This is a genomic window from Salinimicrobium aquimaris (assembly GCF_035607535.1).
GTDB lineage: Bacteria > Bacteroidota > Bacteroidia > Flavobacteriales > Flavobacteriaceae > Salinimicrobium.
Genome location: NZ_JAYDZX010000012.1, coordinates 1 through 57,671, shown reverse-complemented (window position 1 = coordinate 57,671; position 57,671 = coordinate 1). Strand labels below are relative to the sequence as shown.

Below are 57,671 nucleotides of genomic sequence, written 5' to 3'. Positions count from 1 at the left end.
AAAGGTTTGAAATCGGTTTCTCTTTCAGCTAACTGGATGTGGCCGTGCAATAATGAAGGTGAGGATGCCAGACTTTACGAAGCTGTACAGGGAGTATCAGATTTTGCCATATCAATAGGAATAAACGTTCCAACAGGAAAAGATTCCCTTTCCATGAAACAGCGGTACGAAGATGGAAATGTATTGGCCCCTGGAACAGTAATTATTTCGGCTGCGGGTCATTGTGATGAGATCACTAAGGTTGTCGAACCAGTGCTTCAGAAAGACGGCGGTAGTATTTATTACATCAATTTTTCCCAGGATAAATTCAAACTTGGGGGTTCGTCCTTTGGGCAGATCCTCAATAAAGTAGGTGCTGAAGCACCAACAGTAAAAGACGACAAAAAATTTGCAGCTGCTTTCAACGCCATTCAGGATTTGATAAGACAGGATCTTATCCTTGCCGGTCACGATGTGGCTTCAGGCGGACTTATCACTACCCTTCTGGAAATGTGTTTTGCCGATGTGGATCTTTCAGCAGAACTCAATCTGACAAAGCTGGGAGAAAATGACAGCGTAAAACTGCTTTTTTCAGAGAACTGCGGAATTGTCTTTCAGGCCAAGGATAAAAGCATAGAAAATATATTAAAGGAGAAAGGAGTTGAATTCTTCAGGATAGGAAAAGTAACCGAAGGAAAGACCCTGAAGATAAAGAATGGCGATCAACAACTAAGATTCGATATTCCAAAGCTGCGCGATACCTGGTCGCGAACTTCTTTCCTGCTTGATGAAAAGCAAAGTGGAAAAGAAAATGCTGCCGAGCGCTATAGGAATTACGCAAAACAACCTTTGCATTTCAGGTTCCCTGAAGGATTCTCCGGGAAACTTCCAGCCTCCCTCAGCCCCTCCAAAGGAGGTGAGCGAATTAAGGCTGCCATTATTCGTGAAAAAGGTTCTAACTCCGAAAGGGAAATGGCTTATGCTATGGACATGGCAGGATTTGATGTAAAAGATGTACACATGACCGATCTCATTTCGGGACGGGAAACCCTGGAGGATATTCAGTTCATTGCTGCAGTGGGCGGGTTCTCGAATTCAGATGTTTTGGGAAGTGCAAAAGGCTGGGCAGGAGCATTTTTGTATAACGAGAAGGCCAAAGCTGCGCTGGATAATTTCTTTGCACGGGAAGACACGCTTTCCCTCGGAGTTTGTAATGGATGTCAGCTTTTTATTGAACTGGGCCTATTACACCCAGATCATGAAGAGAAGCCAAAAATGCTGCACAACGAGTCGCATAAATTTGAATGTAACTTCACATCTATGGAAATTGCAGAAAATAATTCTGTGATGATGCATTCGCTTTCCGGCAGCAGGCTGGGAATATGGGCAGCACACGGGGAAGGGAAATTCAGTTTCCCCTATGAGATCGAAAAGTACCAGATCATCGGGAAATATGGATACGAAACTTATCCTTCCAACCCGAATGGTTCGCACTACAATACAGCAATGATCGTAAGCGACAATGGACGCCATCTTGCGATGATGCCACACCTGGAACGCTCAACTTTTCCATGGAACTGGGCACACTATCCGAAAGATAGAAAAGATGAAGTCACGCCATGGATCGAGGCCTTTGTCAACGCCAGGAAATGGCTTGAAGAAAGACAGTAAAACAAAAAGTCCGGAGTTGCTCCGGACTTTTTACTTTTACTTTCTCTCAAATAGTACTATTCACTTAGAGGATACTCTTCAAAAATGTCATTTACGAGGTCTCTTATTCCCTGAGTTGTGGTCTGTGCCCCAAGGGTTTCACTAGCTACTCCTTTCCAGACTGTATTGCGTGTTTCCCTGTCAACAAGGTTTATTACGACAGTTCCCTCCTCATAGGCATAAGTATCTGTGTCATACCCAACAATATTGTTATAGCCTGCATAACCGGGATAATAGTAATTATTGTATAACGGGCTCACAGTAGTCATACCCGGAGTATATGGATAAGTAGCATAAACTGGATCTGTAGTGGTAGTTACTTCGGTATCGGTATCGGTGCTGATCAATACAAGCAAATCGGGATTTTGCCGGTCCAGATTATAACCTTCCTGGCGAAGATTTGTGTTCACAGCTTCAATAACTGCACGACTTACCTCACCGGAATCCATTCTAAGTCCTTCGGCATTTACATTTGAATTTGGCAAATAGGCAAAAGAGTCATATTTGTCGAGATCCACATTGGCTGTTTTTGATGTGCTCACTCTGGGTCCACAGCTTAACAATAAGCTTCCTATCATTAATAATACAATTAGATTCAATTTCTTCATAGCTTTCTCTGTTTTATTGGTTTACTTAGAATATATCGAAATAGAAGTCTGAATTATAGACGTTTAACTCAATTATCAGAAGTTTAACCAGAAAAAGACTCATAGCTTTAAAAATATGTAAGAACGTCTATCATGATTTCACCTTTTTATAACACTATTTGCCCTGCTGATGTTTACCTTAAGGAGAAAAAAGAGATGACAGATAAAGAAAAAGATGAAAAATTCTTTGGTCGGGGGAATCCAGCCATGGAACTGGAAGTTATAAAAGCAGAAGGCAGCTATATCTATGGCGCCGATGGGAAAAAATATGTGGATTTCCTGGGAGGTGCGGGAGTTGGGAACCTGGGCTGGGGAGTACAAGAAATTGAAGATGCCATAAGAAACAAGGAAAGACCCTCATATGTTTATCCCAACTTTAGATATAAACCCTGGACCGAACTGGCTGAATTACTGGCAGAGCTCACCCCAAATCATCTCGTTAAGAGTTACAGGATGACCGGAGGATCTGAAGCGGTAGAAGCAGCTCTGGAAATGGCTACCATGTACACCGGTCGCAAAAAAATTGTTTCAATTGAAGGAAGTTATCACGGAAATACCATGGGAGCTTTGAGCATAGGAGCTTCAAAAAAGCAGAAACCCTTTCCCAATCTTTTGCAGGGATGTGAGAAAATTGAACTTCCCCTGAATGAGGAAAAACTAAAGCATCTGGAAGAATTGCTTTCCTCAAACCATGTAGCAGCAGTTATTATGGAACCCGTTATAATAAACCTGGGAGTCATAATTCCTGAAAAAGAATTCATGAGTGGCCTCAACAGGATCTGCAAAGCAACAGGTACTCTTTTGATCATGGACGAAGCAATAACTGGCTTCGGAAGAACCGGAAAAATGTTCGCTTCAGAACATTTTGATATTCAGCCGGATATTTTATGTATGGCAAAAGCCATTACTGCAGGCCATGCGGGAATGGGAGCCGTCATTACCTCAGAGGAAATCGATAAAAAAGTGGGCGGAAAGATCGGGTTGTATTCCTCATATGGCTGGCACCCTGTTGCCGTAGATGCTTCTTTAGCTGCTTTACATTTTCTTCAGGAGAACCGGGAGCGGCTTTTTGAGAATATCCGGCAACTTGAAGAGACCTTCAAAAAGGGGATTTCGGGAGTGGAATTTGCAGAAAGTCCGGAGGTGCGCATCATAGGAGCTGCAATTGGAATAGACCTTAAGGATGAGGATTATGCTTCCGAAGTAAAAGAAAAAGCCTTACAGAATGGTCTTCTCATAAATACGGAAGGATCTTCTCTTCTGTTCCTCCCCAATTTCCAAATGAGTGCCGAAACTGCAGTTGAGGGAATAGAATTATTAAAAACTTGTGTCTAAAAAAGTGATTTTTGAAATTTTATTTGAATTAGATGCTTCTTTTGCTATTTTGCATGAAGTATTGTAACAAATCAATAAATGATCGAAATAAAAAGACTTTTTGATTTTCCATATTTTCAATTGGAAAATGCGCCCCGGGACAAATCCCTTGTCACCAAGTATAACGGGAAATGGGAAGCTCTTTCTTCACAGGAATATGTGGACAAGGCAAACACCGTGAGCCGTGGATTACTGCGGCTCGGAATTCAGCCCAACGACAAGATCGCAGTTATCTCCACCAGCAACCGTACAGAATGGAACGTTCTGGATATAGGAATTCTTCAGGTAGGAGCCCAGAATGTGCCTATCTATCCCACCATTTCTGAAGAGGATTATGAATATGTGATCAATCACAGTGAAGCTATTTATTGTTTTGTGTCAGACAAGGAGATCCTTGACAAGTTGAATACCATCCGCAGCAATACAAAGCTGAAAGGTGTTTACACTTTTGATGAGATCCCCGGAGCAGATAACTGGAATGAAGTTCTCAAAATGGGTGAGGACAAATCCAATCAGGACGAGGTGGAAGCACGAAAAGATGCAGTTAAAGAAGATGACCTCGCAACGCTTATCTACACCTCGGGAACCACGGGAAGACCTAAGGGCGTAATGCTTAGTCATAAAAATATAGTTAGTGACGTGCTCCTGAGCTCAGATAGGGTTCCTTTTGAATTTGGAACCTATACGGCTCTGAGTTTTTTACCGGTATGTCACATTTTTGAAAGGATGATCCTTTATCTCTATCAGTATTACAGTGTATCCATTCATTTTGCTGAATCTATTGAGAAGATTAGTGACAATCTGAAGGAGGTCAAACCTCATGTAATTTCGGCTGTGCCAAGATTGCTTGAGAAAGTTTACGATAAGATCATCGCAAAAGGATCTACAGTTGGCGGAATTAAACAAAAACTGTTCTTCTGGGCTGTGGAGCTGGGTCTGGAATATGAGCCTTACGGCGCTAACGGCTGGTGGTATGAGACAAAGCTGAACCTGGCCCGCAAACTTGTCTTTTCAAAATGGAAGGAAGGTCTTGGCGGCAGGATAGAGCTAATTGTTTCGGGGAGTGCAGCATTACAACCCCGGCTTGCCAGAGTATTCGCAGCCGCGGGAATTCCTGTAATGGAAGGCTACGGACTCACAGAAACCTCTCCTGTGATCTCCGTAAACGACCAGCGAAACGGCGGCTTTAAAATCGGTACTGTAGGACGTGTGCTCAAGGACGTAGATGTGAAGATCGCCGAAGACGGGGAGATTCTTTGCAAAGGCCCTAATGTTATGCAGGGTTATTACAAAGAACCGGAGAAAACAAAAGAAGCTATTAATGAAGACGGCTACTTCCACACGGGAGACATTGGCGAACTGGACAGCGATAATTTCCTAAAAATAACCGATCGTAAGAAGGAAATGTTCAAAACATCTGGAGGTAAATATGTAGCACCACAGGTGATCGAGAACCAGATGAAGCAATCCAGGTTCATTGCAGAGCTCATGGTGGTGGGTGAAGGAGAGAAAATGCCCGCTGCTTTGATTCAGCCAGATTTTGAATTTGTAAGGGAATGGGCTAAGAGAAAACATATCGAGGTTGGCCCGAGCAATGCCGATCTTATTTCGAATGAGCAGGTTAAGACCCGGATTCAGGAAGAAGTTGATTTCTATAACCAAAAATTCGGAAGCTGGGAAAAGATCAAGAAGTTTGAACTTACGCCAGATGTATGGAGTATTGAAGGAGAACACCTCACTCCAACCATGAAGCTCAAACGCCGGAATATTATTAAACTTTACCAGAATCTCTACGACGGGATCTACGAAAGATAATTTTTTTAAAAGCTTACTTTTTGTATCCGGCCTCTGTGCCGGATATTTTTTTAGCCTTGACTCAGGATTTGCCGAAAATTTCAAAAGGGGATCTACAGGAAAGCCGTAAATTAGGGTTCCAAAAAAGGAATAAATGCGCCCTGTCTTTTTCCCCATTCTGGCTTTCCTGCTGTTAAGTTGCAAGTCTGAACAACTGCCGCAAGATCAATACTTTGAGTCTCAGGATATGGTTTTCGCTTACTCTGGAAGAATCCTGAAAAGTAGCGAAGGGACGAAATTGATCACCTCTGCATCCTCGGTAAAAGCCGACGTCTATGGCGACACAGTCACCGTTTTTCTAAAAACCAATGATTCCATACATCATTATGTTGCCGTGGAATTAAATCAGGAGTATAAAGGACGCTTTAGGGTTTATAAGGATACGCTGAAGTTCGCCCTCCCAAAAGTAGATTCAGCTACTACTATTACAATTTACAAAGAAACTGAAGCCGCCAATGGCTCCTTGATCTTCAACGGAATGCGGGCCAAAAAGATCATTAAAACACCCGAAAAGAAGCTTTCCAAAATAGAATTTATAGGAGACTCGATCACCTGTGGAATGGGTGCCGACACCAGTGAAATCCCCTGTGATGAAGGGCAATGGTTTGATCAACACACAGCTTACCGGGCATACGGGCCGCTGGTAGCAAGAGCGCTAAATGTAAATTTCGAGGTGAACTGCGTCTCGGGAATGGGTATGTACCGCAACTGGAACGATGAGAACGAACCTGTAATGCCCGAGGTTTATCCATATCTCCATTTAAATGGAGAACATGGAAAAAGAGCAAGGATAGACAAGAAAAATGCGCCTCAAATAGTAAGCATAGCCCTCGGCACCAATGACTTTTCCCTGGGTGACGCCAGGAAAGAAAGGCTGCCATTCAATAAAAAGAATTTCAAACAAAATTATATTGATTTTGTAACAAAGATATTCGACACCTATCCCGAAACTAAGGTCGCTTTACTCTCCAGCCCAATGCTGGGTGCAGAAGAAGGACAAGATCTAATAAATATTCTTAAAGAGATCAAAGAAGAGTTTCCCGACCGGCCTGTTGAAGTTTTTGAATTCGGAACAATGGACCCGAGGGGCTGTTCATATCATCCCAGTGTAGATGATCATGCTCTAATGGCCGAAAAACTAATTCCTTTCTATAGAAAATTGCTCAACACACCATAATTATGAATAATTACGACGCGGCTGAAGACCGCTACGAAAAAATGCAATATCGCCGCTGCGGAAGAAGCGGGATCAACCTACCCCTGCTTTCTCTGGGTTTGTGGCACAACTTTGGAAATACCACCAGCTTTGAAAATTCCCGTTCTATTTTGCGTACCGCCTTCGATAACGGGATCACTCATTTTGACCTCGCCAACAATTACGGCCCGCCTTATGGTTCGGCAGAAACGAACTTCGGGAAAATATTCAAAGAAGATTTTGTGAAGTATCGGGATGAGCTGCTCATTTCGACAAAAGCCGGCTGGGATATGTGGCCGGGGCCCTATGGAAATTTTGGTTCCAGAAAGTACCTCATCGCCAGTCTTGATCAATCTCTTAAAAGAATGGGATTAGATTACGTTGATATCTTTTACCACCACCGCCCAGATCCTGCTACCCCACTTGAAGAGACTATGGGAGCCCTGGATCAAATAGTGCGCCAGGGAAAAGCTCTTTATGTAGGAGTCTCTCAATATTCTGCAGGGCAAACAGCCAAAGCAGCAGAAATCCTTCGGAATCTTGGAACACCGTTCATTATTCACCAGCCCCGCTACAATATGTTCGATCGCTGGGTAGAAGACGGCCTTATGGATACCCTTGAAAAAGGAGGTCTGGGAAGTATAGTTTTTTCACCGTTGGAACAGGGGATACTCACTTCCAAATACCTTATGGGGATTCCTGAAGATTCCCGGGCTGCCGTAAAAGGCGGATATCTGGATAAAGAGAAGATCACCCAGGAAGTACTCGAGAAAGTTAAACAACTAAATAAGATAGCAGAAAACCGTGGTCAAAGTCTGGCACAAATGGCAATTTCATGGCTTTTGAAAGACCCGAGGGTGACCTCTGTGCTTATTGGAGTGAGTCGGGTGTCCCAATTGGAGGATAATCTGGCAGGCCTAAAGAATCTACATTTCAGGTCTGAAGAACTTGAAGCTATTGAGAATATTCTTAGGAGCGAATAAAATGTTCAGCAATTATCCTTCTGAAAATCAGGTCCTAAAAACGACATTTTTGGAAGGTATATCCCAAAGGATTTCCTGAAGTAGAATTCAGGAAATCCTTATCTTTTGATTATAATTCAAATATATGAAATTGAAGTCCACATTGATTTTAGTTACTGTACTTTTCAGCTTGCCGGGAGCTTCCCAGGAACAGAATTTGATTGCTGAAGGCGCTCAACCTGAGCTTATTGCAGACGGTTTTAAATTTACCGAAGGCCCTGCAACCGATGCTGAAGGAAATGTCTACTTTACAGATCAGCCTAACAACCGCATTCATAAATGGTCGACTAAAGACAATGTAGTGACAGTCTTCATGGAAGATGCAGGTCGCTCCAACGGGTTGTACTTTGATGCTGAAGGAAACCTCTTTGCTGCTGCCGATAAACATTCTGAAATCTGGAAGATAACTCCTAAAAAGGAAGTCTCTGTTTTGCTGGAAGGCTTTAGAGGTAAAAGGTTCAACGGCCCCAACGACTTGTGGATTTCTCCTGACGGTGGCATTTTCTTTACCGATCCTTTCTATAAGAGGGACTACTGGAGTCACAGCGAGCAACCTATAAAAGAACAAAGGGTCTACTACCTCACTCCTAATCGCAAGGGTCTATTTATTGCCGCTGAAGGCCTTGTAAAGCCAAATGGCATCATTGGAACTCCCGATGGAAAAACTGTATACATTGCCGATATTGAGGACAATAAGACCTGGAGCTACAGCATAGGCGCAGATGGAAAACTGGAGAATAAAACCCTGTTTGCGGAATTGGGATCCGACGGAATGACAATGGACGAACAGGGCAACCTCTATTTAACCGGTGACGGAGTTACTGTCTTCAATAAAGCAGGAGAAAAGATCCTTCACATTCCTGTAGATAAAGAGTGGACCGCAAATGTCACTTTTGGAGGTTTAGATCACCAAACCTTATTCATCACGGCTATGGATTCGGTTTTTGGTTTGAAGATGAATGTTAAGGGAGCCAAATAAAATTTAAACCACAAATACTTCAAGCAGTTCGGCAGCTTTAGCTGAAATCTGCACTTCATTGGTTTCTGCCGGAATAAGTAATGTTTCTCCCATGGAAATTTTCTCTGAATTTTCACCTACTGCAACTTCAGCTTCTCCTCCAACGCACATGTAGATCACAAACGAATCCAGATGAGAATAGTTCTTGGAGATACTTCCCTTGACCGGTAGAAAATTAGTGGTGAAATACTCGCAGGCGGCAATGTTCGTGGAATGATTATCTACTCGGGTATATTTCCTCTTAAAATCCTCCTTTTTCTCGAAATCTATAGCGTCAAGGGCGAGATCTGTATGAAGTTCCCGTGGATTTCCTTCATCATCTACCCTGTCCCAGTCATAAATACGATAAGTAATATCTGAAGTCTGCTGGATCTCTGCCAGTAATACTCCGGCGCCAATAGCGTGAACTTTTCCGGTATTAATGAAAAATGAATCTCCATTTTCCACTTTTTCGAAGTTAAGGAGGTCAGTGATCCTTCCCGAATTGAGGTGCTCCAAATATTCTTCTTTGGAAATGCTTTTTTTGAAACCTACATTGATCTCTGCTCCCTCATCGGCTTGCAAGATGTACCACATTTCAGTTTTACCAAAGGAGTCATGTCTTTCTTTTGCAATCCTGTCGTGAGGATGTAACTGCACGGAAAGATCGGTGTTGGCGTCGATGAATTTGATCAATAAGGGAAATTCAGCTCCAAAAGTTTCAAAAATCTTTTCTCCTAAAATTTTTTCTTTATACTCCTCTAAAAGGTCGTTTAAATCTCTGCCTTTTAAGAAGCAATTTGCAACTACAGAAATATTACCTCTCACTCCGGAAATCTCCCAACTTTCCCCAAGCTTATTCTTATTCGATTTCTTCTGAAGGATTTCTTTGAGTTTGTTGCCGCCCCATATCTTTTCTTTAAGAATAGGTTCGAACTTTATTGGATAGTTGAGCATTTTAATTTTTTTACCGGCCCAAAGATAATAAATGCAGGGGCGCGACGGGCAATGATCTAAAGCCTGGTTTCTGGAAAAACAGAAAAATTATCCTGTCAAAAAAGGGATTCTACTACTGAATTTATTTTTTAGGCTTATCTTCCCCTCCCGCAAATCAATAATGAGAAAATATCTTCTGTTATTATTTTTTCTTCAGGCGTTCTTCATGCATGCCCAGGAAAGAGTGCAAATAAAAGGCCTCGTCAAACATGACAGCATATCGTTAGAAAACGTTCATGTGAAAAATATTTCTTCGGGAAAATTTTCAGTTTCCGATGCTTCCGGAGAGTTCGTGGTCAGCCTTAAGCAGGGAGATACAATTGTCCTGTCGCACGTAGGGATGAATGATCTAATACATTTCGCCGGAAAAGAAGATCTACAGGAGGAGATCCTTATCTTCAGGATGACAGAAAGTTCCAGCGAACTGCGGGAAGTGGTTGTAGACGAAACTTCAGAGATCAATGCCGTTTCCCTGGGGATCATTCCGAAGAAGATCAAAAAACTTTCGGTCAATGAGCGCAGACTTAAAACAGCAGGAGATTTTAAACCGAAGCACTTGCTAGGCGTCATTGGCGGTGGCTTATCTTTTGATGCCATATTAAATGCCATTAACGGTCGTACAAAGAAACTTAAGCGGAATGTTAACATTGAAAAAAAGCAGAGGAATATTGCTTTTTTGGAGATGCATTACATGGAATATTTGAAGGAAGAAATGGAACTAACCGACCAGGAAGCGCAGATGCTGATTGGTTTTGTAATTGAGGATGCGGAGCTTTTAAATGTAATTGACTCCGGCATAGAGGCAAGAATGCATCTTTATCTTTACGAGATGTGGTTTAGGCTCGAGGAGCAGAAAAGTTCCCCAACCAATTAACTTCTTAGATTCCCGGGGAGCAGCAATGGCGGCACATTGCACCAAAATCTGCCGCTGCAGGTTTTCAACTAATTTCTTGTTAAACTCTTCAAAATTGAGGTGCTTTATTCTACAATACCTATTATTTTAAGAGAGCTGTTTCAAAGTCAAAAAATTTATGCATTTGCTATGCGTGCATAATAAAATTTTCATAACTTTGAAATCCTATGAAAGAAAAGACCATCGATTACGTCCTTCGAGCGACCTGGATCTCTATTGCAAAAATGTACAATGAAGAGGCCGGTAAGGAAGGAAGTACTATGGCCACAGGCTTTGCTCTATTGAGTATTGATCCCGAAAAAGGAACTCCTTCCACCTCCCTTGGCCCCAAGATGGGCATGGAAGCCACTAGCCTGTCGCGTACATTAAAAACCATGGAAGAGAAAGGCCTTATCATTCGGAAGAAGAACCCCGAAGATGGCCGCAGCGTTTTGATCCACCTTACAGACTTTGGCAGGGAAATGCGCGATTACTCGAAAAAGGTGGTGCTCACATTTGACGAAGCAGTACGAAAGGAAATCCCTGAAAAGGACCTGGATAAATTCATTGAGGTCGCTAAAAAGATCATGGACCTCATTCATTCCAGAAAAATTTATAGCGAACCGTAAATATCACTAGCAGAAAGTGATCCACAAAAAATAACTAACAACATGAAAAGACGAATCAACAAAGTTGCAATCATTGGCTCCGGAATTATGGGTAGCGGTATTGCCTGTCACTTCGCCAACATTGGAGTAGAGGTGCTATTGCTGGACATCGTACCACGAGAGCTAACCGATAAGGAGAAGAAGCAGGGCCTTACCCTCGAAGACAAACAGGTGCGCAACCGCATTGTGAACAATTCACTCCAGGATACGCTTAAATCCAAGCCCTCTCCTATTTACCATAAAGATTTTGCAAAGCGTATCAAGACCGGAAACCTTGAGGATGACATTTCAAAGGTATCTGAAGTGGACTGGATCATGGAAGTCGTAGTTGAACGTCTCGATATTAAAAAACAGGTTTTTGACAATCTCGAGAAACACCGCAAACCGGGAACCCTTATTACTACCAATACTTCAGGAATTCCTATTCAGCAGATGAATGAAGGCCGAAGTGAAGATTTCAAAAAACATTTCTGCGGAACCCACTTTTTCAATCCACCGAGATATTTGAGATTGTTTGAGATCATACCGGGACCAGATACTTCAGAAGAAGTTTTGGAATTTTTGAATGAATACGGGGAAAAATTCCTCGGAAAGAAATCTGTTGTTGCTAAAGATACTCCGGCATTTATTGGAAACAGGATTGGGACCTACAGCATCATGAGCCTGTTCCACATGGTTCGGGAACTGGATCTCACTGTTGAGGAAGTTGATAAACTTACAGGGCCGGTCATAGGAAGGCAAAAATCTGCCACTTTTCGCACCGTAGACCTTGTAGGCCTTGATACTTTAAAACATGTGGCCGAAGGTTTACATAAAGGTGTGCCTACAGATGAGGAGCACGATCTTTTCGCCATGCCCGATTATATCAACACTATGGTCGAGAACGAATGGTTCGGCAGTAAAAGCGGGCAAGGATTTTATAAAAAACTAAAAAAGGATGATGGTTCGAGTGAAATTCACTCCCTCGACCTCAAAACTCTTGAATACAGACCGCAGAAAAAAGCTTCTTTTGCCACTCTTGAACAGACCAAGAGCATTGACAAAGTAGAAGAAAGATTTAAAGTACTTGTCGGCGGAAAAGACAAGGCAGGAGAGTTCTACCGTAAGAACTTCGCTGCCATTTTCTCATATTCTTCAAACAGAATTCCGGAGATCACAGACGAGCTTTACAAGATCGATGATGCCATGAAAGCCGGTTATGGCTGGGAGCATGGACCTTTTGAGATCTGGGATGCGGTTGGAGTCGAAAAAGGGATCGAGATCATGAAGGAGGAAGGTCGAAAACCGGCCGACTGGGTGCACGAAATGCTGGAGAAAGGCAACAAGAGCTTTTATACTGTAAAGGACGGCAACACCTGGTACTACGACATAACTGCAAAAGAATACAAGAAGATCCCGGGGCAGGATGCCTTTATCATCCTTGATAATATCAGGGAATCTAAAAAAGTTTTCAGCAACAGCGGAGTTGTTGTCGAGGATCTCGGGGACGGAATCCTCAATGTGGAGTTCCGCAGTAAGATGAATTCCATTGGCGGAGATGTACTCGACGGCCTGAACAAGGCCATTGACCTTGCCGAGAAAGAGTATCAGGGTCTTGTTGTTGGAAACAGCGGAAAAAATTTCTCTGTAGGCGCCAATATCGGAATGATTTTTATGATGGCTGTAGAACAGGAATACGATGAGCTTAACATGGCCATAAAGTACTTCCAGGACACCATGATGAGAATGCGCTACTCCTCTATTCCAACCGTTGCAGCGCCTCACGCCATGACTCTGGGAGGTGGATGTGAGCTTTCCCTTCACGCTGATAAAGTTGTAGCTGCAGCCGAAACTTATATAGGACTTGTGGAATTTGGAGTCGGGGTGATTCCCGGCGGTGGTGGCTCTAAAGAGATGACTCTTCGTGCAGCCGATACTTTCCAGAAAGATGACGTGGAACTAAATCGCCTTCGGGAGCATTTCCTCACTATTGGAATGGCTAAAGTTTCTACCTCAGCTTATGAAGCTTTTGACCTAAACATCCTTCAAAAAGGAAAAGACATTGTGGTCGTGAATCCCGACCGTCAATTGGCAATAGCTAAAAAGCACGCCTTGCTAATGGCCGAAAACGGGTATACCAAACCAATCATGAGACAGGATGTCAAAGTTCTTGGTCGGCAGGCACTTGGAGCTTTTTACGTGGGAACAGATCAAATGTTAGCCGGAAAATACATCAGCGAGCACGACAAGAAGATCGCTAATAAGCTCGCCTACGTAATGGCCGGAGGAGATCTTTCAGAAAACTCATACGTCAGCGAGCAATACCTGCTTGATCTCGAAAGAGAAGCATTCCTATCCCTTACGGGAGAAAGGAAGACTTTGGAGAGATTGCAGCATATGTTGCAGAAGGGGAAACCATTGAGAAACTAATCGTATAGTGTATAATGTAGATTGTATACTGTAAAACTGGAAGGATTATGAACTACTTTAAAGAATTGAAGGTTTGGCAAAAGGCAATTGATCTGGTAACGGAAACCTATAAAAAAAGTGCTGCCTTTCCGAAAGAAGAGTTATATGGGCTTACTTCCCAGATAAGGAGATCGGCCGTTTCAATTCCTTCTAACATTGCCGAAGGATGTGGCCGAAAGACCAATAAAGACTTTGCTAATTTTCTTGGAGTTGCTCTAGGTTCAGCCTTTGAATATGAAACTCAGTTGATCATTTGCAGAAATCTTCAATTTATACCCAAGGATGATTTCGATTTCTTGGAAAAAGAAGTTCATCATATTCAGAACATGATTATTAAACTTCAATCTACATTATAACGACTAAAGAAGACATTATACATTATACAAAATACAATATACAATGAATAAAACAGCTTACATCGTAAAAGGATACCGAACTGCAGTGGGAAAGGCACCGCGGGGGGTATTCAGATTTAAAAGGCCAGATGAACTGGCGGCAGAAACTATCCAGTTTATGATGGATAAGCTGCCGGAATTTGATAAAAAACGTATCGACGACGTCATCGTTGGAAATGCCATGCCCGAAGCCGAACAAGGCTTGAATGTGGGACGCTTCATATCTCTTATGGGATTAAATACTGAAGATGTTCCAGGCATGACTGTTAACCGTTATTGTGCTTCGGGACTTGAGACTATTGCCATAGCAACAGCCAAGATCCAAAGCGGAATGGCAAACTGTATTATTGCCGGCGGGGCCGAAAGTATGAGTTATATCCCTATGGGAGGATATAAGCCTGTACCCGATTACAAACTGGCCAAAGAAGGCCGGGAGGATTATTATTGGGGAATGGGACTCACAGCCGAAGCCGTTGCCAATAAATATAAGGTCTCAAGAGAAGATCAGGATGAGTTTGCGTACAACTCTCACCAGAAGTCTCTAAAAGCACAAAAAGAAGATCGTTTCCAGGACCAGATAGTTCCAATTACTGTTGATCAAACTTATGTAGATGAGAACGGCAAAAAGCAAACCCGTTCCTACACAGTAAACAAGGATGAAGGACCAAGAGCCGACACATCCAGGGAAGTCCTTGGAAAACTTCGCCCGGTATTTACCGAAGGAGGAAGCGTGACCGCAGGAAACTCTTCCCAAATGAGTGATGGCGCCGCCTTTGTCATGGTCATGAGTGAAGAAATGGTCAAAGAATTGAACCTGGAACCGGTTGCGAGATTAGTCAGCTACTCAGCTGTTGGGGTAGAACCAAGGATCATGGGGATAGGACCTGTATATGCGATTCCCAAAGCTGCAAAACAGGCAGGAATTCAATTAAATGATCTTGAGCTAATAGAATTAAATGAAGCCTTTGCATCACAGTCACTGGCAGTAATTCGTGAACTCGGTCTTGATATGGACCGCATGAACCCTAACGGAGGTGCAATTTCTATGGGTCACCCATTGGGTTGTACCGGAGCAAAACTCTCGGTTCAACTTTTTGACGAAATGCGCAAGCGCAACCTGAAGAACAAATACGGGATGGTCACCATGTGCGTAGGAACAGGACAGGGAGCCGCGGGGGTGTTTGAATTTCTTTCTTAAAAAGAAACAAGAGCCAAGAGACAAGAACCAAGACGAAATGGGGAGGCACAATTATAAAAAGATGAAGATCTGGCAGGAAGGAATGAGCCTGGTTAAAATCACCTATAGAATTGTAAAGAGTTTCCCCGATATAGAAAAGTATAATCTTACTACACAATCAATAAGATGTGCAGTTTCTATTCCTTCCAATATTGCAGAGGGAACAAGTAAAAGAACTGACAGGCATTTCGGTCAGTTTCTTGACACTAGTTTAGGTTCAGCCTTTGAATGGGAGACACAAATGATTGTAGCTCACCAAGAGGAATATATCAATGAACAACAATTTTTGGAATTGGAAAAGAAGATTCAGGACCTACAACGAATGATATCAGGATTTATTGACGGCTTAGATAAAAAGTCTTGACTCTTGATTTTTGGTTCTTGACTCTGAAATAAACATAAATAAAAATATTTAATACAATGGCAACAGAAGCAGACAATAAAAAACAGGACCTTCTCCGAGGAGGGCAGTTCCTGGTGAAAGAGACCAGCGCAGAAAATGTATTTACACCCGAAGATTTTTCGGATGAGCAGAAAATGATGCGGGATTCGGTACATGAATTTGTGAACCGGGAACTCATGCCGAAGAGGGAAGAGTTCGAAAAGAAGAATTATGAGCTTACCGAGGAGCTAATGAGAAAAGCCGGAGAAATGGGCTTTTTGGGAGTTTCGGTACCCGAGGAATATGACGGCCTGGGGATGGGCTTTGTCACCACTATGCTAGTGGTAGATTATATTTCGGGAGCTACGGGATCTTTTTCTACGGCATTCGGAGCGCATTCAGGAATAGGGACATTGCCTATTACTCTTTACGGGAACGAAGAGCAAAAGAAAAAATATCTTCCGAAGCTGGCAACCGGAGAATGGTTTGGTGCTTATGCTTTGACAGAACCGGGAGCAGGAAGTGACGCGAATTCGGGTAAGACAAAAGCTGTACTTTCTGAAGACGGCAAGTACTATAGCATCACCGGACAAAAAATGTGGATCTCTAACGCCGGATTTTGCAATATGATGATCGTTTTTGCCCGTATCGAAGACGACAAAAACATCACCGGATTCATTGTTGAATACGACCCCGAAAATCCCAACGGGATCTCGCTGGGAGAGGAAGAAAAAAAACTGGGGATCCACTCCTCCTCTACCAGGCAGGTATTCTTTAACGATACAAAAGTGCCGGTTGAGAACATGCTTTCAGAAAGAGGCAACGGCTTCAAGATTGCCATGAATGCCTTGAATGTAGGCCGAATTAAACTTGCGGGAGCTTGCCTTGATGCACAAAGAAGAACCATTGATGCAGCTGTACAATATGCGAATGAACGGGTGCAGTTCAAAACTCCTATTTCCCAGTTTGGAGCTATAAAGTCCAAGATCGCAGAAATGGCTACTTCAGCTTATGCGGGAGAATCGGCTTCATACAGAGCTGCAAAAGACATTGAAGACAGGATCACCATACGACAGGAAGAAGGAAATTCTCACCAGGAGGCCGAATTAAAAGGTGTGGAAGAATATGCCATAGAATGTTCTATTTTAAAAGTGGCAGTTTCAGAAGATCTTCAAAACTGTACAGATGAAGGAATACAGATCTTTGGAGGGATGGGCTTCTCGGCCGATGCACCAATGGAATCGGCCTGGAGGGATGCCAGGATCACCCGTATCTATGAAGGTACCAACGAGATCAACCGCATGCTTTGCGTGGGAATGCTCATTAAGAAAGCTATGAAAGGTCATGTTGATCTTTTAGGCCCTGCTACAAAGGTTGGTGAAGAACTGACCGGAATCCCTTCCTTCGATAAACCTGATTATTCTGAGCTTTTTGCTGAAGAAAAAGAGATGGTGAAAAAACTGAAAAAAGTATTTCTTATGGTTGCAGGTAGTGCAGTACAAAAATACGGACCTCAACTTGAAGACCACCAGCAGCTATTACTTGCTTCAGCCGATATTCTTATCGAGATCTACATGGCAGAATCTGCTATTTTAAGGACCGAAAAGAATGCCAAACGTTACGGTGCAGAAAGCCAGAAGGAACAAATCGCAATGGCGAAATTATATTTGTACCATGCCGTTGACACCATCAACCAAAAAGCCAAGGAAGGAATCGTTTCCTTTGCGGAAGGTGATGAACAAAGAATGATGTTGATGGGTCTAAAACGTTTTACGAAATACGAGAACCAGCCAAATGTTGTTGAGCTGCGCAAAATAATATCAGATAAGGTTATTGCCCAAAACAAATATCCTTTCTAGTTTTAATTTGCATTATTGAATCTGTTTAAGGTCGCCACTGGCGGCCTTTTTCTTTTGGTATTTTTTTAACAGCTAAAGTGCCCTTCGTTTTTTAGATTATGAGAAAGGAAAAAGAAAGTCTATGGAAGATTCCACAAGAAGCATCCTCATTTTTCTGGCAGGTTTATTTGTTCTCTATTTTCTGCTACATTTTTTACTGAAGAAACTGGGAAAAGACCCCCGTAACATCCTCCCACACAATATTGCCAGCCGCTTAAAGATTCCCATGATCACGCTATTTTTTGCTGTGGCCATCCAGGCAGGCCTCATAAACCGGGAGATCATAACCAATGAAAGCCAGATCGACTTTTTTCAGCATGTGCGTTCAATACTGTTGATCTTTAGTTTTACCTGGTTCATTATAGTTGCCATAAGAATCGCAAAAAATCAATTTCTGAAACGTTTTGATGTAAGCGAAGCCGATAATCTTAGAGCCAGAAAGGTTTATACTCAATTCAACATTATTGAAAGGATTGCTATTTTTGTAGTAGTTCTTTTTGGTCTTGGGATCGCCCTCCTCACCTTTGACGGGGTAGAGGAAGTAGGTGTCAGCCTCCTCACCTCTGCGGGAATTGCCGGAATTATTCTGGGGCTTTCGGCTCAAAAAGTATTCGGAACCATTTTCGCGGGAATTCAGATTGCGATTGCACAACCTATTCGGCTCGACGACGTGGTAATAGTTGAAGGAGAATGGGGACGAATCGAGGAAATCAAGCTGACGTATGTAGTGGTCCAGATCTGGGACAAGCGCCGTCTTGTTCTGCCTACCACCTACTTCATCGAAAAACCCTTTCAAAACTGGACCAGAAATTCATCAGACATTCTGGGTACAGTATATATCTATACCGACTTTGATCTCCCAATCGACAAACTACGGGAGGAATTGACCCGGCTTCTCAATGCTACCGAACTTTGGGACCGAAAGGTGAATGTCATCCAGGTGACAGACCTTTCTGAAAAGACCATGGAGCTTCGTGCTCTCATGAGCGCCAAAGATGCGCCTACAGCATGGGATCTGCGGGTTTATGCCAGGGAAAACCTCCTGAAATACATTCAGAAGAATTTCCCCGACAGTTTGCCGCGAACCCGTCTGGAAATTAAAGAGGAGCCTCCTCGCTCAAAAGATCCTTCAGTCGGGCTTCAGAAGTGATATTCTGGGAAAAATTCATTGCCGTCTCGATTAAAGCGAGGTGAGAATAAGCCTGAGGGAAGTTCCCGAGCAATCGTTTTGTCTCAAAGTCAAGATCTTCACTAAACAGCCCCAGATGGTTACTGTAAGACAGCAGCTGGTCAAACATTTTAAGCGCCTTTTCTTTTTCACCTATCTTGTAAAGGCTATTGATGAACCAGAAGGTACAAATGGTGAACGAAGAAGATGGAGTTCCAAAATCATCTTTATTCTTATATCTAAAGAGCAGCCCGTTATGACAAAGTTCCCGCTCTGTTGCATGAACAGTACTCACAAAACGTGGATCTTTAGCCTTTATAAATCCATAGGTCTCCATCAATAGGGTCGATGCATCCAGGTCCTTAGAGCCATAGGATTGGGTATATGCCTGCACCTCTTCATTCCAGCCCCTGTGGTAGATATCATCATATATTTCCTGCCTAAGAGTTTTCCATTTCTGGTCATTAATACCATTCCTAAGGATCTCTCCAATTTTAACAGCACGATCTACAGCTACCCAGCACAAGAGTTTCGAAAAGGTGAAGTGACGTTCCTCACTTCTAAATTCCCAGATCCCTTTATCGGGCTGCTTCCAGTGTTCTTCCACGATCCTCACGATACCCCGTACAATGGTCCAGAGCTCCTCACTATTTTCCAAGGTCGTTTCGAACCTAAGGAACTGCTGGTAGATCACCTCCATTAAGATCCCATAAATGTCATTCTGTTTTTGGATGTAGGCTGCATTCCCTATTCTCACAGGTTTTGAACCTTCGTAGCCTTCAAGGTGCTCTAAAATGTGTTCTGTAAGTTCCTTTTCTCCATTGATCCCATACATGATTTGCAGTTTCTCATCCTTGTGTGGGATAAGGTCAATTATGAACTGCAGGAAATTTTCAGCAGACTGGCGGTGCCCTAAAGTGCTCATTACCTTGATCACCATTGAAGCATCACGTATCCAGCAAAACCTGTAATCCCAGTTTCTTACTTCCCCAATGGTTTCGGGCAAAGAGGTCGTAACAGCGGCAAGTACAGCTCCTGTCTTTTCATAGCTCATGGCTTTAAGAACGAGAGCACTTCGCATAATTTGTTCCTCATAATGAGGATATTTTGTAGTAGACTCACTCCAGTTCATCCAATAGGTCTTGGTGCGCTGGAATTTCAGGTATGCCCGGTCCAGATTTTGCTCTCTTAGTTTCTCATGATATCCCATAAGGAAATAAGCATCCTCTTTTAAGGTGATCTCCTCCCCGTGAAGTACATCATCCAGCCCTAGACTGGTATATAGGTAAAGGGAGTCATAGGTGCCTTTTTTGGTAAAGCTCTTCAGGTAATAACGGTGATTTTCGGTGAAAGTCTCCTCCTGGGCATAATTGAGCTTCGGCGAATAATTAACTCTTATTTTCGGATTTCCTTTGAGGATCCTTATATAGCGGATAATATCCGGTGGGGTATAAAAGACACCATTATCCTTCCTATATCTCGGCATAAAGTCTATGACCTGGAAAGCGGCCTCTTCCGAAGTGAATGTGGTGGAAAGAATATTGGTTCTCCACAGGTATTTCTGAGTGATCTTGTAATCTTCGGAAACTTCAAATGAGAAGTGTCCTCCTTTGTCTTTATCTAGTAGTTTGGCGAAGACAGAAGCGGAGTTGAAATTAGGCAAACAACACCAGTCCAACGAGCCCAACTTTGAGATCAATGCAGCACTTTTACAGTTGCCGATCAACCCATAATCTAATGTTTTCATCTAGTCTTAAAGTTCTTTTAAAATGGTAGGGTGCTTATTTAAAATTTCGGAAATTTAAGGAAAATCAATCAGATAGAACCCGCTTAAATTTTCCTATGGGCAAAACAATAATAATCTCTAATCGCCTACCCTTACAAATAAACATTACAGAAGATCAAGAAATAGAAGTTACCCCCAGCGTCGGCGGCCTGGCTACAGGACTAAAAAGCTTTCATCAGGAAGGTGACAGCATTTGGATTGGATGGACCGGCATGGCTGCTGAAGATATTCCCGAAGACCTGCAACAAAAAGTAGATGCCGAAGTTCAAAATCAGGATTGCGTAGCTGTCTCCCTTACTTCCGAAGAAATTGAGAAATTCTACTATGGATTTAGCAATCGAACCATCTGGCCGTTGTTCCATTATTTTATGGAGTACACAGAATTTCAGCCCGAACACTGGGAGGCATATAAACAGGTCAATGAAAAATACGCCGATGCAGTTTTAGAACGACTTAATGATGATGATGTAGTTTGGGTCCACGACTACCAACTCCTGCTACTTCCGGAATATATAAGAAAAAAGAATTCAAAGGTGACTATAGGATTCTTTAACCACATACCCTTTCCTTCTTCCGAAGTCTTTAGAACCCTGCCCTGGAGGGAGGAAGTGCTGAAAGGAATGTTGGGAGCAGATCTTATTGGCTTCCACACCTATGACTATGAGAGGCATTTCCTTCGTTCTGTAAATAGAATTTTGAGGTATGACATCAACTTTAACAGCGTAAATATTGGAAGTCGCATCGTGAGATCGGACTCCTTCCCCATGGGAATTGATTATAAAAAATTCTGGAATGCCGCGAAAGAACACTATAGTCAGCCAAGAAGTGAGAATTCAGATATTCAAAAAAAGCTGGACTACCATAAATACGTTACCCGTAACACCAAATTGATCCTTTCGATCGACAGGCTGGATTACACCAAAGGGATTGCCAACAGGATAAGAGCTTTTGGGTATTTCCTGGAAAAATATCCCGAATATCAGGAAAAGGTAAGATTGATAATGCTAGCTGTTCCTTCCAGGACCAATGTTCCGCAGTACCAATTATTGAAAAAGGAGATTGATGAGCTGGTGGGGCGTATCAACGGGAGGTTCGCTACAATAAACTGGACGCCAATCTGGTATTTTTATCGCTCCATGCCTTTTGAAAATCTTATTGACCTCTACACCTCAAGTGATGTTGCCCTCATTACCCCTACAAGAGACGGAATGAATTTGGTAGCTAAGGAGTATGTAGCAACAAGAACAGATCATACCGGGGTTTTAATTTTGAGCGAAATGGCCGGTGCGGCTCATGAACTTAATGAAGCGCTTATTATTAATCCCAACAATTTTGAACAAATAGTTGACTCCATAAAGATGGCTCTTGAAATGCCCGAAGAAGAGCAGGTGCGACGAAATAAGCTGCTTCAAAAAAGACTTAAGCGGTACAATGTCGAAAAATGGGCAAATGATTTTATGAAAAGCTTACGAGAAACCCGGAATTCACGAAAAGCATTTAAAGCGATCGAATTGACAGATAATGTCAAAAAGGACCTTTTTGACAAATATAGTGCGGCCCAGCGTCGCATCCTCTTCCTCGATTATGATGGCACCCTGCGGAAATTTGTAGACAAACCCGACGAAGCAATGCCCGATCCCGAATTGATCGAGTTGATCTCCAGGCTCGGAGATCAAAAAAATACCCGGGTGGTACTAATTAGTGGAAGGGATAAAGAAACTCTGGGAACCTGGTGGAAGAATGTTCCTATTGAACTTATTGCTGAACACGGCGTGTGGAACAGGCCCGTAAACGAAAAATGGCAGATGACAGAGAATCTTAATAACAACTGGATGGCTTCTGTAAGGCCGGTTTTGGAGACCTATGTAGATCGTACCCCGGGAACTTTTATCGAAGAAAAGAATTTTTCCCTCGCATGGCATTATCGAAAAGCCAATCCTGAACTGGGTGAGGTGAGAGCCAACGAACTTTCGGCAGTTCTCAAGGACATGATCTCCAATCACGGACTTTCTGTACTACAGGGAAATAAAGTGCTGGAAATTAAGAACAGTGGTGTGAACAAGGGAAAAGCAGCCAATAAGCTACTGGTTGAAAAATACGATTTTATGTTTGCCATTGGGGATGACTGGACAGATGAATATCTCTTTACCGAACTACCAGATCAAACGGTAACAGTAAAAGTAGGTATGAATAAGACTGAGGCTAAATATTACATAGATAATGTTGATGAGGTAAGGGAGCTCCTTGACCAATTTGTTAGCCTTACCCGGTGAGGATAAAGTGGTTGTGGGCTGTTAAATATCAGCTAAAATTTTCAGCATTTTTAATTCAACCTTAACTAAGCATTTCCTTACAGGACACACAATTAGACTTATATTAGTACCTGGATATTTAACCATTATCAATTAGAAAATAACAGAAAATGAAAACAGGAAAAATTTTAGCAGGAATACTTTCAGGAGCCGCTCTTGGTGCCATCGCAGGCTTGCTTTTTGCACCTAAAAAGGGTTCTGAAACCCGTAAAAATATTGCTGACAAGAGCAACGAATATATGTATGGAGCCAAAAGTAAATACAACGATATGGCCGACAATCTTTCTCACCGTTACGACACTGTAAAATCAAAATTTAGAGGTAAGTCAAAACAACTTGAGGCCGAGATGGACGGTGATGACAAGATCATTTACTAGGTAAATCATACCTTAGATTAGAGCTGCATGAACAATGCAGCTTTTTTTATGGCCTATTTTTAGTATTTTGCCAGAAGAAATCAAAAAATAATTATGTTTAAAAATGCCCTTTTTGCCACCTTAGTTTTTTGTGGCTTTACCAGCTTTTCACAAGAAGTAGCACCACCACAGGTAGATCTTAGAATTTATGACATTATCGAATCTGTTTCTGCCGATAAGATTGAGGAAGATATTCGCCGACTTGCCGGCTTTGGTACCCGTAACACCTTTAGTGATACCATTTCTGACACCCGCGGGATTGGAGCTGCACGAAGATTCATCAAAGCCGATTTTGAAAAGACTTCAAGAGAATGTAACGGATGTCTCGATGTTTTTTACCAAAAGGATTTTGTTACAAAGGAAGGAAACCGAAGAGTTCCTAAAGACGCATGGGTCGTAAACGTTGTGGCGGTACAAAAAGGAACTAAATACCCTAACCGCTACATCATAATGAGTGGGGATATAGATTCCCGGGCCAGCAATACCATGGATTTTACTACAGATGCTCCCGGAGCCAATGACAACGCCAGTGGTATGGCCGGAGTGATGGAGGCAGCAAGAGTTCTTTCCAAGTACGACTTTGAGAACAGCATTGTTTACCTCGGGCTTTCAGGAGAAGAACAGGAATTGTTTGGCGGACAGGGTTTTGCGCAAATGGCTAAAGACGAAGGTTGGGAGATCATAGGAGTTTTAAACAATGATATGATCGGGAACATCGAAGGAGTTGACGGAGTTATCGACAACCGTACCTTCAGGATCTTTTCTGAACCTGTGCCTCCTACCGAGACTGAGGATCAAAGGAGAATGAGAAGATATTATGGAGGCGAAGTGGATGGAATTTCCCGGCAATTAGCAAGGTATGTTCATCGCGTTACAGAAACCTATATGCCCGAAATGAACCCTATGATGGTCTACAGGCTGGATAGATTTGGGCGTGGTGGTCACCACAGGCCATTCAATGATCTTGGTTTTGCCGGTATCAGGATCATGGAGGCACATGAGAATTACACTCAGCAGCACCAGGACATTCGTACCGAAGATGGAATCGCATATGGCGATGTTATTGACCATGTCAACTTTGATTACGCTGCCAAACTAACGGCTGTGAATGCCATTACCATGGCAAGTCTCGCCTGGGCACCTCCTGCTCCCGAAGAAGTTTCCATTGGCGGCATTGTTGAACCTTCGGCTAAACTTAAATGGAAAAAGATTCCGGGAGACGATGTTGCAGGTTATAAAGTTTACTGGAGAGATACTACTGCCCCACAATGGCAACATTCCAGATACGTTGGAGATGTTGATAATTTCACTCTTGAAGGAATTGTGATAGACAATTTTTATTTTGGAGTTTCTGCAGTAGGTAAAAACGGAAATGAAAGTGTGATCGTTTTTCCTACCTCAACGTTTTAATAGATAAAAATCATGTAAAGAGAAATAGGGGTCAAACGATCCCTATTTTTTTTGAATGGGCAATCGCCTTTCCACTATCTTTGAAATAACAGGTAGCAACGCCAAGATCTTCAATATTCTCTAGCACTGCCTTCACTTTTTCCTTTTGCTTTTTGGTAGTCTGCCTTATATAGATTGCTTTTATATTCAAGGGAAACATCTTAGTAATCCTTTCATATAAGTAAGCATCCTGTTGGGAATCATCCCCCATTAGCACATATTGGAGTTGAGGGTAAAAAGAAATGATATCCTTGATCTTTATAAATTTATGGTCATGTCCTCCCCTGCCTGTAAACAGAAAATCTGCAAGACCTGTCTTTATCCTTTTTAGTTTTATCACCGCTTTGGGCAATCGGTGTTTTCGGGAAAACTGCAGAATGAATTCATAGAGGTTCCATTCGCTGCTCGAGACATAGAAAAACGAGTTGAACTGTCCCTCCTCCTGTCCTGCTCTACTAAGCGCCTGGTAGTGAGGAACCACATCATCAAAGACTTCCCTGTTGTTGATGTTCTGAGTAAGGATCACATATAACTTTTTGAAGAAGTTGTGGGTATGGGAGATCAAAAAAGTATCATCGATGTCTGAAATTATTCCAAGCTTACTCTTAAAAGGCTTAAGCAGTTCTCCCGTTTCTACCACCCCGAATTCTCCTATTTCACAGGCAACCGTGTATTCATGCCAACCACTTTCAAGAAACTTGTTGTAAGGCAAATTAAACCTAAAGTAACCATCATCTGTAGTTTTGGTGACCACTTCCAGGTCTTTAAAATTTAGCTTTATAGTGGCATTTTTGATAGGACTAATGGTGAACATCTTGTAAACAGATTTGGCATGTCTGTACCCTTTGCGATCTATTTCATATTTATCGGGCGCCCAGGATTTGAATACGTGTCCAAAAACCACAAGTTCCTGGTCATTTATATATCCGCGATATAGCTTTATGTCAAGCCTCATATTTGTATATTTTTAACTGCCTATCCTTCCCAAATTAGTTATTTTTAGGCACAAGCTCAATAGAATGGATGACTTTAAGAGGGTTTTAATGGTTGTTAATCCAATCTCGGGAGGATTGGATAAAACCGACATTATTGAGGAGGTCCGGGAACAGGTAAAGAAAAAAGAGTGGGAGCTCGAGATCTACTATACTTCCGGAAAAGGGGATAAAGAAGCTTTGTTTTCCATGATCGAGGATTTTGCCCCTCACAGGATCCTCTCGGTGGGAGGTGATGGCACTATTAAATTAATTGCCGAACTCCTCAAGGATGATTCCGTTCCAATTGGCGTCTTCCCCGCCGGCTCGGCAAATGGATTAGCAGAAAACCTAAACCTCGAAGGCGATAATGACCACCTTACCAGTATAGCCCTGGGGGATAACTTTAAACGACTTGATTCCATACTTATTAATAATGAGCTGTGTCTTCACATAAGTGACATAGGTTTAAATGCTGCTTTGATAAAGAATTACCAGGAAGGGAATATTCGCGGAAAGTTAGGCTATCTTATACAGTCTATTCCCACCCTTATCAAAAGTGATTTTCCTTTTCAGTTTGACATAGAAGTAGATGGGAAACTTCTTTCCAGGAAAGCTGTTCTTATTGCGGTAGCTAATGCCCGCAAGTATGGAACGGGAGCTAACATTAATCCACACGGAAAATATGATGATGGAAAATTTGAGATCCTCATCTTTAAAGAATTCAATATTCCGCAGATCCTAAAAACCTTCAGGGAAAATGTCGAGCTTGATGAGGATTTCCTGGAGATCATTTCGGGAGTTGAAGCCCGCATATACAGTGAGAAAAACATCCCTTTTCAGATTGACGGGGAGTACCGCGGGGATATCAAAGACGTCACTGCACGAATTTCTCCTGTAAAGATAAAAATTGCAGTTCCCTAAAAATTATTCTCTACATCTTCTTTCATGCTGGCATTATTGCAATCAATTGGCATTTTTAATGCTTAATTAACAATACTTTAGGCTGCCCTTAATCAAAATGGGGTTCAAAATCAGTAATTTAGATATCAATCTAACTAATAAAAAAAAGAAGAATTATGGCAGAGATCAAGATCGAAAAGAAAAAACCTATTTGGCCCTGGATCATCCTTGTTTTGGTTATCCTGGCGATACTGTACTTTTTAGTATTTGCCGATGATGACGGAGACATAGATGACGTAGAAACCGAACAGGTTGAAGAAACTACCTGGGAAGAAGACGCTGATACTACAACCTGGGATGAACAAACTGACACTACCGGATGGGAGACTAACGGTGACACCCTTTCAGCTACGGGTCAGGGAGTATCAGGTTATCTGGCATATATCTCAGATAACAACAAAATGGGAATAGATCACCAATACACCAACAATGCAATCATACACCTTATGAATGCCGTACAGGCAAAGGCTAATGAGATGAACTATGACATTAGTGCAGACATGCAAAGTGTGAGGCAGGACGCCAGGCAAATTGAACAGGATCCCATGGCATTGACCCACGCAGATAAGATCAAAGCTGCAGGTACCAAACTTGCTAATATAATGGAGAAGATGCAAAAGGAAAAATATCCTAATCTATCCAATGATGTCAATGAAGTAAAAACTGCAGCCCAAAACATCAATAAGACTACGCCGACCCTGGATCAAAAGGATCAGATCAAAAAGTTCTTTGATGAGGCCGGGGATTTGTTAAGAAAAATGAGCTAAACCAAAAAAAGAAGAGATTATGACAGACAGAAAAGAAAATAGAAAACATTTGTATTACCTCCACGAGCTTTCAGACTTTAAAGTTGACAGTGATGATCCCGATGTAAGAGGATGGCCTGTAAAGGATGCCGACAATAAAGTCGTGGGAAAAGTGGATAACCTTTTGGTAAGCAAGGAGAAAAAACGGGTGGTTTACCTTGATGTCGAGGTTGATAAATCTATTATAGATGCAAATCACGACCCCTATGGAAAACCTGCTTCCAGTGACGTTCATGAGTTCATAAACAGAGATGGGGAGAACCACCTCATCCTTCCTATAGGTCTGGCAAGGCTTAATGTCGATGACAAATATGTTTATACAGACAGGATAGATCATCGCACCTTTGCTGAAACCAAGAGGTATGAAAAAGGTCACGACATAGACCGGGACTACGAGGTTGTAGTGCTGGAATCTTATAACCGTGATACGGATTATGACCGGAGAGATTCAGATCTAGATCGCAGGGACAGAGACCGGGATCTTGGAACCGAAGGTCGAACTACAGATCTGGACGAAGAAAGAAGAAGAATGCAGGAAGCCGACAGGCGCAGTGATAATGACAGAGAAGGAAATATCGCCGGACGCAGTGGAACTCTTGCAGACAACGATCGAAGATCTGTAGATCGTGATCGTGATGCTCTCACAGGAAACGAGAGTGGAACTTATTCTGATAGCCGCAGAAGTGGAAATATTCCCGAAGATGATTCATTCTATGACAGAGGAGAATTCGATTACTCCAAATATCGCAGGTAACCTGAATTATCTGTAGAAAACTAAGGGCTTTTAAAAAGTAAATTTATTCTGTTCTTTAAAGAACCTCAACGAGATCTTTAAGTAAAACGGAATAAAGGATTGCTTTTTAAAAAGCCCTTTTTTTAATTATAAATACTGGCTCATGAACTATAAAAAAGTCGAATTTACTAATTCTGAAGGCCTCAAACTCTCTGGATATCTTGAGCTACCTCTCAATGCTCATCCTCACAGCTACGTGTTATTCGCCCACTGTTTTACCTGCAACAAGAATTACTTTGCTGTCAAAAATATTGCGCGGGCTCTTTCTGCCAGTGGCTACGGAGTACTTCGTTTCGATTTTTCGGGGCTTGGAGAAAGCGACGGGGAATTTGCCGATACCACCTTTTCAGGAAATGTTGAGGATCTATTGTCGGCTGCTCAATTCCTTGAGTCGGAATATAAGGCACCCGAGATGTTGATTGGACACTCCCTGGGAGGAGCTGCGGTAATCTTTGCAGCAAAACAGCTTTCCTCGGTAAAAAGTGTGGTTACCATAGGTGCTCCATCCTCTCCGGTTCATGTAAAGCACTTACTGCGGTCCAATTTGAAAGAGATCGAACAAAATGGAGTTGCCGAAGTTAATGTTGGCGGGAGGAATTTTACAATTAAAAAGAACTTTCTGCAGGATATAAACACTCATGACCTCGGAGAATTTGCCAAGGATCTTAAAAAGGCATTCTTGATCATGCATTCTCCTCAGGATGCTGTTGTGGAAATAAGTAATGCTGAAGAACTTTACAGGAGTGTCAAACATTCCAAAAGTTTCATCTCCCTCGACGGTGCCGATCATTTATTGACAGACAACGATGATTCAGAATATGCCGGAAGGGTTATCGCCTCCTGGGCCTCCCGTTATCTCGAGATCCCTGAAGAAAAGGAACTGGAAACAGACCACCAGGTCGTGGCTAATCTGGGTGAGGAAGGTTTTACTACCCAAATGAGGGCCGGCAAACACTATTTCACTGCAGATGAACCTAAATCTTTTGGAGGTGAAGACTTTGGACCATCGCCCTATGAATTCCTCTCTGCAGGTCTTGCCGCCTGCACTTCCATGACCATTCAAATGTATGCCCGTCGCAAAAAGTGGCCTCTCATTAATGTAGAGACCCATGTCGATCATCAAAAAACTCACGCCGAAGACTGCGAGAATTGCGAAAGAAACACTGCTAAAATTGATGTTTTTGAGAGGGTAATAGTCTTAAAGGGAAATCTTGATGAGCAACAGCAAAAGAAGCTTCTCGAAATAGCAGATAAATGTCCCGTGCATCGCAGCCTTTCCAATAAGGTGAACATTTCAACGAGGTTAAAAAGATCCGGGGATTAGAACCCTTAATTCTTCCTCCCGATCTTCCTTTTTATTTTTTCCATGAGGTTCTCCTTTGAACCGGGTCGTTCATTGCCCAATAAATAACCCACAGGTTCCAGACCTTTGGTGTGATCAAAAACGATCTTAAGCATGGAGAAGATAGGAACAAACAAAATAAATCCTGCCGGTCCCCACAACATACCTCCCAGGATGATCGCCAAAATTATGAACAAAGGGCTTTGCTCTACTTCAGATCCTATGATAATTGGTTCCAACACATAGCTTTCGATCAACTGGACGATGGCGATCAAAATTGTGAAGGAAATTATCTCTTCCACAGTACCGCCGAATATGATCAAAAATAAGATTGGAAGAGTTCCGCTAATAAATGGACCTATATAAGGTATGATGGTGATAAGGGCTCCAAAAAGGATAAGTAGCCCGGTATGCCGCAGGTCATAGGCTGTAAAAAGGACAAGGTACAAAGCGGCAAGAATAGTCATCACCTGTAATCTGCCCCAAAGATACTTGTAAGCAACTTTACGGGCTTCCTGTATGACCTCCTTTGTCTCTTCCTGTCTTTCAGGCTTGATGTACATCATTAGAAACTTTTCGAATTTATCCCTGTTTAGAAGCACCAGAAACATAAGGATAAGCACCAGCAAAAAATTTAAAACCAGTCCTGTAATACCGGTAAGGATTCCGGAGACGTAAGTCTGGGTCATATTGAGGAGCTCCATAATACTTTCTTCAAGTAACTTGTTCTGTTCTTGGAGGGAAAACCCGGTCACGTCGGCAGCTTTTAATTGTACTTTTCGCAAGTAGGAAATGATCTGGTCCTTACTTTCAATGATGTCCTGCAAAAAGACTCCAAGCTGTTGCACAAAGAAAAATAGAAGTATTCCTATCCCGATGAATATTAACAAAGTACCCAAAAAAGAAGAAAAGGGTTTTCCTATACCTGTCTTTTTTTCAAGCCAATAGATCACCGGAAGTACAAGAGCTGCAAAAAATACAGCAAAGGTCAACGGCACCAGCAAACCGGCTCCATAATAGAGGCCTGCGAAAAGAAGCGCAGCAAAAATGAAGACCTGGTTACTTTTTCTTAAACTTTTAAAGCGCATCAATTTGAATTGGTTGGTTGTAGATATTCTGAGAAGTTAAGAAATTCGCTTCAGATTCTTATTCAATTGGCTTTCGCAGCAAAATTTTTCAACAAAATTATCTTCTCTATGTTAAGCTCTCCTTAATTTTTTGGCTACGGCAAGACTATGCTATAATTTCGTTAATTGCTACTAATTAAAACTAACCACAATATGAAACGTATAATATTATCGCTTTTTCTGTCATCCACGCTAATGCTTACCGGTTGCAAAAATGAAAATCAAACGGCCGATGAGCGGGTAGATGAACATACAAATCTCACTCAGCAGGAAGAAGAGGCCGGTCCAGGTGACACTTACGTACAGGACGAGCTAACCTTGCAGATAGAACCCAGAAGTGGTAGTAATGTTTCCGGAACTGTCACTTTCGTGCAGGAAGACGACGAAGTTACGATGACAGCTGAAGTTTCGGGACTTGAAGAAGGAATGCACGCCATTCACCTTCACGAGAACGCCGATTGTTCTGCTCAAGATGGAACATCTGCCGGAGGCCACTGGAACCCGACATTTGAAGATCATGGAGAATGGGGTGATGCAGGCGGTTATCACCGTGGAGATATCGGAAATTTTGATGTGAATTCCAATGGAGAAGGTAGCATAACCTTTACTACTGACAAGTGGTGTATAGGATGTGAAGACGACAAGAAAAATATCCTGAACAAAGCCGTGATCATCCACGCAGGCGCAGATGATTATACTTCTCAACCCAGCGGTAATGCAGGAACCAGAGTAGGTTGTGCCGAGATCAAGATGTAAATAGCGTCAATTAATAAAGGATAAAAAGCGGCTATGAGCCGCTTTTTTAATTCCCGAATGTGAATACCCTCTGGTTAAACCTTTTTCTGATCCACCTCCAGGTTTTCCTTATTGCTTTTAAACGGTCTGATAATTAGCCTGGCCGCTTTATCAAAGTTTACGTAGTTATACACCCAGTTGAAAAAAGTGATTAGCCTGTTCCTGAAACCTACCAGAAAATACAGGTGAATGAACATCCAGATAAACCAGGCAAAGAAACCACCAAACTTCAGTTTTCCAAGATCGACAACAGCCTTATTCCTTCCCACCGTGGCCATAGTACCTTTGTCATAGTACTCAAAAGGTTCCATTTTTTCCCCTTTTAGAATACGCTTTAAATTTTTGGCCAGATGTTTACCCTGCTGTATGGCCGGCTGCGCCACCATTGGATGTCCTTTAGGGTAGTCTTCGTTCTTCATCAAAGCAATATCCCCAATAGCAAAGATGTTTTCATATCCCTTCACCTGATTGAAAACATTCACCTCATAACGGTCTGCCTTGTCTACAATCGAAGATGCATTTAGCCCCTTGACCGGAGCCCCCGATACTCCTGCTGCCCATATGAAGGTAGAGGTGTGAAAAGTAAGATCTTCTCTGTTTGTCGTCACCTTATCGCCATCATATTCCTGTACCATAACATTAAGGTGAATTTCCACCCCAAGCTCCTTCAGGAATTTTTCAGCTTTTTCGGAGGCTTTTGCACTCATTGGAGGAAGTACTCTGTCAAGCCCTTCAACCAGGTGGATCTTCATTTCGGCAGGATCAAGATCCCGAAAGTCCCGCGGTACAATATGATTTCGAACTTCGGCAATTGCCCCACATAATTCCACCCCGGTGGGCCCTGCTCCTGCTACCACGAAATTAAGAAGTGCTTTCCGTTTTTCGGGATCTTCTGTGATCACGGCCTGTTCCAGGTTTTCCAGGATAAGACTGCGAATGTTCAATGCCTGCGGAATGGTTTTCATCCACATTGCGTTCTTTTGAATGCTTTTTTTTCCGAAGAAATTGGTTCGCGACCCCGTAGCTAAAACCAGGTAATCATAAGTTAATTCACCGATTGAGGTTTGGATGATGTTTTCTTCCGGTTTAATATGCTGTACCTCAGCAAGCCGAAAATATCCATCCTTGCTGTGACGGGTGATCTTTCGCAAGGGATAGGCGATCGAATCGGGTTCAAGACCCGACGTGGATACCTGGTAAAGTAACGGCTGAAAAGTATGATAGTTATGACGATCCAGCAGGACCACCTGAATTTTTTCCTTTAAAAGATGTTTTGCAATTGAAATCCCGGCAAAGCCGCCGCCAACAATGACAACCCGGGGATACTCCGATATTGGAATGTTCATCTTAAGCTTGGTTTGTTCCAAAGTTAGAACTTTCCCAAAAGAAAAAAGAAGATAAAGAAACTTTAAGGGAATTGTAACAAGTACTATAAATTCGCTACTTATAGAAGTCTAAACATTATTTTGAAGAAAGAACTGGAACATGAATTTGTAAGCAATCTTGAAAAGCACCAGAATATTGTGCACAAGATATGCCGCATGTACACAAATGACCAGGACTCGCACAATGATCTGTTCCAGGAGATCACTATTCAGCTTTGGAATGCCTACCCAAAGTTTAGAGGTGACTCAAAATTTAGTACCTGGATGTACCGGGTCGCGCTCAACACAGCTATTACCCTCTATAGAAAATCAAAAAAGGACCTGCACACGCAGGATTATGACGAAGTAAGCTTTAAGATCAAAGCAGAGGTATATAACGACGAGATAGAGCAACAGCTTAAATTAATGTATAAGGCGGTTAAAGAGTTAAATGATATTGACAAGGCATTGGTATTTTTGTACCTGGAGGATCAATCATACAAAGAAATTTCTGATACCCTGGGGATATCTGAAGTGAATGCGAGAGTGAAGATGAACAGGATCAAAAAAGCCCTTAAGAACATAATAAATCCGTAGACCTACCACATGGATGAACTGGAATTTTTAAAACAAAACTGGAAAAAGCAGGAAGAAAACCTTCCGAAGCTGTCCTATGACGATATCTATAAGATGATATGGAAGAAATCATCTTCTATAGTCAAATGGATCTTCGTTATAAGCATTATAGAGCTGCTCCTTTCCAGCCTGCTCAATATTTTCATGGCCGATTCCAGCTATTGGGAGCAAATGGAACAGATACACCTTAAACAGGCAACAATCTATATTTATATTGTAAGCTACCTCATAACATTCTATTTTATTTACTGTTTTTACCGCAATTACAGAAGGATCTCCAGTACAGACGATGCTGCTACTTTAATGCACAATATTCTAAGGACCAGAAGAACTGTGAAAACTTACATTGCCTATATCTTGATTTCTACAGGTTTGTATTCTGTTGTTATTGCATATTTCACTATACAAAATCACCAGGTGGTAGAGCAGGTAGAAGATGTTTCAAAATACACTTTTGACACCCTGCAGTGGGTGAAATTCACAGTTGCCGGGTTAATTATTCTCGCTATTTTTCTTCTTGCACTCTGGCTGTTCTACAGATTGATCTATGGAATTCTGCTAAAAAGGCTGAAGAAGAATTATAAGGAACTGAAGAAATTGGAAATCTAGATTATGCTGATAAAAACTTTAAACATTGATAAAGACAAAGCGAAACCTGTAGTTATTGAATTCAATTCCCTTCTAGATAATTTACGAGAGAGAGATTTGTCTGAAGCCACAATTAATACGATTAACGGGAAAATTGAGAGACTGAATTCATTGCCGCCTGATTCGAATTTGCAGCACAAAAAAATAAGAGCTGCCAAAAATGACATTTTAAAACACCTTGAAAAAGAATATAGGCTGGTTTCTCAGCACTACTACACGAGTTTGGGACTTCCGCTCGGAATGACTGCTATTGGAATTCCTATTGGAGTAGTGATTTACCTCCTTACCGGCAATATTGCCTTTATTGCTATAGGCCTACCTGTAGGAATGGCCATTGGCAGCTTCTTTGGAGCCAGCCTTGACAAAAGAGCTGAAAAAGAAGGGCGGGTTCTCAATTTTATTGAAAAGTAGTGCAGATATTGTTTGCAATAAAGCTGGAATAAAGCCTGTCAAAAATGCCATTTTTGAAGCACTTCAGAATCGGGGGCACAGGCACAGCATATTGTGCGCTCCCAATGGAAAAAACCCCAATATTCAATACAAAATATTAAATATTCAATATGAAATTTAGTACTCCCACTGTCTGGTCTTGTTCAGGGCTTCCATGGCTTCCAGTTCTTCCCGTGGAATGACTTTTAAAAAAGAAGGATGTTGCTCGATAGCGTATTCCAGCTTTTCGACGATCTCCTCTACTGTTTCATTCTCATAATCAATAACTAAAGGCTCTTTGATTTGGAAACTCTGTAGAATACCTTTTTTCCTGATCCTTAGTCCCTTTTTATCAAAAGATCTTCTAAAACCATCAATAACAATAGGTATTACTATCGGCTTGTATTGTTTTATAATATGGGCTGTTCCTTTTCTAATTGGTTTGAAAGGCTTGGTCGTACCTTGAGGAAAAGTAATTACCCACCCATCTTTTAATGCAATGCCAATATTTTTATGATCGTCGGGATTTACCTCCCGCTGCACTTCCTTTCCTTTTTCCCTCCAGGTCCTTTCTACTGAGACTGCACCGGCATAGGCCATCATTCGGGTCAGGAAACCTGCGTTCATTGTTTCCTTAGCCGCCACATAGTAAATGTTCAGTTTTGGCTGCCACAAATAACCCACATTTTTAATGGAGTCTACCCTGCCGCTCAATGCAGCATTGAAGACGTGGAACATGGCTGTTACGTCGGCAAAGTAGGTTTGGTGGTTTGAAACGAAAAGAACATTGTTGTCCGGAAGATTCTTAATTATTTCAGATCCTTCGATCTTGAGTTCATTGAAGCCCCTGTAACGTCTGTGTGATAGCACCCCGAAGATCCGGATCAGCCATTTTTTGAAGAAAAGATAATGTCCAAAAGGATTTTTTTTCAATATCCTCATTTGTTCCCTTACATTTTACAGAAAGAACAAAGATACTTATTTAAAACTTACAGCAGCTGCCTTAGGATTTCTTTCATTTCACTCAACATCATTGCAGTAGCTCCCCAAACCACATGGCCATTCAACAAAAAAGCCGGGACTTCGATCTCTTTTGCATAAGAAGTACTAAGGGTTTCCTGGATCAAGCAGGAGTCACTCATAAAATCTTCCAGCCTTATCTCCAGTACCGCCTCCACTTCTTCTTCCTGTGGAACCAAAACCGGAGTTTTTTTGGTAATTCCCATAAAAGGATGCACCCAAAAATTACTGGGAGGAATATAGAGCCTGGACATTTCCCTCACAATTTCAACTTCATGTTGTGGAATCCCCACCTCCTCTTCAGTTTCCCGTAGGGCTGTGTGTGCGAGATCCCTGTCTTCGGCCTCTACCCTGCCTCCGGGAAAACCCACCTGATTGGAATGAACTCCCTTGTAAGTTTTTCTAAGGATCAGCACGAACTTTGTCTCTCCTTTTGGACCCGGATAAAACACAGAAAGTACAGCCGCCTGCTTAGGATTCTGTCTATCGATATTCAGATTTTCCAGTTCCTTCATTCTCAACATAGGAGCCAATTTAAAGTGCGCCTCTTCCCCCGGAAGCGTAATTTTCCTTAAATTCGGACTTAATTTGAGAAAATCCTGAAAATCCATGAGATCTAAATTTTTCCTGATTTTATTAGTGACCACAGCCGTTCTCGCAAGTTGTGAAGATAAGCAATCTTCCACACAAAACGAGGTGGAAAGCATGTTAGAAGAACCCGTACAACCCGATTCCGCAAGTGTTGATAATACCATAGTTGAAGAAGTGGTCGAGGCTGAAGAAGAGCAGGAAGAACGCGAAGGACCACTTCTGGTGCAGGAAGAATTGATCCCTTTCCTTTTGGAGTATGGTAAAAACCATGATGAGAACAGGGTTCGCATCAAGACCCGCTTTGGTAATATTGACGTCGAACTCTTTAGAGATACTCCCCTACACAGGGCAAATTTCCTGTATATGGTGAACCAGGATTATTATGACGGCACCTTCTTTCACCGCGTAGCCGACGGTTTTGTGATCCAGGGAGGAAATTCAGATAACCCCGACACCAACCAAAAAAGACATCATATTGGCGATTTCCTTATCCCCAGTGAATTTGATGCCGGCCACCCTCATGTGCGCGGTGCTTTGGCAGCCGCAAAATACGCTGAGCAAAATATAAGTAAGGCTTCTTCTCCATATGAATTCTATATAGTGCAGGATCCCGATGGCGCACCACATCTAAATAACGACCATACAGTTTTTGGGAGGGTGATCTCGGGTATGGATGTGGTAGATAAGATCAACAAAGTTCCTACAGATCAAAGTGAGTGGCCATTGACAAACATTCACATTGAAATGGAAGTGCTGGATTGATCACTGTCTCGTATAGTAACTGTAATCTTTGAGAACCGTCTTTAGAAATTGAACGGGAGTTTCCTGCGGACTTACCTGAAGTAAAGCTGAAACCTTGTTAGAAAGTTTTCCTATGACCTTGAAATTTGAATTTCTAAGGGAAGCGCGGTAGATCTCTTTGATTTCCTGCACATCATTATCAGAAAGCATGGTAACCTGGGGATAGACCGGGCGATAATCATCGGGAATATTTACCAGTAAAGTATTATCTAATCCTGTTCTTACCCTTTCAGAAATTACAGTTGTACCCGCTGCCAGGTCTCCGAGTCTCTGACCTCTGCCATTCATTAGGATAGTTACTACAGCCACACTTCCACTGGTTAGGGTAATATCTACCAGTCTAAGCAGCCAACGTACCAGGAAATTTGAAAATGCCGGTTTAGAACCATCCAGCTTTACCACCCTAAGGTACAAAGCAGCTTTTCCGGGGGTTTGGCCGTTCCACAGACTTTCCCAAATGAGGTAATACAGCAGCAAGGGCAGTAAAATAACAGACATAAACAGCCATTCCTGACCGGAATTTCCCTCCAGCCCCCCCATTAGCAAGGCTGCGAGTATGATATAGGCGAGCATAATGAGTCCGTCTATAAGAAACGCCAGGATGCGCTCTCCTACCCCGGCAGCATTTTGAGTAATACTGATATTTTGGGCAGTTTCAATTTGAAAATTATCCATTTAATATGTTTCTTTGAGAACAAACTAGCAAAGAATGCGCGAGGCTGCTTTTGTAAAGCAAAATAAGGATAAATGGCAAAGATTTGAAAGCGCCCTGCAAAATAATGCACTTCTTTCTCCGGGTGAGCTATCTGCCCTGTATCTTGAGGTGACAGATCATCTTAGCTACGCCCAGACCTTTTATCCAAAGAGCAATACCCTGCATTACCTTAATAGCCTGGCTTCCCGGGCCCATCAAAAGATCTACCGCAACAAAAAGGAGCCACGAAACAGGTTTATCACTTTTTTCACTGAAGAATTTCCAAGGGAATTTTTCCAGTACCAAAAGCAATTGCTACTGGCTTTTCTGGTATTCGCCCTATTTGTTGCCGCAGGTACTTTTTCCGCAGCAAGTGACGGAGCATTTGTGCGTTCTATTCTTGGCGACGCCTATGTCAACATGACTTTGGACAATATTGCAAACGACGATCCCATGGCGGTCTATAAGAAAATGGGAGAGATGGAGATGTTTCTGGGAATCACCATTAATAACGTGAGAGTGGCGCTTATGGCCTTTGTTTTTGGAATTTTTGGCGGTTTGGGAACCCTGTTCATTATCATGCAGAATGCGATCATGCTCGGTTCCTTTCAGTATTTTTTCTATGAGAAAGGCTTGTTGTGGGAGTCGGTAAGAACTATCTGGATCCATGGAACCATCGAGATCTCGGTGATCATTGTTGCTGCGTGCGCAGGCCTGGTGGTAGGCAAAGGGATTCTTTTCCCCGGCACCTTTACACGACTCACCTCCTTTGTTCGGGGAGTAAAAGCCGGGTTAAAGATCGTGATCAGCACCGTGCCGTTTTTTATAATTGCAGGATTTCTCGAAGGTTTTGTCACCCGGCACACAGAAATGCCCGACTGGCTGGCGATCCTTATCATCACCGCTTCCCTAGGAATCATATTATTTTACTACGTTTTTTATCCAATCATTTTACACAGACAACAGCTAAATGTCCCAACCAATTGAATTCCGAAAGCAGCGCGAGCTGGGAGATATCATAACCGATACCTTTAAATTTCTAAGACAAAATTTTAAACCCCTTTTTAAAGACATCTTCAAGATCACAGGTCCGGTTTTCGTAATCCTTATTTTTGCGATTGGCTACTATTCCTATCTGGGAATGGACTTTACATCCAATCCTTTTTTTAATGACACGTCCGAACAGAATATTGATATGTTCTTCATCGCCGTATTCATTCTTTTCTCTTCCCTTGTCGCATTTTATGTTCTACTTTACAATACGGTACTTCACTATATAAAGAGCTATATCGGGAATGCGGGAGTGGTAGACCATACAGAAGTTTTCCGCGGCGTAAAGAACGACTTTGGCAAAATGCTGGGTCTCATGCTGCTTGTTGGAATAATAACTGTTTTTGGATTGTTGCTCTGTGTCCTGCCGGGAACTTATGTATGGGTGCCTCTGTCTCTGGCACCGGCAATGATGATCTTTGCCCGCACCTCTGTAGCAGATTCTATAAGCTATGTTTTCAATCTTGTAAAAGACAACTGGTGGATGACCTTTTTCACACTTTTCGTAATCACACTGCTGGTATACATTATCGGCATGATCTTCCAGTTTCCATTAATGATCTACTTTTTTATAAAAGCAATAACAGTATCACATGAAGGCAGTGTGGCAAATCCTGCCGATCTTATCGACTGGGTTTACGTCTTTTTCAACACCGTTTCTTCCGTTTTCCAATATCTGCTTTCTGTGATAGGAGTTGTGGCTTCGGCCTTTATTTACTACCACCTGGATGAAAAGAAGAATGCCACAGGCACCTATGAACGCATCTCAAATCTGGGGTCTTAAAAATGATAAAATTCTTCCTCTTTTTTGTACTTGGTATCAGTCTTACGGTTTCTGCCGGGGAACTGAATTTCCCTTTACAAACTGCGGAAGAAGAATTGACACCACTTGATTTTTCTGAAGAGACCATTGAGCGTTTCAAAGAAGATCCAGATTATGATTATTCCGAAGCTAAAGCCGAAGATCACTGGTGGGCACAGTTCAAGCGCTACATAAGGCTACAGTGGCAGCGTTTTCTCGATTGGATGTTTGGTGACTACGAAGCTCCTCTCCTGCTTGCCATTTTTCTTGATGTTTTGCCATACCTGCTGCTGGGATTGTTGCTGGCTTTCACTCTCTATCTCTTCGGAAAAATCAACCCCGGAAATTACATTTTTGGAACCCCGGATAGCGGAGAGATTCATTTTACGGAAGAAGAAAAGATCATAAAGACCAGGGATATTAAAAAACTGATAGAAAAAGCCGTAGCATCTGAAAATTACCGGCTGGCCGTTCGGTATCATTTTCTTTATCTACTTCAGCAGCTATCTCAGAATGAGATCGTGGTATATGATCCTGCCAAGACCGATGAGGAGTATGTACTGGAGATTAAGGATCCGAAACTTCAGGGTATTTTCAAAAAGATAAGCCGCATCTATGACTATGTTTGGTATGGAGATTTTGCTCCCAATGCTACCGATTATCAGAAGATCAAAAATGAATTTGGCAAATCCGAAAATTTAATTCAGCCGCAGCATGAGCAAAGCCTATAAGATCACACTCGCGCTGCTGGTACTGCTGCTGGCCTTTCTCACCTGGGTGGAGGCAAATGAACCGCAGGAGATCAACTGGAGCCCCAGCTATTCTGCTTTGGATAAAATTCCCCTTGGCACCCGGGTCCTTTTTGAGAACCTGAAGGAACAGGACCTGGAGTTACAGGAAGTCCACAAGCCGCCATTTGAATTTTTACAGGATACTACCCTTACCGGAACTTATTTTTTTCTCAACAATTATCTGACAATAGACAACAATGAGCTGAAAAAAATTTTTGCCTGGGTAGCCAAAGGAAATACTGCTTTTTTTATCGCCGAAAACTTTAGTGAAAACCTGCTCGACACCCTGGATCTTAAGATGGAAACTCTGGCTCCCAAACACGGCATTTCTTCAAAGCCCTTGTTGAACCTAAGTGATCCAAAACTGGCGAGTTCTGAGCCGTACCTCTTTGACAAAGAAACTTACCAGAACGTTTTTACCTTCCCCGATTCTCTTCCCAAAAAAGTGCTGGGGGTAACCCGTCTTCAGCAGGATTCCGCTAAAATAAATGCTCCCAAAATCAATTTTTTGAGAGATACTGTTGGAAAGGGAATGGTATACCTGCATTCTACTCCAAAAGCTTTCAGCAATTATTTTCTGTTGCAGGAAAATAATGCAGAGTACGCCGAAAAAGTGCTTGCTTATCTCCCTGCTCAAAAAACGCTTTTTTGGGACCAGCATTACAAGACAGGAAAAACTTTTCACACCTCTCCCCTGTTCGTGATCCTGAACAGTAAACCTCTAAAATGGGCGTATTACTTCGTGATCATTGGCAGTGTACTGTTTATTATATTTGAAGGTAAACGCAAGCAAAGAAGTATTCCTGTGGTAGAGCCATTGCGGAATCAAACTCTTGACTTTACGCGTACGATTGCCGGATTGTATCTGGACAGGAAAGACTATAAAGGCATTGCATCCAAAAAGATTGCTTTATTTTTGGATTATGTGCGATCCCATTACCGCATCTCTACACAAGAACCAGATCAAAATTTCTATGATCGACTTGCAGGGATGAGCGACAACGATAAGGAAGAGGTGGAGAGTTTATGGCAGCTCATGGAACGAATTAAAAAACAGGACTCGGTAACAAAAGAGGAACTGTTAGATTTAAACAGGGCCATTTCGGCTTTTAAAAAGAAGTAAATGGAAAACGAAGAAACAAGGAACGAAGAGATCACTTTTGAGAACCGTATTCCTCTTGAGGAACTTAAGTCGGCTGTGGAAAGTTTAAAGTCTCAGCTTTCAGAAATAATAATTGGACAGCAAAGATTTATAGATCTTTTGATCATTGGTTTGTTGGCCGATGGGCATGTGCTAATTGAAGGGGTGCCGGGGGTTGCCAAAACGATCACTGCCAAGCTTTTTGCCAAAACCCTGAAGACCGGCTTTAGCCGAATTCAATTCACCCCAGATCTTATGCCGAGTGACGTGCTGGGAACTTCGGTGCTCAACGCAAAGACTTCCGATTTTGAGTTCAAGCCGGGTCCTATCTTCTCCAATATCGTTTTGATCGATGAGATCAACAGAGCTCCTGCAAAAACCCAGGCTGCACTTTTTGAGGTCATGGAAGAACGGCAAATCACCATTGATGGAAAACGCCACAGCATGCCTCCTCCTTTTATGGTCATTGCAACCCAAAATCCTATTGAGCAGGAAGGAACCTATGCCCTTCCCGAAGCTCAGCTGGACCGATTCCTGTTTAAAATAAAGGTGGATTATCCAGGGATGGACGAAGAGGTGAAGATCCTACAGACGCATCATGACAGGCAAGGAGTAGCACCTCAAAATAAAATCCAGGCTGTTCTGGATCCTGAAAAACTAAAAGTTCTGAGAGCTCAGATCCAGGGAATCAGGATCGAAAAGAAATTGCTTACCTACATCGCCGAAATTGTGACCAGGACCAGGAACCATCCGCATTTGTACCTGGGGGCATCTCCACGGGCCTCTATTGCGGTGATGAATGCTTCAAAAGCAGTTGCCGCTGTTGAAGGCCGGGATTTTGTAATTCCCGAAGACATTAAGAAAGTATTGGAACCAGTGCTGGGTCACCGAATCATCCTTTCTCCCGAACGTGAGATGGAAGGCAGTACCACATCCAGCGTTATTGATATGATCACAAATTCTGTAGAAATTCCAAGATAAATTGATCAAGTTCCTTAAGTCATTGTACCTGCACCAGCGCTTCTTTGTGATCGTTTTCACCCTGGCAGCAGGATTCCTGTTTTCGTACTGGTTTAAATGGCTCTACCCGGTTCTCTGGATCATAACGCTGTTTTTTTTCCTCATAACATTAGCCGACATTTTGGCACTCTTTAAATCCTCCGGAATAACTGCGGAAAGGATCCTGCCCGAGAAATTTTCCAATAGTGACGAAAATCCTGTAGAAGTTTTACTGCGGAATAACTACAGTTTTAAAACCCGGATCGAAGTTATAGATGAGATCCCAATACAGTTCCAAAAAAGGGATTTTTCACGCCTGTTAAAAATTCCGGCGAGATCTTCTTCGGCTTTCGATTATTCCCTGCGGCCGGTGGAACGTGGAGAATATTACTTCGGAAATCTCAATGTCTTTGCTTCTACACCACTGCAGTTAGTGAGACGCCGAAAGAAATTTGGAAAGGAGCAAATGGTAAAAGTCTATCCGTCTTTTATCCAGATGAAAAAATATGATTTCATGGCTATAGATCGAAAGATCTCTCAGCCGGGGCTCAAGAAGATCAGGAAGATTGGGCACACAATGGAGTTCGAGCAGATCAAGGACTATGTATTAGGTGATGATGTGCGCAGCATCAACTGGAAAGCTACTGCCAAGCAGGGAGACCTCATGGTAAATCAATACCAGGACGAACGGTCACAGCCGGTATATTCTGTCATTGATATGGGAAGGACGATGAAGATGCCTTTTAATGGTTTGAAGTTGCTGGACTATGCGATCAACAGCTCTCTCGCATTTTCCAATATAGCCCTTAAAAAGAAAGACAAAGCAGGCCTTGTAACATTCTCCAATAAAATGGAAAAGATGCTGCCTGCAAGTTCAAAAAAGGCACATTTGAACCTTATTTTGGAGTCCCTTTATAATGTCGACACCAGGTTTAGAGATTCAGATTTTGGACTTTTGTACACTCATGTGAATCGCCGGCTGCCGCAGCGGAGTCTTTTACTTCTTTACACCAACTTTGAGCATTTGAGTGCGCTACACCGGCAACTGCCTTATCTGCTTGCCCTTGCAAAAAAACACCTGCTCGTGGTTATCTTCTTTGAAAACACCGAGTTGGAAGATCTAATTTCAGCAAAGGCTGAAAAAGCTTCGGAGGTCTTTGATCAAACTATCGCTGAACAATTCAGCTATGACAAGAGATTAATGGCAAAAGAACTTCAGAAGTACGGCATTCAAACCATCCTCACCCGCCCCGAAGAGCTCACGGTCAACACCATCAACAAATACCTGGAGATCAAGAAAAGAGGAATTCTTTAATGTCTTTAGTCGTTAGACGGTAGTTGATTCAGGAACTAAACTATTATGGGCACCTAAAGATCATTTTCAAATTTTATATTGTCAATGAGACGTTTTGGAATTTGGTGCTTGTAAACTAGTGCTTTAAATGTTATCATCCCGACGAAGGAGGAATCCATCTTCAGTTAAAATCCTGCCCTCTTAAAGATTCTTCGCTTCACAAAAGCTAGCTCTTAATGACAAAGGAATCTTAACTTCCGGTGTATTCATTTTTGGAATTTGGTGCTTTAATTTAATTGAGCGCCTTTTTATAAATTTCCAGTGCTCTTGCCCTACCAAACTTATGGTCAACAATAGGTTCCAAATAACCTGCTCGAAAGTCTTTTATCCAGGTCTTTACATATTCCAGCTTTGGATCAAATTTTTTAAGCTGAGATTCAGGATTGAAGATCCTGAAATATGGTGCCGAATCACATCCCGTACCGGCAGCCCACTGCCAATTGCCGTTATTGGAAGCAAGTTCATAATCCAGAAGTTTCTGGGCGAAATAGGCTTCACCCCACCGCCAGTCAATCAAGAGATGTTTACATAAAAATCCGGCAACAAGCATTCGTACCCTGTTGTGCATCCAGCCTGTCTCATTAAGTTGGCGCATTCCGGCATCAACCAGAGGATATCCCGTCTCTCCCCTGCACCACAACTCAAATTCCTTTTCGTTATTCCGCCATTCTATTCGATCATACTTTCTACGGAAATTCTCATGCTCCACATGCGGAAAATGGTACAGGATCATCATAAAAAATTCCCTCCAGATCAATTCATTCAGCCAGGTTTCATTTTGCTTAAGTGCCTGCTTCACCAGCCGCCGAACACTTACAGTTCCAAATCTAAGGTGAATTCCGGCCCTGCTGGTGCCTTCGGTGTAAGGGAAATCTCTGTTCTTATGATACTGTTTGATCAGCCCTTCAGAAAGATTGACGTCAGGAACCTGTGGATCTACTTCTTCAAAACCTATATCCTTCAGGGAAGGAACAGGTTTTTTTGGCATTTTTAAGAGGTTAGAAAGATGATCTTCCGAAGGAAACTCAGGAACAGATTCTTTTTGCAGTCTTTCCTTCCACTTTTTCGAATAAGGCGTAAAAACGGTGTAAGGGGTCCCATCGGGTTTCATTACCTCCGCCTTCTCGAACATTACCTGGTCCTTAAAAGTGTAAAATCTCACCTCATTGGCTTCCAAAAGCTCCTGTACTTCTTTGTCCCTTCTCCTGGCATAGGGTTCGTAGTCATGGTTGGTAAACACCTGTTTAACAGGATACTCAAAAATGAGCTTTTCAAATGCCTTTTTTGGAAGATCATGTAACACGAGGAGTGATGCACCAAATTCAGAAAGTTGAGCGTTCAACTTTTCCAATTGAGCGTGAATGAAAGCAACACGACGATCTTTTTCATCCGGAAGGGAACTGAGAATGTCCCGATCAAAAATAAAAATAACCTGCACCGGGAGTCCGCTCTTAAGGGCATGATAGAGAGCAGCGTTATCAAAGAGGCGTAGATCCCTGCGCAGCCAAAAAATAGCTATGTCTTGTTCTATAGCTTTCTCCATGGCGAATAATGTCGGTTTTTGTAACCATGCATCCCGCTGCTAATGACCAATACGGCCGCTGCAGCAATGGCAGTGTAATAGATGACATTGACATCTTCTTTATTGGCAATGCCCACTGCTATTATACCCCAGGCTCCTACCAAAGCAAATTCCCTCATGTTGCGGGTCCAGGTAATCGTGACATTTATGATACCTGCAACAATGATCATGATAATGGTCCAGGTAACTTCTGAAATACCAAATCCATTCCAGTCTATGGAGGTGAGAAAAGCTGCAACATTTGCAATCAAGGCAACGCTTATCCAACCCGAATAGAAGGAGAATGGCCACCAGAAAAAAGCGATGACCGGAAGCGGTTCATCATCGAGTTCCATTCTTGTCCTGAACACAATTATCAAAAGTGAAATCAGCAGAAGGCTCATAATAATTACGGATGTATCAATATAATGGAATAACCAGGCGAAGATCCAACTCATATTCAACAAACAGCTTATAACAAACCACCAGCCTATTTTCGGAACAAGTTTTTTTCCCCGAACACTTATTGCCTGGAAAATAACAAAGACTGCCAGTCCCAGATAGATCAAACCCCAAATAGAAAATGCATAACCTGCAGGAGTAAAAAGATTGTTATACTCCGCAGAAACTGATGCCATAGTCTCTCCATTAATAAAACCGGTATTGGCAATATAATTTAGGGCAACCATGGCTATAAAAGCAACAATATTGGCAATCTGCAGGGTTTTCATAATGCTGTGGTTTTAAGATTGGACGCCGCAAAAGCTTTCTTCCGGTTAAGGAGATATTTATAGATCAACAGGTTCATGAGGATCAACTCGGCTCCGTAAAAAGCATCCTCAACCGGGATTGTCCCTATTCTGAAATTCATAAATTCTTCAGAATTGTACCATACTACCTGTTCTTCTATCCAGCTTCCGGTGAGAATTCCATTGACGATAAAAAATGGAATGAGTAGGATGGCGTAGATCACATAGAAGCGGGTGAGCCAGTTTACCTTCAGCACAAATTCCGCAAATAAAAGAAGGAGAGCGAAACTTAGGAAAGTAGTGGCTGTATAGGATCTTGAGAAAAAAATGATACCAAAGACGAGCAGGAAAATTAATAGGAGAAGGCTAATAATTTTCTGCATTTTTGGACCTCCTATTTTTCCCATGAACAGGTCAAGACAATGAAAGGTAAAAACACAGGCGTAGGGAATACAAAAGAAGAACAGAACTTCTTCTACAGGCAGGTTTCCTATTTCTATTCCTGTGAGGTAGCGGTCATTGAATCCCCAAACCCCAAGATGAGTGAAAAGCATATCCCAAAGGACGAAAACAAGTCCTGTAAAGAATACTGCAGGAAAGAATGAACTCCAGGTCTTGTGAAACTGCAGCTTTGGGTGAAAAGAAAATACAAAGGGAATAAGGATGGTAAAGAAGTTGACCAGCAGGTAAGTGTATTGCATCAGGCTGTTTTTCTTTGGTCTCTAAAGTACTTCATCGGCACCCAAAGCATCCCAAAACACTCCCCGTCTTCCTTTCCAATATGTTTATGATGCATTTTATGTGCTCTGCGTATAGCCTTAAAGTAGGAGTTATCGGCTTTACGGAGTATCTTAAATCGCTGGTGAATGAAGATGTCATGCACAAAAAAGTAAGCAGTTCCATAAAGAGTTATTCCCAGGCCTATCCAAAAAAGGAAATTATAGCCGGCTTCCATTCCTAAATATAAACACACGATCCCCGGAATGGCAAAAATGAGGAAGAAGAAATCGTTGTGCTCAAAAAATCCTTTGGATTCTTTCTTGTGATGATCCTTGTGAAGGGACCACAACCATCCATGCATGATGTATTTATGGGTGAACCATGCAACTCCTTCCATGGCAAAAAAAGCCGCCAGAACTATAAGTAAATTTATTGCTACTGTTTCCATAATACATTTTTAGGTTCAGTCTAATTTACTGAATTTCAATTTTTTATTCCAATCTTTCTTTTTCGGCGGAAGTAAGGCTATTAGAGTTCTTTAGGTAATTGAGGATCATCTTATGAAGTTCACGATCTTCAATTTGGCCGACACCTTTTAAAAGAAGTGCCTTATCTTCCTGCAGGTTTTCACGGTAGCCTAAGAAGCCCGGAGCCTCGGCCTGCACGGCAAAACGAAGAAATCTTAGTTCCAGGTTCTGCTTATCGGCCTCTATAGCCCTGCTCAAATAATCTTTGCCTTTGTTGAAATGGGACATCTTCTTAAATGGATTCCCCACATGCTTCGCCATCATCATGTGACCTGCAGCTTTGTAACCCAGCAACACCGGCTCATCGGAATTCTTCTGTTCCGTCAGGACAAGTAGTTCCCTGGCCGCCTTCTCTTTCTCGGCAGCCTGTCCGTAAAGAGTCCGGACCTTTTCCAGCTGCGGATTTTGTGCAGTCATAAAAGCAGTACCTATAAAAAAGAAGATCAAAAATCTTATCAAACCAGTCTCATTTTACATTCTACAAGGCTATTGATCATTAGGCCAACCTTGCGACCGTTATTGATCCTTATCCTTCCCGAAAGTATTCTTTTTGCCGGTAATCTCTTTATTTTTTTAAATAAAGATTGATAGTAAACATAGGCCAAATATACACCTCCCTTTGAAGAAGTCGGCAACATTTTGATCCCCTGCAGGGCTACCTCAAAATCTTCTTCAATTTCTTTCTCAATCTGTTTCTTTGCTTCAGGCGAAAAATTTTCCATATCGACACCCGGGAAGTAGGTCCTGCCCAGTACATGATAATCATCTTTAAGATCCCTCAAAAAGTTCACTTTTTGAAAGGCAGCCCCCAGCTTCATTGCATAGGGTTTCAATTCTTCAAATAATTTTTTGTCACCTTCAGTAAAAACATGGAGACACATCAACCCCACTACCTCGGCAGATCCTAAAATGTACTGCTGGTATTTTTCATCTGTATAATCTACTTTTTGAAGATCCATTTCCATACTCTTCAAAAATGTATCAATAAGTTTTATGTCAATATCATACTCGTGCACCACTTCCTGAAAGGAATTGAGTATGGGATTTGCAGATATTTTCTGATCAAGGGCTTCATAAGTGTCTGCCCAGAATTTCTTAAGCAAATACTCCTGATCAAAACCTTCAAAACTGTCTACGATCTCATCGGCAACCCTCACAAATCCATAAATAGAATAGATAGGATCCCGCAGCCTGTCGTGCAAAAAGTAAATCCCCAGTGAAAAACTGGTGCTATAGGAGCGTGTAGTGAGCCGGCTTACCTGTACCGACAGATCATCAAACAGTGACTTCATACTTCTTCTTTTTTAATTCTTTAATTACTTGTTCTGCCGAGATCTTTCCTGAGATAAGGGAGGGAGGTACTCCCGGACCCGGAACTGTGAGCTGCCCCGCATAGAACAGATTTTTTAATTTCTTATTCCTGATCTTTGGCTTGAGCACTGCAGTTTGTTGCAGTGTATTTGCCAGGCCGTATGCATTTCCTTTATAAGAGTTGTAATCTGTAATGAAATCGGAGACACAATAGCTTTTCTTATAATCGACCTTACCTGAAATACTACGCCCTATCTGTTTTTCGATGCGACCCATCATGATCTGGAAAAATTTTTCCCTTACAGCCTCATCATCTTCCAATCCCGGTGCTAAAGGCATGAGCAGGAATAGGTTTTCGTGACCTTCGGGAGCAACAGAGTCATCTGTCCTGGATGGACAACAAACGTAGAAAAGTGGTTTTTCGGGCCATTTTGGATCTTTATATATCTCTACTGAATGTTCAAAAAGATCTTCGTCAAAGAATAATGTATGGTGTTCCAGTTCGGGAATCCTTTCGGAAATTCCGAGGTAATAGATCAAACAGGATGGGGCAAAGGTTTTATTTTCCCAGTACTTCTCACCGTAGTTCTGAAATTTTTTCGGAAGCAGCTTTTCCTCCACATGTTGATAATCGGCTGCAGCAATTACAGCATCGAATTCGATTTCTTCCCCGTGAATTTTGAGTGCCTTAACCTCTTTGTCGCCGGTGATTATCCTTTCCACCGGCGCATCTAAATGAATTTGTACTCCCTGTGCTTTTGCCACCTTGACCATTGCTTTGATCACACTTCCAAAACCACCCTGGGGATACCAGGTACCCAATTTTAATCCCGCATAGTTCATAAGGCTGTAAAGTGCAGGAGTATCCTGCGGCATAGCACCCAGGAATAAAACGGGGAATTCCATAAGAGAAATTAGCCGGGGATCGGAAAAATATTTGCGTACGTGCTTGCTAAAGGAAGAGAATACCTGCAGACGCAATGCTCCTTTAATGAGATTTAAATCTACAAATTCGGTAAGGGAAATCCCGGGCATATAAACCAGTCTTTCCATTCCCTCCTCGTATTTGTACTGTGCCTCATCCATGAATTTATCAAGTTTAGCAGCACTTCCGGGTTCTATATTTTCGAAAACCTCTCGTAAGCTCTCATAATTTTCGGGTACGCTTAGCTTTTCATTTTTTGGAAAAACAACATCAAAAGAAGGATCAAGAAGATCGAGTTGATAAAGATCCTCCACTCTATATCCAAAATCTCCAAAGAACTTTTCGAAAACTTCGGGCATCCAATACCAGCTTGGGCCCATGTCATAGGTATAACCATTCGATGTAGTAAACTGCCGTGCCCTGCCACCCGCAATGCTGTTCTTTTCAAAGATGTGTACCTCATGACCCGCATCGCCGAGATAAGCTGCTGCACTTAATCCAGAAAAACCTGCTCCTATAATTGCTATTTTTGACATCTTAGGCGACCTTATTTGAATTCAGTTCCTTATCAAGATCTTCTACCGACCTTAACTGCACAATTTTTTTTCTTCCCTTTATCATTTCACTGTCCAAACCACCGCCTGCAATAAATACTCTACGTTCCCCTGCCAGCTCCTGTATTTGATCAAGATATTCCTGAGCTTTTTCCGGGAGATCGCGATGGACCATAAAAAGCAATAGGTTACTAATTGAAACATCTTCAAGGGTATGTATCACAGAAGATAAAGGCACATTGGGGCCTAAATAGATCACATTTTTGCCCCGACTTCTCAAAAAATAATTTGAGAATAGCAGACCTAATTCATGAAATTCATCTTCGGGCAAAAAGAGTAACCAGTTTTCTTCAGCATTAGAAATTGGCGGAAGGGAGTCAATGGCCGTAAACATTTTCTGCTTCAAAAGATTAGAAATATAATGTTCTTGTGAAGGGGGAATATTATTTATTGACCACATAAGGCCAATCCTATCCAATAAGGGATAGATAATTTCTACATAAGTTCTCTGTAGGCCAAACCGGAGGAGACAATGTGAAAAGGTTTTTTCAAAATTGCCTTCATCATAACTCATCCCACCGGCAATAAGTTGATTGATGAAGTAATCATAGTCATTTTTTAAACCTGCATCCTTTTCGTATTCTGCCCTCATTTTAAATAGCTCCTCATCACTCATGGAGCATAGGCGGGAAATTTTATTTCCCGTTCCCGACAAACTTACAATGTTAAGCAGGCGCCGCAGTTGCGAGCCGTCATAATAACGGGTATTACCTTCAGACCGGTGCGGGTTTAAGGCGTTGTATCGCTGTTCCCATATACGTATAGTATGTGGTTTGATACCGGAAAACTGAGATAGCTGACTGATGGAGAATTGATCCATGTTTAAATAATTTAACCCAAAATTAAACATTATTTTCTTTGATAAGTGTTAATTTCAGATTAATATTATCTCTGAGTTTTTTTACACCCATCTTAAAGCGGGATACCGGTGTTCTAAATATAAGAAAATAAGGTTTTTAAGAGAGGAATGGGTACTTGGGAAAATTTTTCACCGGAATAAGTATCTTTGAAGGATATGAAACACACGAATAAAGGTCTCCTGCTAAAGGGACTCAAATTTTTGGCCGGTGCATTACCTCTTTCGTTTATAGGGCCGGTGGTGCTTTTTAGTTCCTTTAAAAACCAGGATCACGCCTGGTTCATTCCTATCCTTATTTTTGCGCTGCTGGCTATGGCCGCAGCCATATATCTTATGTTCAAGGGCATAAATACGGTAATGAAAGCGCTCTTTGATTAGGTGTCAAAAATGGCATCTTAAAACCCTTACTTTTGAAAAAAATCATTCTCTTCTGCATTTTACTGTCCTTTGTTAAACTAGAGGCACAAGAAAGTTTTGTAATAAACGGAATCATTAAGGATGCACAGAATAATGAAACCTTACTGGGAGTAAATATTATATTTCCGGAACTACAGACAGGAACAGTGACCAATGAGTATGGCTTTTATTCGGTTAAGGTGCCGGCAGGTAGCCACAGAATGGAAGTTTCGTACCTGGGCTACGAATCAATTTCTCAGAACGTCGAGGTCCAAAAGAATCTGAATCTTGATTTTCAGCTTAATCCTGCAGCACAGGCGTTGGAAGAGGTTGTGGTGGTTGACGATAGCGAAAGATTGAACATTCGGCAGCCCGAGATGAGCGTCAATAAGCTGGAGATCTCTACAATTCAAAAGTTGCCTGTTGTTTTTGGTGAAGTAGATGTCATTAAATCTCTGCTCCTGCTGCCCGGGGTTTCCAATGCCGGAGAAGCTTCCTCGGGATTTAACGTTCGTGGTGGCGCGGCCGATCAAAATTTGATCCTTCTGGACGAAGCAACAATTTATAATGCAAGTCATCTTTTTGGATTATTCTCGGTCTTTAATCCCGATGCCATTAAAAACCTGAAACTTTATAAAGGAGGAATTCCTGCCAATTACGGCGGGAGGGTTTCCTCTGTCCTGGATATATACCAAAAGGATGGAAACAGTCGGGAATTTGAAGCCAACGGCGGAATTGGCCTTATTTCCAGCCGACTTCTGGCTCAGGGGCCGATTTCAAAGGGCAAAAGTTCATTTTTAATTGGAGGCCGAAGTTCCTATGCTCATCTCTTTTTAAAGTTAACCGACAACGAAAATTCGGCGTATTTCTACGATCTCAATACCAAACTAACTTTCCGGCTCGACTCCAGGAACACTCTTCTTTTTTCCGGATATTTTGGCCGGGACGTGTTCAGGATCACCGAAAGCTTCAATAATGTCTATGGAAATTCAGTTTTCAACCTGCGGTGGAATAATGTTCTAAAGGAGAACATCTTTAGTAATATGTCTGTCATCTACAGTGATTATTACTATGGACTTACTTTAGATTTTGTAGGCTTTAACTGGAACAGCGGTATCAAAAATGTCAATTTTAAGTACGATCTTGATCACTACCTCAATAGAAAACTGAACCTCGATTACGGTCTTCATACCACCTGGCATGAGTTTAACCCGGGAGAGATAGAACCAAATTCAGATTCTTCAGGAATTATTCCGGGGCAGCTCATTAAGAAATTTGCTTTGGAATCGGCTATATATGTTTCCCTAGAACATTCACTATCCGACAAACTTTACGCAGAATACGGCATCAGGTATAGTAGTTTTCTAAGGATGGGACAGGAAGAACTCAACCTGTATTCTGAAGAACCTGTTATTTATAACCAGCGATTTGGAATCTATGAAAAGGCAGATCCTGTGGCAGTTAAAAATCTTGACAAAAGCCAGATAGAACGATCATTTGGAAACCTGGAACCAAGATTTGCCCTGGCCTATGCTTTTAATGATGATCAAAGTGTAAAGCTGAGCTATAACCGAATGACCCAGTACCTGCACCTTATTACCAACACCAGTTCTCCTACTCCACTTGACGTGTGGGCACCCAGTGGTACATATATTGAACCTCAGAAGCTGGACCAGGTTGCGATTGGCTATTACCGCAGTTTTCTTGACCAGGATTTTTCGATTGAAGTTGAAGGATATTTTAAAACATTGAGCAATAGGCTCGACTACATCGATGGTGCTAATCTTATAGCCAATGATGCCATTGAACAGGTCATCCTGACGGGAGAAGCAAGGGCTTATGGCGCAGAATTACTACTAAAGAAAAATAAAGGGAGGTTTACCGGATGGTTCGCCTATACTCTTTCGAGATCTGAACAACGTACCCCCGGAAGGACCAGCCAGGAACCCGGAATTAATAATTCCCAATGGTATGCCACCGCTTACGATAAACCACACGATCTATCTTTTACAGCATCTTATGAGCTAAACAAAAAATGGGATCTTAACGCTAATTTTGTATTTCAAACAGGATTACCAACAACATATCCAGGCGGCCAGTATAGGTTTGAAAATATGATCATTCCGGTTTACAGTGCCCGAAACAGCAACAGATTACCGGATTATCATCGATTGGACATTTCGGCTACATACACACCTTCCAAAAACAGAAAAAGCAATTATAGGTCTTCCTGGAACTTTGGGATCTACAATGTATACGCGCGGAAAAATGCAGTCTCTTTAAGCTTTAGACAGAATCAAGAAACCTCCCGGAATGAAGCAGTTCGACTTTCTCTCTTTGGAATAGTTCCATCGGTAACCTACAACTTTAAATTTTGATCATGAGGAAAATTTTATACGCCCTGGTTATTCTCACTCTCTTTTCCTGTGAGGAAGTCGTGGATGTGGAGTTGGAAACATCTGCTCCCAGGCTGGTAGTAGAAGCTTCCCTTCTATTCAATGCTGACACAGAATCGGACCTGCAAATAATCAAATTGTCGACCACAGCACCATATTTTGAAGAGGAAATTCCGGCGGTGAGTGGTGCAATGGTCAAAGTCACAACAGGGAGTGGTGAAGAATACATTTTTAAGGAGACCGGTGGAGGAATATATGAAAACAGCGAAATAGTAGCTAAACCCGATGTGAACTATCAACTGGAAATAGTTTATGAGAACGAACTATATACCGCAACTGCACAATTCACCTCCACCCCTAAGCTTCAATTTGTGGAGCAGGATTTGGGAGGTTTTTCGGGAGATGAATATGAGTTCAAGATCTTTTATGAAGATCCTGAAGAGACCGAAAATTTTTACCTTTTTCGATACCTGAATGATCAGGTCTATCTCCAGATCTACACAGACGAATTCACTAACGGAAATCAGACCTTTGCCTTCTTCAATGACGAAGATGCCAGTCCGGGAGATCTGGTGCAATTCGAGATTCAGGGAATTTCTGAAGGATTTTATGAATATCTGTTTATTTTAAGATCCCAGTCTGGTGACAATAATGGCGGACCTTTCCAGACCCAGCCCAGCATTGTACGAGGTAACATTGTCAATCAAACCAATCCGGACAATTTTCCATTTGGGTATTTCAGGCTTTCAGAAGTAAATATTTTGAATTATGAGGTGGAATAGTCTTTTCTCAAGAAATACCTCATACCTTTCCAGTTTTTTTTCAGATTGCATAGAAGTTACCTAAAGTAGAAGAATTTGAAGTTATCTGGCCCCGGAAACTTTTTCGACTTCTTCGAAATACCTTTTTTGGAGATACATGGTGGTAGTATCTTGCTTTACTGCCCGCAAACTTTCAACAATTGAGCGAACATTTTCATTTGTGATTACCTTCCCAAGTTCAGGAGTTGCTACGTTACCTTCACCTGCATAGTGAAGGGGATAATTGGCATACCACCAAATTGCAGTATAAACATTGGGGAGCTCTCCCAACCTGCCTAAATTCTCACCCGATTCAGCCGTTGCTCTTTCCAGTTTTACAAGTTCTGGTCTTAGATGCAACAAAATAGAAGTTTCATTTTCCCCTCCATGTTGATCTGTAGCAGGATCTGATTTCCTCATTTTTGATACCTGATCTCTTACAGAAGAACCCATCTCGGGTTCGTGAAAGAAAACTGCATAGCCTCTATCCTTCTCCATTTGAGTCTGAACAAAATATCTGAGTAACTGAGGATTTCCCCCATGGCCATTAATAATAAAGATCTTTTCAAAACCATTTCTTGCTATTTCGTCGCAGGTGGCCTGAAGCAAATCAAGGGTTATGTCAACAGGCAGAGAGAAGGTACCCTGGATGTGTTTAGCTTCATTCACCTGTCCATAAAAATAATCCGGAAAAATAACTGCATATTCCTTTTCAGCAGCCATTTTTGCCAGCTCTCTCACTCTTATAAGGTCAGATCCCATAGGAGCATGAGGACCATGCTTCTCTAGAATTCCAATGGGAAGTATAATAGTCTTATTTGACTTCTCAAGAGCTAAAGGCCAATCGGAAGCAGTTAATTCATCCCATCTTGCAGGTATATTCTGCGCGAATAGATTCAAATTCAAAAATACAAGTACTAACAGAACAAAAAATCTCATTATATAATTATTTAATTGTGGTTATTAAACTTGATCGAACAAATATTTAGGCTTCTGGTTGAAAAACAAATTCTGAAAAAATATCATTTGCCGGAATTGCTAACAAACGCCAGATACTTACTGTCTGGTGACCACGACGGTACGTTTATAGTGCCCTGTCCTCCATAGAGATAGGCAATTACCCGGGGTGCACCTCCCGTTGTAGGCATTATGTTCAAAGTCACTCTTTTAAACGAGGGATGGTCATTTACCGGAATAGTAGAAGGGAAAGAGATATAGGCGATCCACTTCCCATCTGGCGAAATATGCGGAAACCAATCGTTACGGGCATCGAAGGTGAGCTGCTCCTTGGCAGAACCGTCGGGTTTCATTCTCCATATTTGCATAGTTCCTGAAGCACTGCCATTATAATAAATATATTTACCATCTGGAGAATACTCGCAGCCATCAACATGCTCTCCTTCTTTTGTATTGGTCAAAGCTACTTCATCACCACCTTTAATAGACTTTTTGTAAATATTATAGCCGGAACTACCTTTCCTCATTGCCACATAAACCACCTCCTGGTTATTTGGTGCCCATCCATGCCAATAGGAAGGTCCTTCGGGGGTTACAAGCTCTGGTGTTCCTCCATCAATTGGTACAGTATACACCAGAGATCCTTTGTTCTCCACATGATGGCTGATCGCAATTATTTCGCCATTAAAGGAAATCCCGTGGTCGTTATTAAGGTTATCTGCAAATCCGGTATTAAGCTTTTGGGGCTTACCACCCTCTACGGGTATTGTAAATAAAGAACCATCCATATTGAACAAAAGTTTGTCTCCCGAGGGCATCCAGTTTGGAGCCTCAAAACGATCATCTTTTTCGTAGATCACCCTCCTCTTACCGTTATCCACATCAAGTATCTCCATTCGGCAACCAATCCAGCCTTCTTTTCCCGGATTATAATTCTCAGATACAGGTTTATCAATCCTTACATTCCAGAAGTTCGCCTGATCATAGTTGTTGTTACCATTTTGTGAATTGATAAATAGCCCCACCTTTACCGTATCCCCTAGTTCTTCCAATTTTACAGAACCAATGTCCTGCAAAGGCTCCCCCCAATGTGCAGCTCTCATAAGAATCGTCTTTCCCTTTCGTTCCAACTGAAGTACGTCATAATTATATTTGGGGGCTGAAATTTTATTACTATCGGCCTCACCAGCCTCAGGAGAATTTGACCATTGGAAATAGGTTCTTCCATTTCCGTCAACTGTAGCCTTTAATTGAATAGTATTTTTACCTGGAGACTGATTAACCATTAAACCCGCCCGGCCTTCTAAAGCCATTTTGGATTGATCAACATTAGCAGTGATAATAAAATCTCCTGCTATATCATTATAGACAGAACCTGATTGCTCCCGTTTATCCAGGCTTTTAGCACTTAGAATATAACTTTGATCCTCCGAATTATATATTGCAGATTTATAAGAAGATGCCAGGTTATTGCCCTGTCTGAAGATACCTATACTGTTTTCCTGAGTCATGGCGTTACTTGTTAGGAGTACAAGGAGTAACAATACCGAAATTTTGATTTTAAACATCTTAGAGAAAATTAGAAAGTTTAAATCTCTGCCAGTCATCAAGACGGATGAAGAGCTCTTAAAGCTACTACAATAAGTAAAACTTAACAATTTAATGTTCGTTTAAATTTAAAGAAGAACAAAGAATTTTGGCGGCAGAAGTTGAAAGAAAAACTACGGGATTCAATCCCGGGAGTTTTTGCGACCCAGGACTCTCCTGACCCCTTTGAAAAGTTTTCAAAAACGTCATTTTTGATCAAAAAAAAAACCCTTACATTGCTGTAAGGGTTTTCTATAAAAAAGGCGGCGACATACTCTCCCACAAGATAGCAGTACCATCTGCGCTAACGGGCTTAACTTCTCTGTT

Annotated in this window: 54 protein-coding genes (1 of these 54 running past the window's edge); 35 read left to right on the top strand and 19 right to left on the bottom strand. The window is 42.0% G+C overall.

Annotation, left to right across the window (positions count from 1 at the left end; translation table 11 throughout):
• Positions 1-1,650, top strand: the final stretch of a protein-coding gene (purL, locus tag VR862_RS11845) for a phosphoribosylformylglycinamidine synthase (protein WP_324721189.1). It extends 2,025 nt beyond the left edge of the window; the window shows 1,650 of its 3,675 coding nt (coding positions 2,026-3,675); its start codon lies beyond the left edge, outside the window; the stop codon is at positions 1,648-1,650.
• A 56-nt stretch (positions 1,651-1,706) separates the two neighbouring features.
• On the opposite strand, the gene VR862_RS11840 is transcribed toward purL, so the two are convergent.
• Positions 1,707-2,297 carry a DUF4136 domain-containing protein gene (locus tag VR862_RS11840; RefSeq protein WP_324721188.1) on the bottom strand — a complete coding sequence of 197 codons (591 nt, stop codon included), beginning with the start codon at positions 2,295-2,297 and terminating at the stop codon, positions 1,707-1,709.
• Positions 2,298-2,429: 132 nt separating this feature from the next.
• Between VR862_RS11840 and VR862_RS11835 the strand changes: the two genes are divergently transcribed.
• From VR862_RS11835 to VR862_RS11815, 5 genes are all read left to right on the top strand, one after another.
• Positions 2,430-3,671: a class-III pyridoxal-phosphate-dependent aminotransferase gene (locus VR862_RS11835; protein ID WP_324721187.1), complete on the top strand. Its 1,242-nt coding sequence runs from the start codon at positions 2,430-2,432 to the stop codon at positions 3,669-3,671.
• A gap of 78 nt (positions 3,672-3,749) precedes the next feature.
• On the top strand, positions 3,750-5,525 hold the full coding sequence (locus tag VR862_RS11830; protein WP_324721186.1) for an AMP-dependent synthetase/ligase: 1,776 nt from the start codon (positions 3,750-3,752) through the stop codon (positions 5,523-5,525).
• A 133-nt stretch (positions 5,526-5,658) separates the two neighbouring features.
• Positions 5,659-6,741 carry an SGNH/GDSL hydrolase family protein gene (locus tag VR862_RS11825; protein WP_324721185.1) on the top strand — a complete coding sequence of 361 codons (1,083 nt, stop codon included), beginning with the start codon at positions 5,659-5,661 and terminating at the stop codon, positions 6,739-6,741.
• Between the two features lie 2 nt (positions 6,742-6,743).
• Positions 6,744-7,742, top strand: a complete 999-nt coding sequence (mgrA, locus tag VR862_RS11820; protein ID WP_324721184.1) for an L-glyceraldehyde 3-phosphate reductase — start codon at positions 6,744-6,746, stop codon at positions 7,740-7,742.
• A 124-nt stretch (positions 7,743-7,866) separates the two neighbouring features.
• On the top strand, positions 7,867-8,760 hold the full coding sequence (locus tag VR862_RS11815; protein ID WP_324721183.1) for an SMP-30/gluconolactonase/LRE family protein: 894 nt from the start codon (positions 7,867-7,869) through the stop codon (positions 8,758-8,760).
• A 3-nt stretch (positions 8,761-8,763) separates the two neighbouring features.
• On the opposite strand, the gene VR862_RS11810 is transcribed toward VR862_RS11815, so the two are convergent.
• Positions 8,764-9,735, bottom strand: coding sequence for a type I phosphomannose isomerase catalytic subunit (locus VR862_RS11810; protein ID WP_324721182.1), 972 nt, complete (start codon positions 9,733-9,735; stop codon positions 8,764-8,766).
• Positions 9,736-9,895: 160 nt separating this feature from the next.
• On the opposite strand from VR862_RS11810, the gene VR862_RS11805 reads away from it, so the two are divergent.
• The 8 genes from VR862_RS11805 (at position 9,896) to VR862_RS11770 (ending at position 18,844) form a co-directional block, all read left to right on the top strand.
• On the top strand, positions 9,896-10,648 hold the full coding sequence (locus VR862_RS11805; protein WP_324721181.1) for a hypothetical protein: 753 nt from the start codon (positions 9,896-9,898) through the stop codon (positions 10,646-10,648).
• A gap of 206 nt (positions 10,649-10,854) precedes the next feature.
• Positions 10,855-11,295 (top strand): MarR family winged helix-turn-helix transcriptional regulator, encoded by a 441-nt coding sequence (locus VR862_RS11800; protein WP_324721180.1) that lies wholly within the window; start codon positions 10,855-10,857, stop codon positions 11,293-11,295.
• Positions 11,296-11,337: 42 nt separating this feature from the next.
• Positions 11,338-13,743, top strand: a complete 2,406-nt coding sequence (locus VR862_RS11795) for a 3-hydroxyacyl-CoA dehydrogenase/enoyl-CoA hydratase family protein (RefSeq protein WP_324721179.1) — start codon at positions 11,338-11,340, stop codon at positions 13,741-13,743.
• 47 nt (positions 13,744-13,790) lie between these two features.
• Entirely contained in the window at positions 13,791-14,138 is a 348-nt protein-coding gene (locus VR862_RS11790; RefSeq protein WP_324721178.1) for a four helix bundle protein, read from the top strand.
• Between the two features lie 43 nt (positions 14,139-14,181).
• Positions 14,182-15,375 (top strand): acetyl-CoA C-acyltransferase, encoded by a 1,194-nt coding sequence (locus VR862_RS11785; RefSeq protein ID WP_324721177.1) that lies wholly within the window; start codon positions 14,182-14,184, stop codon positions 15,373-15,375.
• A 61-nt stretch (positions 15,376-15,436) separates the two neighbouring features.
• Complete coding sequence (locus VR862_RS11780; protein WP_324721176.1) at positions 15,437-15,778, top strand: four helix bundle protein; 342 nt, start codon at positions 15,437-15,439, stop codon at positions 15,776-15,778.
• A gap of 56 nt (positions 15,779-15,834) precedes the next feature.
• A complete protein-coding gene (locus VR862_RS11775; RefSeq protein WP_324721175.1) occupies positions 15,835-17,655 on the top strand; it encodes an acyl-CoA dehydrogenase FadE in 1,821 nt (606 codons plus the stop codon).
• A gap of 121 nt (positions 17,656-17,776) precedes the next feature.
• Positions 17,777-18,844: a mechanosensitive ion channel family protein gene (locus tag VR862_RS11770; RefSeq protein WP_324721174.1), complete on the top strand. Its 1,068-nt coding sequence runs from the start codon at positions 17,777-17,779 to the stop codon at positions 18,842-18,844.
• On the opposite strand, the gene VR862_RS11765 is transcribed toward VR862_RS11770, so the two are convergent.
• The gene (locus VR862_RS11765; protein ID WP_324721173.1) at positions 18,792-20,609 is read right to left on the bottom strand and encodes a glycoside hydrolase family 15 protein; all 1,818 of its coding nucleotides are present in this window, start codon (positions 20,607-20,609) and stop codon (positions 18,792-18,794) included. The genes VR862_RS11770 and VR862_RS11765 overlap by 53 nt on opposite strands.
• A 95-nt stretch (positions 20,610-20,704) precedes the next feature.
• Between VR862_RS11765 and VR862_RS11760 the strand changes: the two genes are divergently transcribed.
• The 3 genes from VR862_RS11760 (at position 20,705) to VR862_RS11750 (ending at position 24,786) form a co-directional block, all read left to right on the top strand.
• Complete coding sequence (locus tag VR862_RS11760) at positions 20,705-22,921, top strand: bifunctional alpha,alpha-trehalose-phosphate synthase (UDP-forming)/trehalose-phosphatase (RefSeq protein WP_324721172.1); 2,217 nt, start codon at positions 20,705-20,707, stop codon at positions 22,919-22,921.
• Positions 22,922-23,070: 149 nt separating this feature from the next.
• Positions 23,071-23,337, top strand: coding sequence for a YtxH domain-containing protein (locus VR862_RS11755; RefSeq protein ID WP_324721171.1), 267 nt, complete (start codon positions 23,071-23,073; stop codon positions 23,335-23,337).
• 93 nt (positions 23,338-23,430) lie between these two features.
• Positions 23,431-24,786, top strand: coding sequence for a M28 family peptidase (locus tag VR862_RS11750; RefSeq protein ID WP_324721170.1), 1,356 nt, complete (start codon positions 23,431-23,433; stop codon positions 24,784-24,786).
• A 31-nt stretch (positions 24,787-24,817) separates the two neighbouring features.
• Here VR862_RS11750 and VR862_RS11745 read toward each other — a convergent pair whose 3' ends face one another.
• On the bottom strand, positions 24,818-25,780 hold the full coding sequence (locus VR862_RS11745) for an App1 family protein phosphatidate phosphatase (RefSeq protein WP_324721169.1): 963 nt from the start codon (positions 25,778-25,780) through the stop codon (positions 24,818-24,820).
• Between the two features lie 64 nt (positions 25,781-25,844).
• Here VR862_RS11745 and VR862_RS11740 point away from each other — a divergent pair, with 64 nt between their 5' ends.
• From VR862_RS11740 to VR862_RS11725, 4 genes are all read left to right on the top strand, one after another.
• Positions 25,845-26,720, top strand: coding sequence for a diacylglycerol/lipid kinase family protein (locus tag VR862_RS11740; protein WP_324721168.1), 876 nt, complete (start codon positions 25,845-25,847; stop codon positions 26,718-26,720).
• Positions 26,721-26,875: 155 nt separating this feature from the next.
• Complete coding sequence (locus VR862_RS11735; RefSeq protein WP_324721167.1) at positions 26,876-27,526, top strand: hypothetical protein; 651 nt, start codon at positions 26,876-26,878, stop codon at positions 27,524-27,526.
• A 19-nt stretch (positions 27,527-27,545) separates the two neighbouring features.
• On the top strand, positions 27,546-28,319 hold the full coding sequence (locus VR862_RS11730) for a PRC-barrel domain-containing protein (RefSeq protein WP_324721166.1): 774 nt from the start codon (positions 27,546-27,548) through the stop codon (positions 28,317-28,319).
• Between the two features lie 142 nt (positions 28,320-28,461).
• Positions 28,462-29,682, top strand: a complete 1,221-nt coding sequence (locus tag VR862_RS11725) for a bifunctional alpha/beta hydrolase/OsmC family protein (protein ID WP_324721165.1) — start codon at positions 28,462-28,464, stop codon at positions 29,680-29,682.
• A 5-nt stretch (positions 29,683-29,687) separates the two neighbouring features.
• Here the strand turns inward: VR862_RS11725 and VR862_RS11720 are convergent, their stop codons facing one another.
• The gene (locus VR862_RS11720) at positions 29,688-30,788 is read right to left on the bottom strand and encodes an AI-2E family transporter (protein ID WP_324721164.1); all 1,101 of its coding nucleotides are present in this window, start codon (positions 30,786-30,788) and stop codon (positions 29,688-29,690) included.
• A gap of 192 nt (positions 30,789-30,980) precedes the next feature.
• Here VR862_RS11720 and VR862_RS11715 point away from each other — a divergent pair, with 192 nt between their 5' ends.
• Positions 30,981-31,583, top strand: a complete 603-nt coding sequence (locus tag VR862_RS11715) for a superoxide dismutase family protein (RefSeq protein ID WP_324721163.1) — start codon at positions 30,981-30,983, stop codon at positions 31,581-31,583.
• A gap of 74 nt (positions 31,584-31,657) precedes the next feature.
• On the opposite strand, the gene VR862_RS11710 is transcribed toward VR862_RS11715, so the two are convergent.
• Entirely contained in the window at positions 31,658-32,968 is a 1,311-nt protein-coding gene (locus tag VR862_RS11710; protein ID WP_324721162.1) for an NAD(P)/FAD-dependent oxidoreductase, read from the bottom strand.
• Between the two features lie 120 nt (positions 32,969-33,088).
• Here VR862_RS11710 and VR862_RS11705 point away from each other — a divergent pair, with 120 nt between their 5' ends.
• Genes VR862_RS11705 through VR862_RS11695 form a run of 3 tightly spaced genes read left to right on the top strand, consistent with a single transcriptional unit; the run spans position 33,089 to position 34,681 of the window.
• Positions 33,089-33,583: an RNA polymerase sigma factor gene (locus VR862_RS11705; RefSeq protein WP_324721161.1), complete on the top strand. Its 495-nt coding sequence runs from the start codon at positions 33,089-33,091 to the stop codon at positions 33,581-33,583.
• Positions 33,584-33,592: 9 nt separating this feature from the next.
• Positions 33,593-34,231: a DUF8845 family protein gene (locus VR862_RS11700; protein ID WP_324721160.1), complete on the top strand. Its 639-nt coding sequence runs from the start codon at positions 33,593-33,595 to the stop codon at positions 34,229-34,231.
• A gap of 3 nt (positions 34,232-34,234) precedes the next feature.
• On the top strand, positions 34,235-34,681 hold the full coding sequence (locus VR862_RS11695; RefSeq protein WP_324721159.1) for a basic helix-loop-helix domain-containing protein: 447 nt from the start codon (positions 34,235-34,237) through the stop codon (positions 34,679-34,681).
• 156 nt (positions 34,682-34,837) lie between these two features.
• On the opposite strand, the gene VR862_RS11690 is transcribed toward VR862_RS11695, so the two are convergent.
• Together VR862_RS11690 and VR862_RS11685 are read right to left on the bottom strand one after the other, a co-directional pair.
• Complete coding sequence (locus tag VR862_RS11690; RefSeq protein ID WP_324721158.1) at positions 34,838-35,641, bottom strand: lysophospholipid acyltransferase family protein; 804 nt, start codon at positions 35,639-35,641, stop codon at positions 34,838-34,840.
• Between the two features lie 47 nt (positions 35,642-35,688).
• Entirely contained in the window at positions 35,689-36,330 is a 642-nt protein-coding gene (locus tag VR862_RS11685) for an NUDIX hydrolase (protein ID WP_324721157.1), read from the bottom strand.
• Here VR862_RS11685 and VR862_RS11680 point away from each other — a divergent pair.
• On the top strand, positions 36,329-37,072 hold the full coding sequence (locus tag VR862_RS11680) for a peptidylprolyl isomerase (RefSeq protein ID WP_324721156.1): 744 nt from the start codon (positions 36,329-36,331) through the stop codon (positions 37,070-37,072). The genes VR862_RS11685 and VR862_RS11680 overlap by 2 nt on opposite strands.
• On the opposite strand, the gene VR862_RS11675 is transcribed toward VR862_RS11680, so the two are convergent.
• Complete coding sequence (locus VR862_RS11675) at positions 37,073-37,786, bottom strand: RDD family protein (RefSeq protein WP_324721155.1); 714 nt, start codon at positions 37,784-37,786, stop codon at positions 37,073-37,075.
• Between the two features lie 34 nt (positions 37,787-37,820).
• On the opposite strand from VR862_RS11675, the gene VR862_RS11670 reads away from it, so the two are divergent.
• Genes VR862_RS11670 through VR862_RS11645 form a run of 6 tightly spaced genes read left to right on the top strand, consistent with a single transcriptional unit; the run spans position 37,821 to position 43,903 of the window.
• Positions 37,821-38,792 (top strand): stage II sporulation protein M, encoded by a 972-nt coding sequence (locus tag VR862_RS11670; protein WP_324721154.1) that lies wholly within the window; start codon positions 37,821-37,823, stop codon positions 38,790-38,792.
• Positions 38,776-39,639, top strand: a complete 864-nt coding sequence (locus VR862_RS11665; protein WP_324721153.1) for a YciC family protein — start codon at positions 38,776-38,778, stop codon at positions 39,637-39,639. Before VR862_RS11670 ends, VR862_RS11665 begins: the two co-directional genes overlap by 17 nt.
• A 2-nt stretch (positions 39,640-39,641) precedes the next feature.
• Positions 39,642-40,388 carry a DUF4129 domain-containing protein gene (locus VR862_RS11660; protein ID WP_324721152.1) on the top strand — a complete coding sequence of 249 codons (747 nt, stop codon included), beginning with the start codon at positions 39,642-39,644 and terminating at the stop codon, positions 40,386-40,388.
• Positions 40,372-41,571 carry a DUF4350 domain-containing protein gene (locus VR862_RS11655; RefSeq protein WP_324721151.1) on the top strand — a complete coding sequence of 400 codons (1,200 nt, stop codon included), beginning with the start codon at positions 40,372-40,374 and terminating at the stop codon, positions 41,569-41,571. Before VR862_RS11660 ends, VR862_RS11655 begins: the two co-directional genes overlap by 17 nt.
• The gene (locus VR862_RS11650) at positions 41,572-42,570 is read left to right on the top strand and encodes an AAA family ATPase (protein WP_324721150.1); all 999 of its coding nucleotides are present in this window, start codon (positions 41,572-41,574) and stop codon (positions 42,568-42,570) included.
• Positions 42,571-42,574: 4 nt separating this feature from the next.
• Positions 42,575-43,903, top strand: coding sequence for a DUF58 domain-containing protein (locus tag VR862_RS11645; RefSeq protein ID WP_324721318.1), 1,329 nt, complete (start codon positions 42,575-42,577; stop codon positions 43,901-43,903).
• Positions 43,904-44,174: 271 nt separating this feature from the next.
• On the opposite strand, the gene VR862_RS11640 is transcribed toward VR862_RS11645, so the two are convergent.
• From VR862_RS11640 to VR862_RS11605, 8 genes are read right to left on the bottom strand one after another with little or no spacing between them, the layout of a single operon-like run.
• Positions 44,175-45,485 carry a cryptochrome/photolyase family protein gene (locus VR862_RS11640; RefSeq protein ID WP_324721149.1) on the bottom strand — a complete coding sequence of 437 codons (1,311 nt, stop codon included), beginning with the start codon at positions 45,483-45,485 and terminating at the stop codon, positions 44,175-44,177.
• On the bottom strand, positions 45,470-46,234 hold the full coding sequence (locus tag VR862_RS11635; protein ID WP_324721148.1) for a TspO-related membrane protein: 765 nt from the start codon (positions 46,232-46,234) through the stop codon (positions 45,470-45,472). Before VR862_RS11635 ends, VR862_RS11640 begins: the two co-directional genes overlap by 16 nt.
• Positions 46,231-46,953, bottom strand: a complete 723-nt coding sequence (locus VR862_RS11630) for a lycopene cyclase domain-containing protein (RefSeq protein ID WP_324721147.1) — start codon at positions 46,951-46,953, stop codon at positions 46,231-46,233. Before VR862_RS11630 ends, VR862_RS11635 begins: the two co-directional genes overlap by 4 nt.
• Positions 46,953-47,420 (bottom strand): sterol desaturase family protein, encoded by a 468-nt coding sequence (locus VR862_RS11625; protein ID WP_324721146.1) that lies wholly within the window; start codon positions 47,418-47,420, stop codon positions 46,953-46,955. The genes VR862_RS11630 and VR862_RS11625 overlap by 1 nt, the downstream gene beginning before the upstream one ends.
• Before the next feature lie 43 nt (positions 47,421-47,463).
• Positions 47,464-47,958, bottom strand: coding sequence for a hypothetical protein (locus VR862_RS11620; RefSeq protein ID WP_324721145.1), 495 nt, complete (start codon positions 47,956-47,958; stop codon positions 47,464-47,466).
• Complete coding sequence (locus VR862_RS11615) at positions 47,955-48,791, bottom strand: phytoene/squalene synthase family protein (protein ID WP_324721144.1); 837 nt, start codon at positions 48,789-48,791, stop codon at positions 47,955-47,957. The genes VR862_RS11620 and VR862_RS11615 overlap by 4 nt, the downstream gene beginning before the upstream one ends.
• The gene (gene crtID, locus VR862_RS11610; protein WP_324721143.1) at positions 48,775-50,271 is read right to left on the bottom strand and encodes a bifunctional phytoene desaturase/3,4-desaturase; all 1,497 of its coding nucleotides are present in this window, start codon (positions 50,269-50,271) and stop codon (positions 48,775-48,777) included. The genes VR862_RS11615 and crtID overlap by 17 nt, the downstream gene beginning before the upstream one ends.
• 1 nt (position 50,272) lies before the next feature.
• A complete protein-coding gene (locus tag VR862_RS11605) occupies positions 50,273-51,169 on the bottom strand; it encodes a MerR family transcriptional regulator (protein ID WP_324721142.1) in 897 nt (298 codons plus the stop codon).
• Positions 51,170-51,364: 195 nt separating this feature from the next.
• On the opposite strand from VR862_RS11605, the gene VR862_RS11600 reads away from it, so the two are divergent.
• The 3 genes from VR862_RS11600 to VR862_RS11590 are packed head-to-tail and all read left to right on the top strand — an operon-like array spanning position 51,365 to position 54,782.
• Positions 51,365-51,586 (top strand): DUF6095 family protein, encoded by a 222-nt coding sequence (locus VR862_RS11600; protein WP_324721141.1) that lies wholly within the window; start codon positions 51,365-51,367, stop codon positions 51,584-51,586.
• A gap of 32 nt (positions 51,587-51,618) precedes the next feature.
• Positions 51,619-53,982, top strand: a complete 2,364-nt coding sequence (locus tag VR862_RS11595; protein ID WP_416384499.1) for a TonB-dependent receptor — start codon at positions 51,619-51,621, stop codon at positions 53,980-53,982.
• Between the two features lie 2 nt (positions 53,983-53,984).
• Positions 53,985-54,782, top strand: a complete 798-nt coding sequence (locus tag VR862_RS11590) for a DUF4249 domain-containing protein (RefSeq protein WP_324721140.1) — start codon at positions 53,985-53,987, stop codon at positions 54,780-54,782.
• 81 nt (positions 54,783-54,863) lie between these two features.
• Here the strand turns inward: VR862_RS11590 and VR862_RS11585 are convergent, their stop codons facing one another.
• Both VR862_RS11585 and VR862_RS11580 read right to left on the bottom strand, forming a co-directional pair.
• Positions 54,864-55,739 carry a creatininase family protein gene (locus VR862_RS11585; protein ID WP_324721139.1) on the bottom strand — a complete coding sequence of 292 codons (876 nt, stop codon included), beginning with the start codon at positions 55,737-55,739 and terminating at the stop codon, positions 54,864-54,866.
• An 83-nt stretch (positions 55,740-55,822) separates the two neighbouring features.
• Positions 55,823-57,325 (bottom strand): TolB family protein, encoded by a 1,503-nt coding sequence (locus tag VR862_RS11580; protein ID WP_324721138.1) that lies wholly within the window; start codon positions 57,323-57,325, stop codon positions 55,823-55,825.
• Positions 57,326-57,671 lie beyond the last annotated feature (346 nt).

What these genes read in the sequence shown, in the direction of transcription:
- VR862_RS11840 (WP_324721188.1), bottom strand. Translation starts at nt 2,297, where the DNA reads ATGAAGAAATTGAATCTAATTGTATTATTAATGATAGGAAGCTTATTG.
- VR862_RS11835 (WP_324721187.1), top strand. Translation starts at nt 2,430, where the DNA reads ATGATTTCACCTTTTTATAACACTATTTGCCCTGCTGATGTTTACCTT.
- VR862_RS11830 (WP_324721186.1), top strand. Translation starts at nt 3,750, where the DNA reads ATGATCGAAATAAAAAGACTTTTTGATTTTCCATATTTTCAATTGGAA.
- VR862_RS11825 (WP_324721185.1), top strand. Translation starts at nt 5,659, where the DNA reads ATGCGCCCTGTCTTTTTCCCCATTCTGGCTTTCCTGCTGTTAAGTTGC.
- mgrA (WP_324721184.1), top strand. Translation starts at nt 6,744, where the DNA reads ATGAATAATTACGACGCGGCTGAAGACCGCTACGAAAAAATGCAATAT.
- VR862_RS11815 (WP_324721183.1), top strand. Translation starts at nt 7,867, where the DNA reads ATGAAATTGAAGTCCACATTGATTTTAGTTACTGTACTTTTCAGCTTG.
- VR862_RS11810 (WP_324721182.1), bottom strand. Translation starts at nt 9,735, where the DNA reads ATGCTCAACTATCCAATAAAGTTCGAACCTATTCTTAAAGAAAAGATA.
- VR862_RS11805 (WP_324721181.1), top strand. Translation starts at nt 9,896, where the DNA reads ATGAGAAAATATCTTCTGTTATTATTTTTTCTTCAGGCGTTCTTCATG.
- VR862_RS11800 (WP_324721180.1), top strand. Translation starts at nt 10,855, where the DNA reads ATGAAAGAAAAGACCATCGATTACGTCCTTCGAGCGACCTGGATCTCT.
- VR862_RS11795 (WP_324721179.1), top strand. Translation starts at nt 11,338, where the DNA reads ATGAAAAGACGAATCAACAAAGTTGCAATCATTGGCTCCGGAATTATG.
- VR862_RS11790 (WP_324721178.1), top strand. Translation starts at nt 13,791, where the DNA reads ATGAACTACTTTAAAGAATTGAAGGTTTGGCAAAAGGCAATTGATCTG.
- VR862_RS11785 (WP_324721177.1), top strand. Translation starts at nt 14,182, where the DNA reads ATGAATAAAACAGCTTACATCGTAAAAGGATACCGAACTGCAGTGGGA.
- VR862_RS11780 (WP_324721176.1), top strand. Translation starts at nt 15,437, where the DNA reads ATGAAGATCTGGCAGGAAGGAATGAGCCTGGTTAAAATCACCTATAGA.
- VR862_RS11775 (WP_324721175.1), top strand. Translation starts at nt 15,835, where the DNA reads ATGGCAACAGAAGCAGACAATAAAAAACAGGACCTTCTCCGAGGAGGG.
- VR862_RS11770 (WP_324721174.1), top strand. Translation starts at nt 17,777, where the DNA reads ATGGAAGATTCCACAAGAAGCATCCTCATTTTTCTGGCAGGTTTATTT.
- VR862_RS11765 (WP_324721173.1), bottom strand. Translation starts at nt 20,609, where the DNA reads ATGAAAACATTAGATTATGGGTTGATCGGCAACTGTAAAAGTGCTGCA.
- VR862_RS11760 (WP_324721172.1), top strand. Translation starts at nt 20,705, where the DNA reads ATGGGCAAAACAATAATAATCTCTAATCGCCTACCCTTACAAATAAAC.
- VR862_RS11755 (WP_324721171.1), top strand. Translation starts at nt 23,071, where the DNA reads ATGAAAACAGGAAAAATTTTAGCAGGAATACTTTCAGGAGCCGCTCTT.
- VR862_RS11750 (WP_324721170.1), top strand. Translation starts at nt 23,431, where the DNA reads ATGTTTAAAAATGCCCTTTTTGCCACCTTAGTTTTTTGTGGCTTTACC.
- VR862_RS11745 (WP_324721169.1), bottom strand. Translation starts at nt 25,780, where the DNA reads ATGAGGCTTGACATAAAGCTATATCGCGGATATATAAATGACCAGGAA.
- VR862_RS11740 (WP_324721168.1), top strand. Translation starts at nt 25,845, where the DNA reads ATGGATGACTTTAAGAGGGTTTTAATGGTTGTTAATCCAATCTCGGGA.
- VR862_RS11735 (WP_324721167.1), top strand. Translation starts at nt 26,876, where the DNA reads ATGGCAGAGATCAAGATCGAAAAGAAAAAACCTATTTGGCCCTGGATC.
- VR862_RS11730 (WP_324721166.1), top strand. Translation starts at nt 27,546, where the DNA reads ATGACAGACAGAAAAGAAAATAGAAAACATTTGTATTACCTCCACGAG.
- VR862_RS11725 (WP_324721165.1), top strand. Translation starts at nt 28,462, where the DNA reads ATGAACTATAAAAAAGTCGAATTTACTAATTCTGAAGGCCTCAAACTC.
- VR862_RS11720 (WP_324721164.1), bottom strand. Translation starts at nt 30,788, where the DNA reads ATGCGCTTTAAAAGTTTAAGAAAAAGTAACCAGGTCTTCATTTTTGCT.
- VR862_RS11715 (WP_324721163.1), top strand. Translation starts at nt 30,981, where the DNA reads ATGAAACGTATAATATTATCGCTTTTTCTGTCATCCACGCTAATGCTT.
- VR862_RS11710 (WP_324721162.1), bottom strand. Translation starts at nt 32,968, where the DNA reads ATGAACATTCCAATATCGGAGTATCCCCGGGTTGTCATTGTTGGCGGC.
- VR862_RS11700 (WP_324721160.1), top strand. Translation starts at nt 33,593, where the DNA reads ATGGATGAACTGGAATTTTTAAAACAAAACTGGAAAAAGCAGGAAGAA.
- VR862_RS11695 (WP_324721159.1), top strand. Translation starts at nt 34,235, where the DNA reads ATGCTGATAAAAACTTTAAACATTGATAAAGACAAAGCGAAACCTGTA.
- VR862_RS11690 (WP_324721158.1), bottom strand. Translation starts at nt 35,641, where the DNA reads ATGAGGATATTGAAAAAAAATCCTTTTGGACATTATCTTTTCTTCAAA.
- VR862_RS11680 (WP_324721156.1), top strand. Translation starts at nt 36,329, where the DNA reads ATGAGATCTAAATTTTTCCTGATTTTATTAGTGACCACAGCCGTTCTC.
- VR862_RS11685 (WP_324721157.1), bottom strand. Translation starts at nt 36,330, where the DNA reads ATGGATTTTCAGGATTTTCTCAAATTAAGTCCGAATTTAAGGAAAATT.
- VR862_RS11675 (WP_324721155.1), bottom strand. Translation starts at nt 37,786, where the DNA reads ATGGATAATTTTCAAATTGAAACTGCCCAAAATATCAGTATTACTCAA.
- VR862_RS11670 (WP_324721154.1), top strand. Translation starts at nt 37,821, where the DNA reads ATGCGCGAGGCTGCTTTTGTAAAGCAAAATAAGGATAAATGGCAAAGA.
- VR862_RS11665 (WP_324721153.1), top strand. Translation starts at nt 38,776, where the DNA reads ATGTCCCAACCAATTGAATTCCGAAAGCAGCGCGAGCTGGGAGATATC.
- VR862_RS11660 (WP_324721152.1), top strand. Translation starts at nt 39,642, where the DNA reads ATGATAAAATTCTTCCTCTTTTTTGTACTTGGTATCAGTCTTACGGTT.
- VR862_RS11655 (WP_324721151.1), top strand. Translation starts at nt 40,372, where the DNA reads ATGAGCAAAGCCTATAAGATCACACTCGCGCTGCTGGTACTGCTGCTG.
- VR862_RS11650 (WP_324721150.1), top strand. Translation starts at nt 41,572, where the DNA reads ATGGAAAACGAAGAAACAAGGAACGAAGAGATCACTTTTGAGAACCGT.
- VR862_RS11640 (WP_324721149.1), bottom strand. Translation starts at nt 45,485, where the DNA reads ATGGAGAAAGCTATAGAACAAGACATAGCTATTTTTTGGCTGCGCAGG.
- VR862_RS11635 (WP_324721148.1), bottom strand. Translation starts at nt 46,234, where the DNA reads ATGAAAACCCTGCAGATTGCCAATATTGTTGCTTTTATAGCCATGGTT.
- VR862_RS11630 (WP_324721147.1), bottom strand. Translation starts at nt 46,953, where the DNA reads ATGCAATACACTTACCTGCTGGTCAACTTCTTTACCATCCTTATTCCC.
- VR862_RS11625 (WP_324721146.1), bottom strand. Translation starts at nt 47,420, where the DNA reads ATGGAAACAGTAGCAATAAATTTACTTATAGTTCTGGCGGCTTTTTTT.
- VR862_RS11615 (WP_324721144.1), bottom strand. Translation starts at nt 48,791, where the DNA reads ATGAAGTCACTGTTTGATGATCTGTCGGTACAGGTAAGCCGGCTCACT.
- crtID (WP_324721143.1), bottom strand. Translation starts at nt 50,271, where the DNA reads ATGTCAAAAATAGCAATTATAGGAGCAGGTTTTTCTGGATTAAGTGCA.
- VR862_RS11605 (WP_324721142.1), bottom strand. Translation starts at nt 51,169, where the DNA reads ATGGATCAATTCTCCATCAGTCAGCTATCTCAGTTTTCCGGTATCAAA.
- VR862_RS11600 (WP_324721141.1), top strand. Translation starts at nt 51,365, where the DNA reads ATGAAACACACGAATAAAGGTCTCCTGCTAAAGGGACTCAAATTTTTG.
- VR862_RS11590 (WP_324721140.1), top strand. Translation starts at nt 53,985, where the DNA reads ATGAGGAAAATTTTATACGCCCTGGTTATTCTCACTCTCTTTTCCTGT.
- VR862_RS11585 (WP_324721139.1), bottom strand. Translation starts at nt 55,739, where the DNA reads ATGAGATTTTTTGTTCTGTTAGTACTTGTATTTTTGAATTTGAATCTA.
- VR862_RS11580 (WP_324721138.1), bottom strand. Translation starts at nt 57,325, where the DNA reads ATGTTTAAAATCAAAATTTCGGTATTGTTACTCCTTGTACTCCTAACA.